The sequence below is a fragment of the Desulfitobacterium dehalogenans ATCC 51507 genome, from assembly GCF_000243155.2.
Lineage (GTDB): Bacteria > Bacillota > Desulfitobacteriia > Desulfitobacteriales > Desulfitobacteriaceae > Desulfitobacterium > Desulfitobacterium dehalogenans.
The window spans coordinates 1,669,261-1,726,931 of sequence record NC_018017.1 but is presented as its reverse complement, the minus strand read 5'-3'; the positions used below and the strand labels follow the sequence as shown (position 1 = coordinate 1,726,931).

Below are 57,671 nucleotides of genomic sequence, written 5' to 3'. Positions count from 1 at the left end.
ACAACCATTAAAATCAGCCACTCGACGATATCTCCTTGCATTCCGAATAGGGTGGCAAAAGGTTCATAACCCGCCAATCCCGGCGACTGATAGATTACAGCGCCCAATAAGGCAATATATAATAAAACATACCTGACCAGGGCAACCTTTTGTTCTACCGCTCGGCTACAGCAAATGACCTCTTTACTTACAAATACTTTGGCCAATAACTCTTGCAGGGCTCCAAAGGGACAAAGCCAGAAGCAGTATAGGTTTTTTCCAATCAGAAAAGTTAATATCGGAATAACAGTTAAAAATATATACCAAACCAAGTTCTGCCGAATTGAAGGAAGATATCCCATTAAAAAGGAGGCAAGATTTGAAAGTGAGATGGGTGTGTTGTATTGGAAACCAATCAACACCAGACTTCCTGCCATGGTTATCCAGCGGATTCTATCATTTTTTAGTGCTATCCCAACAAGCATCAGGATGACTAAGACAATAACAGAACCTTCCCTCACTCCAAAAACGAATGCTGCCTCTTCATCTTCAACCTCCAGCCCAAACTGATTTCTGGCTACTTCATGACTACCTATTGAAATCGCTTCGGCAATGCCTCGGGAGCTATAAGTTGCTCCCGATATCGCATTAATATCCTGTTTGATCGATAGGGGGTCGGTTATTTTTTTATCTTCGAATTGCTTGAGATAATCATGTTTCATAACAACTCTAATAAATGAAGGTGTATCCTTGTGTTCAATAAGTGCGGTACCAAGAATAACTCCATATGGGTTAATTCCTGTTGCGATGGTAATTGGTCCACCATATGAACTTGCCTTTGCAATGACAACATAGCCTTTGATCTCTTTTTCTCCACTGGAGTCCTGACTTATCCCTTCTAAAGTAAGGGGTGAAGACGCAATCTTCTTAAAAGACTGCGCCTCGGGTAGGACCTCTTTAGCTTGCAACAGCACATCATTTCCCGGCCTAACCCAGCTTAAGCCTATAAAAACTGCCAGTATTAAAGATAAAGTCATGATAAGCGCTTTTTTCATCTCTATTTTCATACCCTTAGTAGTCACTCCCGGCTGGATCGATTATATAGTCCAGATAGGTAATGCCGATAATACTATAATGGCTCGCAGCGTTGCCCCTCCGATGAGTGTAGCCATCTCACTTAACAAACCTAAGATCCTACCACTCTTTTCAGCTCGCTTTTTCTTTGGGTAGAAGTTATTTAGAAGTGGAAAAACCAATCCGACAGCAATTAACAGAATCCAAAAATAGGAGGCAAGTCTTCCAGCGACAACTATTCGGGCAGAATCAGCCGCCACTGGACCTTTAGCCCCTGAAAAAGAGATCAGAAGCAAAGCCAATAAAAGAACTAATTCCACAAAGAGTAGGATGATGTTTACCCTATTTACCACAACACCCTCATGCTGAACGGGTTTTTCGATGATGCGGGCAAGCAGGGATGAAGAGGCCAATCCCATCATCAGGGCAGACACTACAAATAATCCCGGTACAAGGATAGTGTTCCAGAAGGGTTGAGCAAAAAGAACAGAAAGCTGTCCCCCGGTGTATAGTGCTGTTATCACTGCCAGTAATGCCCCTGCTCCTGAGATAATTGCAGGAACTTTCTTGTTTTCACGTTTATGATAGGCACTCAAAAATGCCAGGACCATAAAAATGAATAAGAGATATACCCCCCAAGTCATCACCGAAGTAGGATTACCGATCATGGTTAACATTCCAGTGATGCTAACACCCAGGTTCATGGAAAAAAGGAACAGTCCAACAGCTAGGCAAGGACCTGAGATAAAATAACCAGCCCGCTCTAAATTGTTTTCTTTTCCAAATAGGCCTTTTTCTGCTGCAAAAGATGCCAGATAAGCACCTGAACCAAGACCTCCAAAGAATAGGAAGCCGATGATAAGCCAGCCCCAGTTTCCCAATGATTACCCTCCTATCTAAAAAACCCTCACAGCACATAACACTATGGTTGCCCTCAGTGTCAGCCCTCCGATGAGCACCGCAAAGTCAGTTGATATAACATTAAAGAATGATGCAAGCCTTCTTTTCTGTTCTTTAGCTGAGACAATATAATAGGCCAAGGGGAAAACTAAGCCGATTGCCACAACCAACAGCCAGAATGGCAACGCTAAGGAACCACTGGTAAGCATTTGTGCAGAAGCAGCAGCATCCGTCCCTTTTGCGCCTGTTAAAGCAAATGCCAGAAGCATCATGATTAGAATCGCTTCTAAGCCAAGTAAAACTTGATGAATCTTGTTCGTCTTTGCTTCACTTTGCCGATCCCCTGCTTGCTCCGCTTTCTTTTCCAGGAAATGCGCGCACAATGCGGTAGCAGCGAGACCTGTCGATAAAGCAGAAACGACAAATAATATAGGAAGAAGAAATGTGTTCCAGAAGGGTACAGACGTAACCACTGCCAGTAAAACCCCGGTATAGGCTCCGGTTCCTAAAGCAAGAATTGCTCCAAGGAGAGATAACATTGAAGGTACTTTTCTGTTCTTCCATGTGTAATAAGCAGATAGAAATCCAACAAGAATGAACAGCGATAATATATAAATTCCCCAGGTCATTACAGAATGAATGTTGGCGAACATTCTTAAAACACCGAGAGGATCAGAGAAAGCTATACCAAGATCCAGAAACAACAACAAACTTCCTATGACGATACAAGGCCCGGACAAAAAGTAGCCCGCTCTGTCCAGTTTGCTGTTCTCCCCCAACCAGCCTTTTTGAGCTGCAAAAGACGTTAAATAAGCCCCTGCTCCTAATCCGCCTAAAAACAAGTAAATGATAATTTTCCAGCCCCAATGATACATATAATCCTTATCCTCCATTCCGCCGCTTAGCTCTGGCAATATAAATTGAGTTCCCGTTGAATCCGCTGGATCTGTTCCTTGTCTTCTTCAATGTAGTTCTCAGTAAAGACAGCAAAACTTCTCCAGAATTCGTTCTGAGACGATTTCAGGATATCCTGACAGAATTGGGGTAACCACTTTAGCAGGTGAAGATCCATGAATTGTTCCTGAGCAGATAAAATCCTCTTTAAACTCTCGAAATTCCCCTCCCGAAAAGCTTGCAAAGCCTCTTCACTCAGGGCATACATAAACTCCAGTTCTACCCCGATCTGATCATCAGGTTCCTTATAGACCTCGCTTCTTTCATAACCGTTCTCTCTGTAAAACCTTTTGACATTCATGGTAACATCCTGCATCATGAGCCGGTTGGAGTTGCGGTATACCGATTCATAAGGAGGAGCTTCCAAGTGATAAGGTCCCACAAAGAGTCTGGTAAACTCTATCGTTGCTTCATGATAGACCTTTTGCAGCTCTGCAGAGGATATGGATGACAGACCTTTTCTGAGTCGAGCTTCTGCACAGTCTGCGGCCATTGCTTCATCACGTTCCAACTCTGACCAGGAGATCATGTCTGCGAAAAGCTCTTCCGGGCATTCCCATATAAATAGACTTCGCAATAGATCGAACACAACACATCGATAAGCCAATATTTCCTGCATTTCGTTATTACCCAGACTACTCAAAACGTCCCATCCCTTCGCGTCTAAATCTTAAGAGCACTCTACTGCTTCATCTTCACAAAACGCATGGATGGATTGGTGGCAAAGGCCTGGAAACCGATTGCTTCCTTAACCGCTCCCTCAGCATCAAGCTTATCGATATCCTCTATTTTTAAGACCTGAACCGGACACCCCCGGACACACATGGGTTGTTCCCCTGCGTCAATCAAATCATAACAGCCCGTGCATTTTTCTGTTTTTTTAGTATTGGGATTCATCTTTGGCGCCTGATACGGGCAAGCATAGATGCAATATCCGCACCCCACGCATTTATCGTGGTCCTGAATCACCAGTCCATCTTCGCGTTTGGTATAGGCTTTGGTAGGACATACTGAAGCGCATTGAGGTTCCGCACAATGCATACAGGAATGAGAAAGATAACGTTCCACCATTCTTCCGTTCATCTCAACCTCAAAGCTATCCAATGTCCTCCAGCTTACCCCCACATCGACTTGGTTCTTGACCATACATGCCGTTTCACAGGAATGGCACCCTACACAATAATTTTGATTATAAAAAAATGCTTTCTGACCAGCCATAGTTCACGACTCCTTTCACATCAATCAAGCTTTCGTGATTTGAACTAAATTTGTGTTATAGGTGGAGATTCCATCCAAATCACCAATCCCATCGGGAGCTAAGCAATTGATCGTATTTCCATCTGTATACTTATTCCAATAGCTCTTGAAACTCACTGCAACGCCTGCTTTAACTGCAGTATTGCTGACCTTCGCTTTCAGCTTGACCTGTCCCCTGTCATTTTGAATCACACAATAATCTCCATCTTTAATTCCCCTGTCTTCTGCGTCCTTGGCATTGACCGTGACAAAAGGCTCACCCAGGTTTTCTTTGATATAGGGGACATTATGCCATTGTGAGCTTAACAATTGCGGTGAAGCCGGGGTCAAGAGGTTAATGGGGTATTGAGCAAATAACGCTGGAGAACCTTCCTGACTCTCCTCTTCCGGTAGATATTCTGCCACAGGATGCAACCCTGCTTTTTTGATACTCTCAGAATAGAATTCAATTTTCCCCGATGGAGTATTAAATTTGTGGTCACTAAAGACGTTCCCGAAATCTACCTTAATCCAGTGATTTTTCCTCAGGTTCTCATAAGTGATCTCTTTAAAGATGGGCTTATTCAAAATCCCTTTCTTGATGATATCGGCCGATGTTTCATTGAAACATTCATCAGTGAAGCCCATTCGTTTGGCCAGCTCATTAAACAGCTGCACGTTGGATTTGGATTCTCCCATGGGCTCTAGCGCTTGTTCGCTGTACCGGACATACCACCCAAGGTAATCGGCAACGACATCCTCAAATTCTGTGAAATGAGCAGCGGGGAGTATAATATCAGCATAATCTGCGGTATCCGTCATAAACACTTCGTGGACTACTGTGAATAAATCTTCTCTCTCCAATCCTTTCTTGATCATGTTCACATTGGGTGCCGAAGGAATCGGATTCCCGCTGAAGCAGATCAATACTTTAACCGGAATCTCCTTAGTGGTCGGAAGCTCTCCCGCAATCGCCTTTCCTAATTCATTCATGTTAATGGTTCGCGTTTTGCGAGGAGCCAAATCAGGTCGCTTCGTGTAATTGTTGTCAAAGGGATAATGGCTGTAGTTAACATAGCTGAATCCCCCACCCTCTACGCCGACAACTCCCATCAGGGCAGGGAGAAACGAAATAGCTCTGACCATAGCCCCGCCATGAGTCCTTCTTTCAAAGCCAAAGCCCATTCTAATAATCGAGGGCTTAGCCTGGGTATACATCTTCACAAACGCCCTTATTTCTTCTTCAGTAACTTCACATATCTGAGCCACCTTGCTCGGCGGATAGTTCTGGACTTGTTGTTTAAGCTCCTCGAAACCCATCGTGTAGTTTTCTACAAAGTCCTTGTCATAAAGATTCTCATTGATAATGATATGTTGTACGCCCAAGGCAAAAGCGGCATCTGTTCCCGGTTTAAGCTGAATAAATAAGTCAGCTTGTGAGGCCAGGGGATGGCGATGGGGATTAACCACAATGAGTTTGGCACCATTATCCCGCGCTTGTTGAATGAATTTCACGGAATGGACGTTGGTATAGGATTCATTGGTTCCCCAGGTAACATAGCACTTAGTTTTGGCAAAGCTTTCCGGATCAATCGATGAGAAATCGCCATAGGTATAGGGCAACGCCGCCTTACCACCGGTATTGCATACCGTTCTGGTGATATTCGTCGCTCCGATCTTATTGAAAAACCGCCAGGGAACACCATGCTGATGGATAAACCCGATCGTCCCCGAAAAATTATAGGGCATGATCGATTCCGAACCGTATTGGGCGATTGCTTCATTAAGTTTTTGGGTAATCGTATCATAGGCTTCATCCCAGGTAATTTTTTCCCATTTTCCTTCCCCTTTTTTACCGGCACGCTTAAGCGGATGTAAAATACGGTCAGGATGGTAAAGCACATTAATGTGGGTTTGCCCCTTGACACAAGGTGTACCTGCCGTTATGGGATTCTTAGGATCGCCGACAATCCTGACGATCCGCCCATCGATTTTCTCCCCAATCAAAGAACAGGAATCATAGCAGTTGCGGGGACAGGTAAGCGTGGTCAAGGTTTTTTCTCCGGTCTGGACACCCATTGTACTCTTGCTGCCCGAATTTTTGTTCGTACATGCAGTCAGGCCAAATAGACCCATACTTAAGCCCAAAGCTGTTGAACCTTTTAAGAAACTGCGCCGACTAAATCCTTTGCCACCTTTTGAATCAGTCATTTAAGTACCTCCTCTTTTAACAAAATAACTTCAATTGTTATTCGACTAATTATTCGTTAATTCGCCAACAATGACCTATGTCATTAACTCCAAATAAAGGGGGGTTCCGTTGTGAAAATGCACATTATCGCTTTCTCATGTCTTGAGTTCCTATAAATAGCGGCATATAGCGAAGCAATCGATTCGCTATATGCCGCATTACTTCAGACGCCTATATAAGCTATTAGCTAAGTCCTCTAGTCCTGAGTCAAAAACTCATGCAAAAGTTCACGATCCCAGATGAGAACCCCCCAAATCAGCTCGATTAATCCTCCATAGTAGCCTACACTGCCATTTTGTTTGGCATCCCTGTAAAGCTCGGGAATCCAGGAAAGCAAGTGCTCATCAATAAAGGCTGCCTGTTGAGCAATCCTTGTCTTTTGCTCCGCCAGATCCTGCACAACAAGCAAATTCTCACTCATCATGGCTAAAGCAAGCAATTCAATACCCATGTGATCTTCAGGCTGGTGGTTTTTCTCTGCTATTTCCAACCCGTTGTCCGCAAGGATTTTCCTCACTTCATACGTTGTTCTTGAAAATAGCAGTTGCTCTTCAGTCCGATACACGGATTCCCACGGCGGGGCTTTGGGCCGGCCAGGTCCCAAAAAGAGGCTGGTGTACTCCGCCAAAACTTCTTGTCGAGCCTCATTTTGCAGCATATTTTTAAGGTCTGCCGTACATTTTCTTAGTTGCTCCAGCCCGGACTCCATCTGCCGATTAGCCGGCTCTAAAGGAAAACTTCCCCACAGCCCTCCATTTAAGGGTGTTGTCGCTGCTTCTGAGGTTGGCTCCAACAGGCAATTGCCAAAAAACTTATACAACTCGGTTCGCAACTTCCAAACCTCAGTCCAGGAATAGATCATGACCAACCTCCCTCCTTTCTAACCATTTTGCCGTTCATTCTCTTCAGTATGTTATTTGTTCTCCGCTGCTTGTCCTTGCTTCACCGTTGGTATGAAGTCGGCTCTTCCTAAAAGGAACCGGCTGCTGAGGTAAGAGAAGAGCAAGGCACCCATGGACAGCATGCCGATGATGATGGCCAATTCAACCCAGGTTGGCGCATAACTGCCATGAAGGGACCACATATCCCCAATAGTTTCAGTAAATTTTCCATAGGTAACACCGGGAGCCCCTTGAACATTAGGATGGATAAACGAGGAAAACAGCAACCAGAAGCGTTTGCAAAATACTCCTAAAATCACGATTGCCGAAGCAAAAATAACATAATTCGTATTCTCTCTGTTCTTCTTAAATACCAGAATCATAAAGGGCAGGATAAAGCCAAGGATGATTTCCCCCCAGAAAAACGGAGCAGCAAACCCGCTGGTCATTTCCCTTAATACAGCCATGGTCGAGTCTCCTCCCGGATAAAGCATCGTCAGAACCTCCGAGAAGACGAAAAAAGCATCAACGGCAACACAGGTAACGAGAAGGCCGGCTAAAGTCCCAATCAGTTTTTTCTCCACTGCAAATAGTTTCAATCTGTTCAAGGCCAACAAGGCGATAATCAATAAGGCCAGTCCTGAATCCAAGGCCGAAGCAACGAATAGAGGTGCCATCAGAGCACTGTGCCAGCCTGCGCGGGCTATCTGCAAACCAAAAATCCAAGCTGTGACGGAGTGGACCAGCACTGCCGTCGGCAGGGCGATTCTGGAAATAATCTTTAACTTCCTTTCATCGGGCTCAGATCGGCTCATGAAATAGAGGTAGACCAGATTCAGCGCTAGGTACAAGGTGATGACCACCACATCCCACATCAAAGGAGAACGAAATTGAGGATGCAGGATTAAATTGTAAATCCGCCACGGACTGCCAATATCCACAATAATGAATATCCCAGCGATAATAATGCAGACCGTAGAAAGAATGACTGCCGGTTTCGCTACAACTTTAAAAGACGGAATATTGAATACCGTTGCCGAAGAAGACACAATCAGACCCCCGGCGGAAAGACCAACAAAGAGCATGAACATCGCGATATAGGATCCCCAGGAAACAACATTATTCATTCCTGTTACGCCAAGTCCATTGACCAGCTGGAAAGCCCAAGCTCCTAACCCCATAAGAGTTAATAGCCCCAAGACAACCATTCCGATAGTTAGGTTTCCCTTTTTATCCATCTAATTACACCTTCCTTCTAGCCCAAATAATATACTTGCGGCTTCGTCCCTTTTTCCGATAAAAGTTGCTGCCCATTCCTCTCCCGAATTAAACGGGAAACTTCACTTTCCGGATCATTCAAATCACCGAATTTCCGAGCTCTAGTCGGGCAACACTTTACACACATGGGTTCTAATCCTGTGTCGGTACGTTCCTTGCACAATGAGCATTTTTCCATTACACCTACTTTACGAATCGGCACGTCTTTATCTCCATAATTAAAGCCAGGGTCACGCACCGGTGCCTCCCAGTTAAATACCCGGGCATTATAGGGGCAGGCAGCCATGCAGAAACGGCAGCCAATGCATCTGTCGTAATTAATCACTACCCTGCCCAGCTCATCTTTGTAAGTAGCACCTACCGGACAAACCTTAACACACGCTGCATTTTCGCAATGCTGGCAGGCAATCGGGAGGAAGCTCTTTTGCAAATTCGGGTATACTCCTGCGCTAGTATCATACTCTTCCCCGCCTTCTGTGAGCACACGGTTCCATAACATACCCATGGGAACATTATTCTGCATCTTGCACGCGTTTGCACATGTTGTGCATCCCGTGCAGCGTTTTAAATCAATCACCATGCCTAATTTTTTTGCCATCTTTCTTCACCCCCTAAGCTTTCTTCACTTCAACCAAAGTATCATAAAAAGGAAAGATCGGTCCGTATTTCCGCTTAAATCCACGGGGATTAAAGGCATCATTGATTACATTATTCATATCTCCTTCAGGCATATCTTTAGACCACCAGCCTTCTTCCATCCTGACTGCCCCTGACCGCAGATCATTCATAATCTTGCAGCGGGCTTTAAATTCACCCCGGTCATTGAACACCTCAACGAGGTCTCCATTTGCCAATCCCCTACTCTTGGCGTCAAAGGGGTTGAGTTCCAGCCTTGGCTCAGGGCAAAACTGCCTAATCCAGGAGACTCTCATGAACTGGGAATGAACATGGAACCGGGAACGATACTGAGCAAATTGCAGCGGATACTTTTGCCTTAACTCAGAGTTCATTTCCGCGGGTTCTTCATATGCCGGTAAAGCTTGGTCGAATTCTATCATTTTTTCATTGTAGATCTCCAGTTTAGTAGATGGCGTTTTATATATCTGATCCTTGGAAGCTATATAAGGTTCTGTCGGGCAATTCAAACGCATAATGAAATTATTTGCTTTAAGCGTTTCCACCGTGATTCCTTCCAGGAAAGGATGGGGAGAACTCAGCTGGGCTCTTATATAATCTTCCGGGGTTTTGGGCATGTATTCTTCAAATCCTAATCTGGCAGCCAATAACTGTTCGATCTCAAAATCGCTCTTGCTTTCAAAGAGGGGTTCGATTACTTTTTCGGAAAGAAGAGCATGATTTCTGTTCAATTGGAATCGAGTGATATCATAGTTGCTCTCAAAACAGCTGCCGATAGGCAGTACAATATCGGAGTAAGCTACGCTGAGATTGTCCCATACATCGACCGTAACTATAAATTCTAATTGTTCTTTGAACCATTTTTCGGCTTGATGGAAATTAGGAAAATGCTGCTGGAAGCTGTTCCCAAGGTTGAGAACGGCTTTTACAGAATTCGGTCGAGAACGCATGAGGGCAGTAGGCATTTCCATTACACCGGTCTTGAACTGAGGCGGCAACGGCCATGGGGCAAGCGGTGTAACATATGCCCAGCTGATTCTATGGAACAGGCAATTGCCTACACCGCCGCCTGTTCGCCCGAAATTACCGGTCAGAGCCCCGAGGATAGCCCCGGCATGCCCGAAAATATCGCTATTGGAAATCTTCTCTGCGCCGCCAAAGCCCCAGGCCAGACGTGCCGGACCGCCTGTAGCATATTGCCGGGTTAAGTCTATGATGGTCTGTTCCGGTATTTCTGTAGTCTCAGCAGCCCAGGCTGGTGTATATTGCTTTGTTTGTTCCTTTAATGCAGAGAATACAGTTTTGACCTGCATCCCGCCGACAGTGAATTCTCCCTCTAATTTAGGTTGAATTCCAGCGGCGTTATAAGGCTGCAGCGAATCGCTAACCTCATCCCACACCATGAACGGATTCTCATCAGGCCCGTCGGCAGAGTCGTTTTGCCGGAGCAAGTGCTGATTATCCGCTCTGATTAAAAAGGGCGCGGATGTATTCTTCTGCAGGAAGTCGGCTTGATACCAGCCATTGGCAAGGATAATGTTAATCATACCCAGGAGCAGAGCCGGATCGGAACCTGGCTTGATCGGAATCCATTGATCGGCTTTTGACGCTGTAGTACTGTAATTGGGGTCTACGACAATAAGTTTGGCACCTGCTTCCTTCGCTTCAAAAACGAATTGGGAATCAGCTACCGTCGTTTCAAAAATATTAACGCCTATCATGATGATCGTCTTAGAATTGACCAGGTCTGTAATCTCATGATGAGAATAACCAAAAGGCGCTGTGCCTGTTACTTCCTCATATCCACTAGCCATTCCGGTATCAATCGAAGTTTCGAGGGCAATTGGCATTCCTAACAATGATGATAAAAGCGGCATTGCATATTCCTGATTTGCCGAAATCATTTTCAAAATGGATTTGCCGCCATATTGGCTGTGCAATTCTTTAAATTTGTCCGCAACCGTTGTAATAGCCTCATCCCAAGAGATCGGAACAAATTTGCCTTCGCCCCTTTCCCCTACTCTTTTCAAAGGAGTTTGGAGACGGTCAGGGCTATACACCCGCTGCAGTTCGCTCAGCCCACGTGTGCAGAGCACGGAATACCGGTGATCCGGCCAATCATTCGGTTCAATCTTTACCAGCTTGCCGTCCCGCACTGTGCATTGATACGCACATCGGCCACCACAGCCCGGGGGGTGGTACGTATAGGCTATCCTTTCTCCTGAATCGCTTGCCGCGGTGGCGGGGCGCAACCATTTGTCGGCAAAGAGCAAGCTGCCGGACAATCCCAGTGTTGCTGTTCCAGCCACACCACCCTTAATGAAGTTACGTCTCGAAATGTTCATCATGATTTTCCTTTCTTTTCGGTATTAAGTATTAAAACTTTCGCTAAAGCTATTTCGTTTTTATACTTTCTTTCTCTTCTGTAGGAAAATCCATGAATTGTCTCTTTTATTTGTAAAAAGCACAGTGGCTCCCTTGTTAATTCCCCCCTCGTTACAACCTGTGTGGAAATGGACATTTTAAAGGTGTCCGCATTGTGATAAACCACATTATCACTTTCTTGGCTCCTGAAAGGGTGAATTCGCCAGCAGATTCTGATAAAATAAGATGAATTTTTAATATCTTCCCCAAATAAATGGAGGTATCCATAAGATGTCTCAGACCTACTGTAATGTCTGTACAGCCGATTGTCCCGCATCATGCCGCCTCCTAACCGATGTCGTCGACGGCCGAATTATCAACATAAAAGGAGATCCCCGCGATCCTTATACCCAGGGAAAAATCTGCGCCAAGGGTTATGCGCTGAAAGAACTGGTCTACTCTCCCTACCGGGTTCTTTATCCTCTTAAACAGCAAAGGAAAGGGAGCGGAAATTGGCAAAGGATTTCCTGGAAACAGGCTTTCACGGAAATCGGGAACAAGCTGGTTGAAATCGATCAAGAGTATGGCAGCCTATTACCTGTCAGCATGAATAAATTTTTGGGAACTACAGGCCTTTTAAGCCAAAGCGTAGAAGGCCTTTTTGGCTCCTTGGGACCGATTACCACGCTTTTAGGCAACCCCTGTGTATCTGCTGGAACTGATGCTTTCATTCTAAATTATGGTGCACTTAAAAAGCCCCTTCCTGAAGACATGAAGAACTCTCGCCTCATTCTCATTTGGGGTGCGAATCCGGCTTGGACGACCATACACCAGATGCGTTATATTTTTGGAGCTCAGGATGAAGGGGCAATGATTGTGGTGATTGATCCCATCTTCACCTCAACAGCTGCCCGCAGTGATATTTATTATCGGATACGCCCGGGAACAGATGGTGACCTGGCTCTGGGGCTTGCCAAAATCTTAGTTGAGGAACATCTGGTCGACCATGAGTTTTTAAATAATTTCACCTTTGGCTGGCCTGAATACCGTAATTATATAGAAACCGTCGATCTCAACCATGTTTCATCTTCTACCGGTATTCCCATCACCGAACTGTACGAGTTAGCACGCTTGTATGGTACCATCAAACCCGCAACGATCAGGTTGGGACCTGGAATTCAACGAGGTCCCTCCGGCGGACAAAACGCCAGAATAATTGACAGCCTTGCCGCATTAACCGGTAACATCGGCATTTCTGGCGGTAATGTGCATTATACTTCCTATGAACAGTTACAACATGCCGGTAAGTACGGCAAACTCCGTTTGCCCTACGGAGTAAGACAGCGTTTATCAGAAAATAATACTGACAATCGAATTCTGGGGACCGATTGGTATACTCATTTGGATACCCTTGATCCGCCTATAAAGTTCCTGTGGGTTGCCGGACGAAACCCGGTGGCCCAGGACCCCGACTCGGCACAAATTATCCAGGCCATGAAAACTATTGATACAGTGGTTGTCGCTGATCAAACTCTCTCTGCCACCGCTCAGATGGCTGATTATGTGCTGCCTGTTTCTTCTCCTTTTGAATTTGAAGATGTCGTTATTTCATTATGGCATTATGGTGCGGCGATTAACCAACAAGCTATTCCCCCCTTAGGAGAAAGCAAGTCGGACTTTGAAATAATGCACGGGCTGGCTTCTGTGCTTCATCAGCTCAAACCAGGTTTAAGCTCTTTTCCCCTACACGGGGATGCCCGGGCATGGCTGACTCAAGAATTTGCTTCCCTCAATGATTCTCTGGGTATCACTGACTACCGCGAACTGGCCCATCACCCCGCCCGGGTGAACCTGCCGGCTGTCCCCTGGCAGGATCGTCAGTTTCCTACAGCCTCTGGGCGCTATGAATTTTTCTCCCATACAGCTGCCCTCCATCGGGCCCCTCCCTTGCCTATTCCTGTTGACCAGCCTGTATCATCATATTCCTATCCTTTTCGCTTAATGGTTGTCCGCTCACCTATTACTCTAAACTCTCAGTTTTATACTATCGATCTATTACGTCGTTTAGAAAACGCCCCTTTACTCCTCATGCATCCTGACACCGGCCGGCAAAAAAACCTGGCAGAAGGGGATCTGGCGAAAGTATATAATGAAATGGGTGAACTGGAATTGCCCGTTTCCTTCTCCCTCAGCCTCCCACCTGATATCGTCATCACTTATATGGGGATGGAGGATATGAACAACAAACTAATCAATACCCTGCTTAGTTTTGAGAGTACAGATTTAGGACAAATCTTTTCTGGAAGCCCTGGTATTGCTTATAATAATTGCTTCGTTAATTTGGTTAAGATGGGGTAGCAAAATGAATCAAAAAGGTTTTGTTTTTAATCCAAACCGTTGTCTTGGCTGCCGTTCTTGCCAGACGGCATGCTCTGTCAACCATAACTTGCCGCCAGGTATTACTCTGCGCAAAGTAACTGCCATTGAATTGGCAATGGAAGGGCGTCTCCTGAAATACTATCTTTCTTCATCCTGTAATCATTGTCTCAATCCTGAATGTTTTCGTTTATGTCCTAATCACGCCTACCGTAAACGGAGAGACGGTATTGTCGTTTTCGACGAAGGAAAATGCAAGGGTTGCGGCACCTGTATACGCAGCTGTCCTTTCGAAGCTCCTGTACTTCTCCCCGATACCGGAAAAGTCATCAAATGCGATTTATGCTTCGATAAATTGGAAGAAGGTGAGGAACCTTTCTGTATAGCGGCCTGTCCTGTCGAAGCTTTGCAACTCTTTGATCCCTTGAAACATCACGAGCACCTTTTGCTTAAGACCCTCCCTGGAATCCCCCGAATTCAGGTTACTCGGCCGGCAGCCCGCTATCACCCACTTAAAATAGGGAAACAGGTTGGCTTACATCTCCCGAACCATACTATCATGAAGGAAGGTGACCGTAATGACTAATCCCGGTGGCCTATTCTATCAGCTCATTCAAGATCTTGCCCAAGGTAAAGGTATACCTCACTTAATCTGGCGCTTATCTCAAATCCTTAATCGGCCGGTGCTGCTTACCAATTCAGTCCACCGTATTTTGGCTTGCCATGATCCCTTGAACCTCAATCTTAACTTAGATGAGTTCTTATATGTTCCCGATGTAAAAATCAATGAAGCTGATTTTCTAAACCGCTCTGAGCACATTCTGCATCATGCTCAATTCACTTTAAATAATCAGATCTTTCCCTTTGTCTATTTGCCCTTGCTGACCGGAGATTATTGCTTGGGCTATTGTATTGTCCTGGACACCACCCCCGTTACCAATGCACTAAAGCTAAAACCTCTGTCTGCAGAAGACAAGCAAACTATCTTAGATGCGTCTATGCCCTTGCTTCTCTCACTGAAAAGCAGCTGTGAAGACAGCTTAAGACAAGAACAATACCGGGACGATTTCATTCGCGATATCCTTTACAACAATTATGACTCAAAAGCGACTATCCACGAAAAGGTGAAATCCTGGGGGTGGAATTTACAGGGATCCTTGCTTGCCTTAGTTATTGACCTCCCAGATAAAGATTTTAAAACGGCCCGGGAAATACTGCCCCGCTTATTTAACCACTCCTCACCGATCAGTGCTTATATCAACCTTCAATTGGTGGTTATTCTCAATATTAACGGATTAAAGAAGGCAAAGCTTAAAACTTCCTTGGCTAATTTTATTAACAGCTTTCTCGACCGGCTCGCTGACCACGGAAAAAAACGTTCCTCAATCGGTGTGGGAATAGGCTCAGGAGTCCCTTCTGTCACAGATTTATATAAAAGCTATCAGGAAGCCAAGGTTGCCTGGGAATTAGGAAAAGTCTTTGATCATAAAAGCGTTTGCTACTTTGAAGAGATGGGGTTTCTTAAATTTATCTTTACTCAGCCGGCCAGGGAACTGGAGGAATTCAGCCAACGGGTTCTAGGTCCTCTGATTGAATACGACCAAGCTGAGAATACAGGATTGCTGGACAGTCTCAGGGTCTTTATCGAGTATAAATGTCAGATTGCCGAATGCGCTAAAGCACTCTATGTTCATGAAAACACCCTGCGTAACCGCATCAAAAAAATCGAACAAGTAACAGGCTTCGACCTGCGCCGAGTTGATCATATGGTCAATGTTTATATTGCCTTACAAGTATTGAACTTGGGCAAAGATGATTAAATAGAACAAATAAATAAGGGAAGGAGATTTTCACACCGAAAACCTCCTTCCCTTATTTATTCCGACATAGACCGTTGATTCACCCAAAGAGTAACATTACACAGACTTCAGGAAGTGACTTTATTAAATTTATCTCGCCGAAAATGCCTTGACGGAACACTTACTTTAGGTGGAGCCATAACTTTAGAGGCACCAGTTATTCATGGTTTATGCCGCACCAACAAGATAAAAGCAGCTCGAGCTGCTAAGGAAAGAATTGTTCACATCACTCCTGATCCAAACTTCTATTTGCGTCCATGTCTGCGGGGAGTATCCCGCCTCCAGTGGACCTATCATCCCGACAGCCTGAAATACTCGATGAAGCGAGCCGGCGAAGGGGGTTCAGGGGCAATGGGAGCGAGTTTCATGTAAAGAAGCCTTAGACCTGGTGGCCAACACTCTGGACAGCACCCGGTCTAAATACGGACCGAAGTCCATCCTTTTCGCAGGAGAGGTAGTCTTTGCTGTTCCGCTCAAGCTGAAGGAAAAACAACCATGGTGGGTACCCGGTGCAATACCTGGGATACCTTATCTAACTCCCCGGCTGATCATTAATTAGGGACATGGGTAATTATTTTACGGCCGTCAATACAACGCAACACTATCGGGTACTGTCAATAATCTTTCGCAAATTTGATTTTCTGCTTGGCAGTAGGTTTATATATAACCCCAGGGCAAGACTTGATATGGGGGTGACGGATGCTACCCTTAAGAACGGGGATGGGGCTTACCCAAAAGGAATCCACCTTTTGAGCCCCATTCCACGACCCATTGGAGCATCCGGCACGGGGTCCCATGTCAAGTCTTCCCCAGAGTTGATTGGTGATTAACCAGCATCAAGTTGGTTTTCTTTATTCATCTCTTCCAAATGTTTCATGCTCATGTATTGTTTTGTTCCCCAGGCTTTGCTGGCTACATGTCGTAGTCGAGCACAAACCAGCATGAGAGCTGAATTACCGTCCGGAAAGGTACCGACAACCCGTGTTCTGCGACGAATTTCCCGGTTTAATCTCTCAATGACGTTATTACTCCTAAGCTTTGACCAGTGAGCTTGTGGAAAATCCATGTAGGTCAGAGTCTCCAGAATGCTATCTTCGACCTTTTTAGCAGCTTCTTTCAGCTTCATATCCCGCAGTTTATTGACGACCGCCGTTGCCTTTTCTTTTGCCGCAGCTTTGTCTTCTTGAGCATGAATGGCTTTTAGCATGGCCGCCACTTCTTTCATTTTTGAACGCGGTGTTACCGAAAATACATTACGGTAAAAGTGAACGTTGCAGCGCTGAAATTTTGCATCAGGAAAGACTTCATGGACAGCTTCTAAGAGCCCTAAGCATTTATCTCCGATAAATAACTGGGTTCCAGAGAGGCCCCGTTCCTTTAAGCTTTTTATGAATTCTTGCCAGCTGGCTTTGTCTTCCTTCATTCCTTCGCTGGCTCCGATCACTTCTCGGTATCCGTCTTCGTTGACTGCATCGCAATCAGGATGGCGACGTTCTCATATTCTCCACCCCAGTTACGCTTAAGATAAATTCCGTCCAAGTAAACGTAAGGATACTTTCCTTGCAGAGGGCGGTTACGCCAAGTGTCAATGTGCCCGTAAACTTTCTTGTTGAGTTGGCTGACGGTCCCGTCGGATACTTTGGTCCCCCATAATGCCTCAGTGATATCCTCCACTCGGCGAACAGAGGACACCCGCTAAATACATTTCAATCAGTGCTTCTTCTACGGAGCTTTCCCGCCGCCGATATCGTTCAATGATGGCTGTTTCAAAGGCTACCCCTTTTAGCTTCGGTACTTTAAGTTTAACCTCTCCGGAAGTAGTGACCAGGTTCCTTTGATAATGACCAGACCGATATCCCTTACGGTCTTCTGAACGCTCGTACTATCGCATAACGGTTCTCTCTGGCTGTTGCAACTTATACAGTGATGCTATAAAACCGCCTATGTACGATCTAAGAATTCCTTACCAAGCGTAAGGATAGCACAAAAATAAGACACTCTGCAAAATTTGAGCAAGAGTGTCTTTGATGAACGTATACATATTGGACATGAACGCTGACTCCTATAGATTGAAACAGAGGTTGGAAACTAAACTTGGCTCCATTAATTGAGCACAATGGCTCAGTTTTATATGAGCAGAAGTGGTTCACTTTTCATGATCCTAACCACTTTAACACAATTATAAACGATCTCAATGATGGTAAAGGCCAGGCCTTGGACAACATTAGAACTGAATGTTTTATCCTAAAGAGTAGCATCCGCCATCCCCATATCAAGTCCTTAGCTAGGGTCACGGCCATTATACTGATGATCATATCAAGCGGAAATCAATTTGCGAAAAACTATTGACAGTACCCTAAAACCCGGGATACAGCCGTATTACCTACTTTCGTTCTATCAACACGACACACTCCACATGCCTTGGGTACAAAAAAGATGTCATATAGAGCAGATGATTCCTTGGTGGAAATGATCATTAAGTTCAAAACTAATCAATATAGCATTGATTTTTTATCGCCATATCAATTATACGGAGTCCAATCCGTATTATAATCATCAATAATTTTATTATAAATTTGTTTGCATCGTATCAAATCATTTGTCCATATATCTTTATTGCCATTTTCCAGTTTGCAAATTACATTTTTAGTTATTATATCTATGCTTTTTAAATGTACTTGATTGTATCCAGAAAACATATTCATATAATCATAAAAATGGTTAAGATAGTCTTTTGCTACATTTTCTTTAGTGCTAAAAATTTCAAAATAACTTGAGGCCATTTCCATAACAGGAAGTATCCTACCATACTCTTCTTTTTCCATACATTCATTTAAATAGAAAATAAACATTTCCATAGCACTTTCTTTTAATTTGTAAGATTCATCTCTAAATAGAGTCTGTATATCAAGATTAACTGTAACATCATCAAATTTTTTTATATCGATATCAGATAGGAGTCCAAGAGAATTTATCTTCCTATCAATTAATAATTTATTATCAAACACCTTATTTTGTCCTTCTTTAAAACTTAGGTTAAAATTTGTAATTGAAGATGTCACTATGTATTGATTAAAAATATCACTTCTTAAACTAAAAGGTTCTTTTATTTCAGCGAGTATATTTGAGCTGTTGAAATAATTTCCTTGATTACATTCTAACATAGCATATAATGCTTTTTCATTATCATTAAGATATTCACTATTTTCATATAAGACTTTTCTTGCAAGTATTGAATTCTTAGATTGGTTTACTCCAAGCATAGACATAGTGTAATAATATTTAGTATCAAATAAACTTTTATTTATATCGTAAACTTTTTCAAAATTACTAAGTGCATCCTTATAATTTTTATCGGAATAATACTTTTCTCCGATACGATAATATTCTAATGCTGCTTGATCAGATTCATACTGTCGCTGATGCCAATTAATATATGAATCTTTTATCGTAAGCATTGTTGCAAATAGAGTAATTAAAAATATTAAATCGCCGACTATAAGAAAAGTTGGATGTTTAATAGACAATGAGCAGCGCCATTTGTAATATTTACTGCCTGAAATAGAATCACTCATACTGCTCTTAGTTTTCTTTTTGGATTTACTCTTAATTTTATTCATCAAAGATTACTCCAATCAATGTATTACTATTATCTACAATGTGTTAAGCAGCGCTCTATATGACTTGAAGATACAAAAAGGATGTTGCTTCTCTCCGGTGCCCCTTAGCGACAGAATACATTTCAGAAACAGTCGCCTAGGCAGGCTATTTTTTCATCGATTTGGCATCTGCCTTTTCTTTCAATTAAAGTAAATTGTAACGATTCGATCTCTTAGACTTTCGGGGTATTTTCCATTTTCAAATATCATACTTTTCTTGGATATATTTCATCAATAAATCTATATTTCTTTTCTTCACTTTTATAGATATTTTAAAGCAAATTCTTGTCCACTTTTTTATCGCTAACATAAAAAACTCTGGCGTTTCCGACTTCTCCCAATTCATTTATTTTTTCAAACCTAACATCCCAAACATTGCTTTTTTGCTTTTCCATAATGATTACTCCCTATCTATAAAATAGTATTTTGCCAACCCTTGATATTATAATAAATATACCATAATAAAAGGGATTTCGTAGAAAATTCTGCATATTCATCAGTCATTCTTGAGCAACCTTTTCTCCTGTAAACCATTCTTACGGAAAATCAAAACGAAATGCCAAAAATCTGAATTTCGTCAACTTCATTCCTGACTATTTCTTCATCATAATCTCCGTTCTGGCAAATTACTTCGCTCAAAACATCTATTTCTCTTTACATGGTTATTAGCTTTTACCATGAAAACTCCTTCACCGTTGACAACAGGTAGACAATGCCAACGGTTTTTTCTTTACATAAAACATAACCTTTTATCGAAAAGAAGGAAATCGCCAGCCGACGATGAAGATTCCTTCATACTATAAAGGAGGCATTATATACATCATAGATCGGTTTCGAAGAAGATTTTGCTGTAGTAGAAACTGATGATCGCCAAATCTTTAACCTCCCCCGCTTACTCCTGCCTACTGGGGTCAAAGAGGGTGATGTTATCTTCACCTCAGTGGCCGTGGATCCAGAAGCTACTAAGTCCCGCCGCGAACGGATAAACAATATAAAAGCCACTCTTGGCGGTAGGGAATATTTCAAAAACGGTCACTGCTATTGGCCTCTTTTTAACGATGGTACCTGCATTTACTTAACAACTTGAAGAAATTGTAAGCAATCTGCAATTAAATAATATTATCAAATTTGGGCGAAAGAGGAAAAATGCAATTCGTCAGACCGACGGAACTTTGACCGTCAATAATTTTGAACAAAACCCTTATCATCTTATGGTGGTTGCCGAGAAATAAAATGCAAAAAAGGAGTAAAAAAATGTCTTATAAATCAGTAACAAAGTTATTAACAGGGGTACTGGTGATTGTCTTAATAGCTTCTTTAATAGGCTGCACACCGAAATCCAACCAGAATGGAGATAAACCTGGAGAACAAAAAGGTTTATCGAAAGAGCAGATTACGACGGCACTCTCGTCTCTAACGGATGTCCAGAAAACAACCTGGTCTCCCGATGAAAAAATGGTAGCTTATATCCAGGCAGGGAAGCCAGACAAGAACGGGGCCGATGAGGCCTATCTTTGGAAGGTCGGAGAAGAGGAGGCCAAATTAGTCCGTGATGTTAAGCCGACGACCCTTGGTTTTTCCTGGGCACCTGACAGCAAACATGTCCTCATCAGTGAGAAGCTGGGAGAAGGGGTCGAGAGCAGCATCATTATCGTGGATACCTTGCATGAAGAATCCTATAAGATGAAGAGCATGGGCATTCCGGTCTGGAGCCCAGACAGCCACTCTCTGGCTTATGGTAATGAAACCCATGAACATGGTCCCAGGTGGGGTTCCTTGGAAGTATATACTTTGGGGAATCCGAAGAGCGAATATATCTGGAAAGCTATTGATTACCTGTACAAAGTAGAGTCCTGGAATCAAGAAGGCGATATTGACTACACAGAAGTAGATCCGCAGGGGAAGGAAACCAAAAAAACCACTAAAAATATCCGGCCGGATATCTCGGGTGTACACCTTGGAGATACCAAAGCTCAGGTGGAAGCGGCCTTGGGTAAGGGGTATAAAGAGACTGCTCCCAGCGGAGAGACAGGACATTTCCCGGAGCAAGTCTACCGATGGGATTATGACGGCTATAAGGTTTTCATTGGTGCTGAATCGGGAGAAGTATTAGAAATCACGGTTGAATCGCCAGAGGCTGCGACCAATTTGGGAATAAAAATGGGAGATACGTCAACCAAAGTATTCGAGGTTTACCGCCCCAAATATATCGAGCCTGTGAGCATCCATGGAGGCAAAATTTATGGAATGTTTAAGGTCGAAGGTGCAGCAGCTTTGTATTTTCAATTCGATCTGAAGGAAGAGCAATCCCTGGCAGATATTAAACCGGATAATAAGGTCGTCCGAATGATTCTGACTTATCCTGAAATATTGGATGATTCGTTTTAAGAGTTTTTTTTGCAAAGGCAGACAGAAGATTAAACTGTCTGCCTTTGCCGTTTAAAATGATAATATTGCTTTTATGATAAACCACGCAACCGGTACAACTAATGCGGGCAGCATATTCAGCGCATTGCAATCCTTGATTTTCAAAATGGAAAGCCCTGAGCTCAAAATCAGAAATCCGCCGATCAGTGAGATTTCAGTGAGTAAGTCTGCGGTTAGAAAAGATGATAGGTATCCTGCAAAAAGATAGATACTGCCTTGCCATAAAAATAACACTGCCGCAGAAAAAGCGATCCCGATACCATACGCAGACGCTAAAACCAGTGACGTAATGAAATCCAGCGTCGCATTTGTATACAAATAAGTGTGGTTGCCATGAAGCGCGCTTTCCATAGGCCCTAAGATAGATAACGTTCCGATACAAAACAACACTATGGCGGTAGAGAGTCCTTGACCCAAGTTCCCTTTGGAGAAACGTTTTGTGAGCCTTTCAAATCTGTCATACAAATTTAAAACAGTGCCAGCTAAACTGCCGATTGCAAAACTGATGATAAACAATACGGGAAAAGTGCTTTTAGGCATGTTCTGGACGATTGCGTTTATGCCAAGGCCGCATGCGGCAAGTCCCATCGCGTTATACAATGCGTTTTGATATTTTTCCCCGATGCCTTTTTTAATGCCGCCTCCAATCATACTTCCGATCAGAATAGCAAGCGTATTTACAATAGTACCTATCACAATAAAACCTCCTTCATCACAAACAATAAACCCTCCAATAATTGGAGGGTCAAGGTTTATTTATATGGAATTTGTATCTCGGTGATGAATTTCGAGGGATCGTTGGTAAGGCCGTAATCAATCAATGCAAATTCAAGGGAATCTCCTGCGATCACATACCCTCTTTCTTTCATATATTGAAGCATTTTGATATATGAAGCCTTCGCGTCTTTATGCGTACCTCGAAAGCGCAAAGTCAAATAATTGCCTCCCGGCAGGCAGGACAAGTTTTCGCCGCGGTTGTCCTCCGGTTCAATGACGACAAAAACAGCAGAAAACTTATTAAATTTACCTCCCTGAAGATCAGGGCTTGAAATGGAAACGCCTACTTTTCCGAGAAACATCACTGCATGGAGAGAATTGCGCTTTGCCATTCACGGATCGGTTGTTCCAGGTCGTCCGAAATGGAGAGCTCTTTTTTTAGTACAGCTATTACTCTGTCCTTTAGGGTACGCTCTTCTATTTTATCAAATTCAGTTTGAAATGCATCTTCAATTTGCAGTAACCTGTTTTCAAGTTTCCTTTCGATTCGATCCAGCTGTTTGCGTTCTTCTTCTACTTGCCGTTTTTGCTCCTCGAGAATTTTAAGCATCTTTTTATCATCACGATTTTCAAAAAACTCACGGATTTTGGGCAAAGGCATGTTTAAAGATCGGAGATAATGAATTGTGTTCAGGCACTCAAATTGACGTGTGGAATAATAACGGTATCCATTTTCTTTATTGACGAATTCGGGCTTTAGCAAAGATATCTTATCGTAATGACGAAGGAGACGGACATCTATATTAAAAAGCTTAGAAATTTCTCCTATTGTAAACAATTCATTCATAATAACCTCCGGTTCTTAGACTTATTAGTGCTTTCGCCATATTATATCACCCTCCTACCCTTTGTATTTCATTTTATAGTTGATATCAGCTTTGTTCATTTGTGACCGCAAACACTGTATAGTAAGAAAACTCGATCTAACAAAAATCTAACATGGCTTTTGCTAAGATTAAATCTAAAAGCAAAGGAGGCAACGGCCTTGAGAATATTGCTAGTTGAAGATGAAAAGGGGCTGTCCGGCTATATCGCCAAGGGACTAAAAAACGGCTACGCAGTGGACGCGGTTTATGACGGCGAGGAAGTGTTGTTTGAATATGAAGTAAATGAATACGACCTTATTGTACTGGATTTGAATTTGCCGAAGAAGGACGGGTTGGAGGTTCTGCGGAGAATTCGAGAAAAGAACGCCGACATAAAAACACCTAAAAAACAGGACCGAAAAGCACACTTTTTCGACCCTGTTTTCCCCCTTTTTTGGGCTTAAAACCACTATATATAGTGGTGAAACCGTCTTATTTGCCGTTACTTCCTTGACCCGGCTGGCTGAAAACGTGAACTTTTCCTCCATGAGCTTCACAAAAATATAGGGCCAAGAATAACCTGAAAGGCTACTCATAACTTTTCCTTACTTCTGGAATACTAAAATATTATTAAAACTCACGAAGGGTGACAAGAATGGAAAAGTCCGCAATTATCGGTAAATCAATTGAGCCAGTAGGAAAAATCACGATATCTTGTGACAAATCACAAAGGATTTTAGTATGTGGAAAAACCGGAACAGGGAAATCTTATACCCTAGGAGTTCTAATTGAAGAACTCTCGAATTTTGGCGAAGATATAGTTCTAGCCGTAGACCCACAAGGAATCTTTTGGACTATGGCTGAACCAAACCAAGTAACAGAGGCTACCGATAAGCTGCAAGAATATAATCTCTTGCCAAAAGGTTTTCGTGTTAACTTACTAGTACCGGGTGACCCGTTAGAACGCTACGGTTCGTCAGATATTATTTCAGAGCTGGCACGACGCGGATTATTTGTTCAAGGTCTTAGACTAAACCCATCAGATCTATCCCCTGAAATGTGGTGTGATTTATTTAATCTTGATATTAATGAGTTACAAGGAATTATGCTTTTCAAGGCGGTTAGGTTGTGTAAAAAGAAATTAAAAAATAACTTCCTGATTCCGAACATTGCTGATCAAATTATCAAGCTTGACGGATTAGATAAGACCAAAGAAGCTCTCCTTCGCAAGTTAGAAATGGCCGAAGACTGGCAAATATTCGAGGAACACCAGTACAGAGAAATTTGGGAAATCCTCCAGCCCAATGCCATTAATATCCTTGATCTTAGTGTAATCGCTCAAGGACGTTACGGTTTACGTAATTTGGTTGTCGCCGTATTGGCCAACTTTATATTTGAAAAGAGGACTATTGCTAGAAGACGGGAAGAGTTAGGATTGGCTACAGACATGAGGAAAGTTTGGTTATTTATTGATGAGGCTCATAACTTCTGTCCAAGTGGTAAGAGTACCTTGTCTAAGGAAATTATTATTCGCTGGGCTAAAGAAGGTAGACAACCTGGATTATCATTGGTTGTTGCCAGTCAGCAACCATCCGCCATAGACTCAGAGGTTCTTACTCAATGTGGAATTCGTATAATACACCGTATTACTTCAAAAGAAGATTATAAGGCAGTCAATGCATTGAGTCAGGATTTTTTAGACGATAGTTTAGTATCACGAATAAAGAACTTAACTGGACCTGGCCAAACCATAATGATTGATGATGAAAAAGAAACCGCTGTCCAAGTTTTAGTAAGACTGAGACAAAGTAATCATGGTGGCGGGAGTGCTTAACGGCACTGTGCAAGGCCATTTTGCCATTTATCATCATATTACATTCAAACGGTATATTGAGGGTAACTAATAAACCTGCAAGACGTTGACCCCGCCCAAAAAAACAGGCTGCATTTTTCAGCCTGTTTTTGTTCATTTTTTGCTCAAAAACCACTATACGGCATCATTATTACACTCTCAACGTGCCTTGAGGAGGTAAAAAAGATGCCATCAAGACTCAGTGGTTTCTTGGCGGTATCTCTACATTTTTTATCCTCTGAACTCAATTAATTCACCGTCAGGGCCTTGAAAAACAACTCTTTTCCAACCTGTTTCCTGAGGTGTTCTGGGCTCGGGAATATGTGGTTCAGTTACGACCGGGATCCCTGCGTTTTTAAGCTTTTGATAATCCGAATCAAAATCATCGCTAATGAGACAGAAATGATACCCCCTATTCTCCCTTTCATGTGTCCAATGTTCAAACTCTAACACGGTATCGCCCAACTGAAGATAAACAACCTTTTCAAGGTTCGGTACCCCGGGAACATCGTGTTCAAAATACTTTTTAAACCCAAAGTTCTTTTCATAAAAGTCAATCGACTTTTGTCTGTCTTTTACAGAAAGAGCAACATGGTCTATTCGTGTAAACATTAATCAACTACCTCCTGTACTCAATCGAATTCTTATAAATAGGGTTTAATCCTTTTGGGAAGTGTTGATTTTAATTTGCAACACAACCCAATTGGAAGAACTGGTATTATTGAATCCATGTGTCTCACCATTAGGCGAGAAAATTATATCCTTTTCTTTCAGAAGCATTTCTTCATTGTTTATTGTGATTGTACCTTCACCAGAAATTACATAAAAGACTTCATCGATATCAGAATGCTTATGATCAGGTGTTGTTTGCCCAGGGGTATAAAGCAAAAGTCCTGTATCCAGCCTGCCTTCCTTGAATATTCCCTTACGAGCGCTTTTTTCAGTTGAAAAATCAAGAATATCGCCAATATTAATTTTATCCATTACTTATTACTCCCATTCTTTTTGAAATTAAAAGTTAATCTTCAGCTATCATTAGCAATTTAAATCCAAATCAAGCTTAAAAGTTACTGTTGTATGCTCACTATAATAGTGTTACTAACCATTTGCAAGAAGGCACTATTTTGTACTATACTAACCAAATAGTAAGTATTGAGTAATAATTGACTGGAGTGATAATAATGCCATGTGATAAATCATGCCCTATTGAGCATACAGTCAACTTGATCGGGCACAAATGGAAGGTGCTTATTCTAAGAAATCTATTCAATAATGGTACACAAAGGTTCAGTGACCTCAGTAAAGGTATCAACAGAATAAGCCAGAAGATGCTGACACAACAGCTTCGGCAGATGGAGGCCGATGGGATAATCTATAGAAAAGTTTATCCGGAGGTACCACCAAAGGTCGAATACTCTCTTACGGTGCTGGGAAAATCTTTAAAACCGGTTTTGGATGCAATGAATAGTTGGGGAATAGAGCATCTAAAACACAGTAATCAGGATCAGTAAAATAATGAGAGTCTTAACAAATTTAGTTAAGACTCTCATTTTTAACAAAAGCGTTTAGATAGTTCCTATAGCAGCGATACAGTCCTACCCTAGAAGATAGTTAAAAGTTTATCAGTTTTTCTCCTCAGATACTCCATATCCCTCAGGTGCAGGAATAGCTTTTTCAGAGGCACGGCTAACTGCCTCCCATTCCTCCCAAGTAGCTATCCGTGCCTTTAATGTGTCCATCGCTAAATCGTAAACCACGCTGCCAAGGATAAGCCTCAAAGGAGGATTATTACTGGCTACTAATTTCATAAGGGCTTCCGCTGCCAGGGAGGGATCACTATCTACTGAATCCTCGGAATACTGTTTGGCCAGTTCTTCGCGAAGTGTCCCGTATGAATCCAATGGATTGCTGTAATTCATCGCAATGTACAAATCTGTCCAGTACCCTCCTGGTTCTACCATGGTAAGTTTCACTCCAAAATGTTCAGCTTCTTTTGCTAAAGCTTCACTCATTCCTTCCAAAGCAAATTTACTTGCACTGTAAATGCCAGACATCGGACCTGAAATAATGGCACCAATACTAGTAATCTGTATGATATGTCCAGAACGCTGTGACCTCAAATAGGGCATCACCGCCTGGCAGACCCAAAGAGCTCCAAAAAAGTTTGTGTCCATCAGTTTTCGAGCATCGGATTCGCTTAGTTCCTCAATCATACCTAAAGTCATGATGCCCGCATTGTTAACAACAATATCAAGCCTGCCAAAATGTTCAATTGCTGCTTCAACCGTAGAAAAAACAGCCTTCCTATCTGTAACATCGAGGCTTAATGGCAGCAAGGTCTCTTGATATGAATCTTTTAGCTTTTCCAATTTATCAATAGTTCTAGCAACTGCTACAACTTTATCTCCGGCCTTCAAGGCAGCACATGTGAAAGCATAACCAAGTCCCTTACTTGCTCCAGTAATGAACCATACTCGTTTATTTTCAATTTTATATGTCATAGATATTCTCCTTTACTATTTAACTTCATTAATAATTGTTCAATATTGGAATTATGCATTGTCAATCCACTCTTATCTAGCGTATTTTGAAAACTCCCTTTCAAGGAAAATAAAAAGCACAGGCTATTTACTGCCTGTGCTGATATAATCGGGAAAAGTATGCCATATTATTCATAAATATCAACACAAAATCAACCGTTCCTTACAATAGGAGAGGCTTCATTTGTTATGACAAATATAATAAATAAGGTGTCACGTATGGACAGACTTATCCCGATTATCTGCTATAGGCAGATTTAAAAGAAGACTGCATTGAATTGCAATGTTCTCTTTATCGGGAAAAAATCAACACACGTAACCCCTCCATTCAAGTACTATAATCAAAAAATAACATATGAATTCCTGAAAGTCAATGTATGCTTTTTGGTAGGATAGTTTTTGGCCTTTCTAGCCTGTAACACCCCATTATTTAGCAATGAATACCTCGGCTTTAACAACCTACTCAAGCCTTACTTGCCATAAGGTTGCTTGAATCGACTTAGTTTTCAACTTTCCGTATAGCCCACCCTTCATCTTCTTTACTCAAATTAAAAATTTGATCCCAACTTTTAACGATTCTATCCCTGAGCAAGAGCATTTCGTTGCTCTGTATTTGAAAATCCGATAGATCATGCCATGTAAATCCCGCATTTGTATAAGTACTTTCAAAATCAGCATCATCCTCTTCGTCGGAAGGTAAGTACCAGTAATTTAAGGGATAATGAAACAAGTCAAAGTCTGAAAGAAGGACATCCTTATCGTCAATGTCAATCGTTAATTGGACGATCTTCTCACCGCGCTTTGCATGGCCCCCTTTTCTCATATCCCGTCTTTTTCGTTTACCCTCCCATTGATACCATGCCCATACAGGGTAACGAATGCTATCTCCAGCCGGATAAATATCCGCTTCGATCATTTTACGCGTCATCCAGTCATAAGCGTAACGAAAGTCATTGACAAAACAAATGACTTTCATTTGCGGTAAGTATTCCATTTTCAAGCAGCTTTTGATAAGCAGGATAATGTTGGATTGTCCATAAAATCATTGTCTAATACCTTTTATATTCAGTATTTATGTGTCACTTGGGCAATTATAAAGTGCGGTTCCATGAAACGCACTTTCTCCGTATTGCTCATATTCACTAATCCACATTTAAAGAAGACTATGTATTAACCTAATCTATCACCTTTTTTAACAGGTTGCTCAGGTTTAATTAATACCACTCCTTGTGATGAATAAACTCCTAATACTAATACTTCTGACATGAAATCTGCAATTTGTCTTGGAGGAAAATTTACCACTCCTAAAACTTGCTTACCTATAAGCTCATCCTTTTTATAGCATTCCGTAATTTGAGCACTTGACTTCTTTATACCAATTTCATTACCGAAATCAACCCATAATTTATAAGCCGGTTTTTTCGCTTTTTCAAAAAATTCAACTTCAGTAATTTCTCCAACTCTAATATCTAATTTCATAAAATCTTCAAAAGTAGCCATGGAAATCCTCCTATTTTATATTTAATACGCAATATACTACTGATGTGCATCATATAAATAATTCATCTCAAATGGCATTGGACTTTATCCGCTTAAGCCTAATATCCCCTTTGAGTCAGATGTTTTTTTAACCAATTCTAAATATTGATAACTGATTAGATATTAAGACAAGACTCTATGGACTTTTTCATATAATTAACGAGTGAAGCCACCTCGGACTCCAGTCTTTCCCACTTATCAACATACTCTCCTCGATAGGCTTTTCTAGCTAAATCGAGTAAAGATGCAGGCTCAGTGGGTAATTGAGGTATTGCCCATTCTGCTGCCAGATCTTTTGAGCTAATTTCACCGGTAGAGGCTGTCAGCCACATTCTGGCTAAAGTTAAAATCACATTGCGTTCGTCACCTTTAATATCCGCTATCAACCCAGGCAAAGATTCTTTAATGGCTCTTCGAATATCTGTCATAGGTACATGTTCAAGTATTTCTGTTGCTTTTGGTCCAGAAAGATTAATGCTATTTTTTCTTACTTGAGCTAATAGAATTGCTAAATCTGGGTCATAAGTTGGTTGAGGAATTTCTCCCTTTTCAAACTGCTCTCTTAGCCACTCACCATACATAAAATCATATTTGGGAGGAAAATGCCAAGGAACAGCATCTTTTTGATTTATGACTGTAACTTCAAGTGGTCTTATAGCATTTGTGTTTCCTATTTTCCCAGATATAAGCATTAGCCTATTTGTAAGATCTATTCGAGTTCTTTCAGATAAACTATGATTTGTTACCACCAAAATATCTACATCGCTATTAATGCGTAAACCTTCCATTACAGCAGAACCGTATAAATATACGCCAACTAATATACTATCAAGCAGCTCTTCTATAATTTTTAATGCTTGAATTGCTTCTTTCGGTATTTTTTTGTTATTCAAATCTATACTCAATTAGACTCTCCTTCTTATCTACTATACACATCAGGCCAATTTGGCCCGATGTTACTTCATCTTATTTTCTGCGTCTTGGTGATTAAGGTTAGATTACTTTAGCAATTAACTGAACAAGATTAAAATACTTTCCACCCTCAGCCTCCATCATTTTGATGTCCTCAGCGACAACGGGATGGTAGGCGGTCAGCCATTCACTCCACGCCTGGCCGCAACAGGCCATTTCACGAATGTCCACAATTTCTATGCCCTCTGCTTTCTTCCACAAATCTTTCCACCAGTCAATCGAGCGTATCGTCCTTGCTATCTCATCATTCCAAAACGGCTGCATTTCATCAGGAACATTTCCCCCAAAATCGTATTTTAGGCCGGGGATAGCCACGGCAATATAGCCGCCCTTTTTCACAAAAGGAATAAGCGACGGGAGCATTTCCTCCGTATCACCAAAATAATGGTAAGCATCCACGGTGAACAACAAGTCAAAATATCCGTTTGCGAAAGGCAGCCCCTTGGTCGCGTCTACGAAAATCGGAACGGCCTTATCATCAATCCCGATAGATTGAAAACGCTCATAGTTTTCAGTTGGCGAAATCCAAAGGTCGGCGGCGAAAACGGACGCGCCATATTTTTTCGCCAACAACAGCGTAGAAAGACCACACCCGCAGCCGAGGTCAAGGATTCGCATATTCTCATTGATGTTCAGGTGTGACGACAATTCCTCTGATAACCGCATGGCGTTTGGTCCCATCATTGTGGCTTTTAGGAACTCAACATTTTTATCATTGGACATAAACTGGTCTGTAAATGGATACATGGTATTCTTCCTTTCTAATTTTCGCCTTATATCTCTTAATCATAATCCAATTATACCCTACTTCTTTTATAAAGACTCCCTACTAAACGATACAGAAACAAAAAAGCGACATGGCCTATTCGTTACGCCATGTCGCCTTTAAGTGTCATCTATCATTTTCCGTTTTGGATAATATCTTATACACCGTTTTTGGTGATAAATAATATTCGGTTGCCAACTGCTCAACAGATATACCGTTCTTGTATCCCTCGAAAATAGCCTTATTTCGCTTACTCAAAGAATTTGGAATCGCCCAAACCTTATCTTCATATGGGGTATCTTGATACCCTATGCCCTTAAGTTCATAAACCAAGGTATCTAATCTAGATTTCCATAATTTCCGAAACCATGAAGTTTCGCCGAATATTCTGACTATGGCAGGACTTATAGCATAATACATATGAATGAAAGCCCTTCCATACCATGTGATCGCTAATTTTTCATCCCGCCATCTTCTTAATATCCATACTTCCGGACAATTATATGAGCCATATACGGCTGTTGCCACATAGCATCCGGACTTCTTTCGCTTGCTAATATCTGTGGCAGATATTTTTTTTGAAGCAGCGTTGAAATCATGGCTTACTTCATACTCATCCACGAAATTCTTCGCGCCTTTCAGTCCAATACCAGTTGATTGATTTACATATTTTATGGCTTGAATCTTTTGGTTAGACGTTAGTAATTCTTCAATTCTATCAATCATATTAAAGGTAATTGTTGTTCCTGCCAAAACACCTACATATTCCACATTCTTAAGTCCTTCTAATGCCTTGACATTTGTTGCATCAATATCTAAAGCTTTATTATAATATTCTTTTGCTTTTTCAATATTCTTTGATGTCTTAAATTGCTCAGCACGTAAAATTAAATTTTCCACACTTGGACCATTAACATTAATTGTGGCATTTTGGATATTCATGTTGTCTATACTGGTTAGATGGTTATTTATAACCTTCTCTGTGATGAAGGCCATCCCACAATAGGAACATATCCCTGCCTCATGGTTATCATCAACTTCAATCTTCGCACCACACTGACTACAAATAGCTGGAACTAAAGGCATAATATCACTCCTTTAGATATTTTTCAGAATGATCCTAAACAAATTAAAAAAGTTATAATTCATCCACTTCCCTTTTACGGTCGTCTTTTACATTTTATACCTCTCTAACATAATTAGCAACGAAAGCCCTCTTTTTACGAAATACGGTCAAGCAGTCATACGCTTTCTGTATGCCTTGAGTGTACTAAAAAGATGTATATTCCTTCGTCGTCCACTTCGAGTAAGTTTCAAACCCGAGTTTCAGTATTTTGGCGTTCAGATTCCAGGTAGAGTTTTTTAGGTACCCATGCGCAAAGGTCGGTGTTTATGTATATTACTTTGGTCAGGTAGTTGGCTTCGATTTATATGCACCTTGTTTGGAATAGGCTGCTGTTCTAGCTGTGGCGGGCTTTTGAGGCCTTGACGAAGCTGCTCGCTGAGATGTCTTTGTTTTTGGCTCGATAACGATGTTGACTAATGGATAGGGATGCTCCTTCACTTCGGGTAATGTTTTACCGATTCGTTTTTGAATGTCGCGCAATAAGGGCTTTTCTTCAAAGTCACAAAACGTGATTGCCTTTCCACCAAGACCGGCTCTGCCTGTACGGCCAATCCTGTGAATATAGGTTTCAGGCACCTCAGGCAGGTTGTAATTGATGACATGGGAAAGTTCTTGGATATCAAGCCCGCGGGCAGCAATATCCGTTGCAACAAGAATTCTTGTTTTCCGTTTTTTAAAAGCATTCAAAGCCTGCTCCCTGTTGGCTTGAGATTTGTTTCCGTGAATCGCTACTGCTGCAAATCCCTTTTTATTCAGTTCTTTTACTATTTTATCTGCACCATGTTTTGTCCGCGAAAACACGAGAACAGAATCATATTCGCTGTTTTTCAGCAAATAAGTCAACAGGGCCGTCTTGTTTGCCTTATCAACAAAATAGACTTCCTGTTCAATGATATCAAGCGGAGAACGTTCCGGCGTTATTGCAATCTTCACAGGTTCTTTTAAGATAGTATCCGCGAGCTTTTCTATTTCAACCGGCATGGTTGCTGAAAACAACATATTCTGCCTTTCCCTGGGAAGGTAAGTGATGATCCTTTTTACGTCGTGAAGCATACCCATATCCAGCATTTGATCGGTCTCATCAAGCACAAAATGTTCCACATGGCTTAAATCGATAAATCCTTGGTTGATTAAATCAAGCAGTCTGCCCGGGGTTGCCACCAGGATATCAATCCCCTTTTCCAGTTTCCTTGTTTGCGGGACCTGCCCTACGCCGCCAAAAATGACCAGCGTCCTTAGGGGCAAGTTGACCCCGTAGGCGGTGAAGGACTCTGCGATTTGAGTCGCCAGTTCCCGGGTCGGCGCGAGAACTAAGGCTCTGATCTGTTTTTTACCTTTTAGCAAACCCTGCCCCATGGCAAGGCTTTGCAAGATCGGAATCGCAAGTGTGGCGGTCTTGCCTGTGCCTGTTTGGGCACATCCCAACAAATCCCGGCCCGCAAGCAAGGGCGGAATCGCCTCAGCCTGGATAGGGGTTGCCTCTGAATATCCTTGCGCTGTCAGAGCCTTCTGAATCGGATTGATTATCTTCAGTTCGTTTAATAACACCTGTTTCACCTTTAATCCTTTAATATTAATAAAATTGGTCGCTTTTCCGTCATGACCTATTTCCATAGCCAGTAGGAATGTTTTTATTTTAAACAGTTATGAATAGACTTAACCTATTCATAACTTTAATAACGCTTTAAAATTCTCTGGCACTTCTGTTTCAAAGCATAACCATTGATTAGAAAAAGGATGCCTGAGTTCCAGTTTGTACGCATGCAACCCTAATCGCTTCAAAGGATTGGTTTTAGCACCATATTTGGTATCACCCACGACAGAATGCCCTAATTCCTTCATGTGCACGCGGATTTGATTCTTACGGCCTGTTTCCAATTGAATATTCAATAGAGAATAGTCCGGGGTTTCATTGATCACCTGATAATTCGTGATGGCCTCCAAACCGTCCCCCACCTTGGGGCTGGAATACACAAGCAGCGTCTTTGTTTCCTTGAGCCAGGAGCGAATTCTGCCGCTTTTTTCTTTAAGCCGTCCCTCCACGATTGCCACATAACCCCGTTGTGTTACAAGGCCGCCCCAATTATCTTGCAACGCTAGTTTAAGCTTTTCGTTTTTGGCAAACATCAGCACCCCTGAGGTGTCCCGGTCCAGACGGTGAACAATAAAGATACGGGCTTTCGGGTTAGTCCGGCGCACATAGTCTGTCAGCAAATGATAAGCGGAAACACTATTTTTATTATCGGTTATAGTCAACAAGCCAGCCGGCTTATTGATTACGATCAAATCAGCATCCTCATATAAAATTTGCAGTACATCTTTCTCTTTTTGCCCCCGAATTACAGAACGGACTATCCGGACTGTCTGTCCTTCTTTTAGGAGAAAGTCGTGCTGGGTAATGGCACGCCCATCCACAGTAACCTGTCTGTGTTTAAGCAAAGACTTTATGTTATTTCTTGATTGATTGGTTAACTTAAGTGTTAAAAAATCGAACAAACCACTGCATTCTGTTACAACGAATACTGTATCAGCTATCATTTTACTTTTCTTGCTAACCACGATTTGTGCCATTATGAAAAAGTCTCCTTCTCTGATTATCACGGTATCAAGAGTATGCCACTTATGTGCAATATAATATGTTGTTAATAGATAAATATATTAATTACTCTTTGCGATTTTTATCATGGCTGTTAATGCTCTATAACTATCCATAATTGTTTTTCCACTATACGATACACTATTGGGTCCAACAAGTTCTGCTCCAGGCATTATTGATGCAGATTCAGCTTGACCGCTGTTAAAGAAAGTAATTCTCATTTCATGTGGCTCTTGTACTTTTATAGGATCAATATTCCTTGCATTGATTAAGTCAACTTTACTTTTTTCTATTATTTTTTCAAATACTACAGATGGTGTTAAACATTTTGCTGCATACCTTCCATATGACGTTTTAACTACAACTGTTTCAATTGCGGCATTCACGTCTTTTACTTCCTCCTCCAGAATGTTGTCACCTGATACCAAAACAACTGGAACATTAAAATGACCTGCGACACATGCATTCATATAAAACTCTCCAACATCTTTACCATTTATATTTATGTTTGAAATCACACCTCCATGAAAAGAGTGACTCAAAACCCCGCTTACATTCATTCTGGAATGATAGCCTATAAATATTACTGCATCAAACGATGAATCTAATCCTTCCATCATTGCACCCTTATGGGATGAGCCAGTAATCAATTGAGCTTTATTGTTTAAAGATTCTATAAGTATATTAGTTCCAGCACCATGAAGATCATTAACAACGATTTCTGTTGCACCAACCGCAACAGCTCCTTCGATGGCTGCATTCACCTCTTGGGTCATAAGTTCTCTTGATCTCTGATAATCTCGCTCCCCAGGTAATACCTGATTAACAGCAACAATTCCGCTTATTCCTTCAATATCTGCTGAAATATATATTTTCACAGTATCACACCTTTCGTATTAGTCTTTAATAAAACATTAAAAAGAGAACATTCGATATTTTCCCAAGTAAATACTATCAAACAATGTCAGTCTAATATTATTATTAATAGTATCATAGAAGAAGAGTTATTTAAGCAAAATAAACCACTTGTTAGCAATTATTTCGACTAAAATTAGGGCCACACCATCTCGTTTCATGTGTTTTACATAAGTCCACTTAATCCCTCCAATATTACTATATTTGTTGCATATTTTGAAATCGTTGTGACCTAGCATAAAATTTAACCATCTTTTTTGCTTTCAAGTCATTTGTTAAATTAGTGGATTTTCTCATATCCAAGGTACATTGAGGGGCAGGGTATACCACTGCAAGGTGCAAACTTTTTTGACAGTTTACCTAATGGGGGTGGATTATAAAGAATAAAGGACATAGCGATACCTGGATACCGCTGTGTCCCTAAAAAAGGGCGACTTGAATACACCCTCCGAAAATAGATAACGGCGAGTTTGACCTTTGTTTCAAAACCGCCGTTAGGCTACGTTATACTATTTGGGCAAAGCTATTCAGCCGCCGCAAGTCCGGCGTGACGGTGAATGTGGAATTATAATCCTGAAAATGCAACAAGGCACTTAACGAAATTATAACATAGGGTGTCTTACACTTTTTGGTTATTGAATTATTCCATTTACAACCATACTGCCCAGTCTCCATAATGGAACGTCCCGCTTCCGTGATGAAGTTTCCCCTCCTGTTTGAGCTGCCGAAAAGCATCTCGCATTAGGGTTAAAATTTCCGGTTTAATGTCCAGGCTGTGGTGTGCCGGGAATACCCGCTCCACTGGCAAAACGCAAATCTTCTCCAAAGATTCCAGATAAGCCGCCGGGTCTGTGGAAGGATAGTATGCAAACAAGGTGTCCTTATAAACAAGATCGCCGGTAAAAAGATAGCCGCGCTCTTTTTCCCAAAAGCACATATGCCCCGGGGAGTGTCCAGGCGTATGCAGTATTTCAATGACTCGACCGCCGATGTCAATCACATCGCCGTCGTGCAAGACCCGTGTGGGTGTACCTTGAAAAAACTCATAGGTGTTGACATCGTATCCATTTGGTAAATCACAACGATCAACCACCATATTACGAATCGTATCCATTGTAAGAGGGAACCCTCCCGAAAGCCAGTCCAGCTCCACCTCATGGGTGTAAAAATCAGGATAATATTTGTGCCCTCCGATATGGTCCCAATGAATATGTGTAGCTATGGCGGTTATGGGTTTATCCGTCAGCTTTTTCACTTCTTCGGATATGTCGCAAATGCCAAGCCCGGTATCAATGAGTAAGCTTTGTTTGCTTCCGTTCAAAAGGTAACAGTGCGTCTCTTCCCAATGCCTGTATTCGCTGATGATATATGTATCCGCGTCAACGCGGTCTATGGTAAACCAATCACTCATTATATTTTCCCTTTCCGTACTGCTCGATTGCATTCTGTGTATACTTCCGTACAAATTTGGTTTTCCGCTCTGCGTATCCGTCCCGATCATCCTTGAACGGGGCCCTTGCTAAAATGTCAACAATCGGTTTTGCCCAGATTTCTTTGATGGCCGACTTCCAATGTGATAAATTCGAACGGTCTTCGGAAGAAATGAGAACAAAAAACCCTGTTCTTCACGATACCAGTCCTTCCGGTATTCCTTGTGCTCCGTCAGCTGAATAGGGAACAGTTCCCACAGTTCCTGAAGCGTCATTTCCGACAACGGTTTACGCATCAGAACACCCGCTTTTCATATGAGTTCTTGTTTCATCCGGCTGGTATTCTGCAATCAAATACAACGCCCACCGGAAAAGTTGCCCGGAAAGCTGGTCAAAATCAGCTTGGAATTACCCTGCTGTTTTAGGGCAGCCGTAGTTTCAAGTATTTCGCGTTCCGGCTGCTGCACAACGGAAAGCAATAGGTTTCGCTTGATTCTTCACTTTCTAAAATTGAAATGCCTGCCTATTATCCACAAACTCTCTATGGAATTCTCTTTGAGAAAGAGGTTTCTTGTTATTAGGAGTTAACTGCACATACATTGTATAAGCTGCTGCTTGAATACTTATACGATCCTCTAAATGCAAAGCCTAAAGTCTTCAGTCTGATACATTACAATTTCAGAGTTCATATATACACTCCTAAACACTTTTCCTTAATTATACATGTTTTATCAGGATGTTTCCATTATTTTGCTGAAAAGAGGCTAAGCTCAAACCCTTTTTTATAGGCTAAACTTAACCTATTTCTTTAAAATAATTTTTGAAAAAACGGTATGTCATCGATAATTTCGCTGAAAATTCAGCCCCAAGCAGATCAATATTTCTGGTGATCCTAACCATCCCCTACAATGGTCTAGAACAAAATCAGCAACAAAAAGGTATCCATTGACATTGAAATCGTTAAGGCTCTTTGGTCCCCCGAATCTCCTGCCGATGGCTGCACTTATTTAATTGTTTTGGGGTTATATAAAAACAAAAGCATCAACATTTATCATCCCAATGCCTTTAGTTTCACATTTTAAGAAAGATACGACTTAACTGACTCTAAAATAATGCTGCTACAACGCTACAAACTGGAATTTGTTTCTACCATATCCCTACGAAAAAGCCTTCATCAACTCTTCATAAGAAATCTTCCCCAAGGTAAATCTTTCTAGTGCTATATATGTTTTTTCCGATGAAGTATTCATCCTATTATGACATTTATCCACTAACTCTTTTTCATTTGTTAACGGTTCATATATATGTTCTTTTTTACGATACGCTTCATAGTATCTTATGCCAAATATTCTCTGGGACATAGCATTGATATGGATACCGTCTGGGTTAGATGTAAGTCCTTTAGCAGTAACATAATAGCAATTTTCATTCCCCTGTGCATATTTTTGAAGTTCTTCGTTAATGAGTTGATATTCCACACACCCTGCACCAAATGCCACCTTACCCAAATAATCGCCCAAACCACCTATAATAAATGGAATATTAGGTACCGATAATTCTCTTCTTATTTCATTAAAGATTCTTAATATTTTTTCATAGTATTCTTTGTATTTTCCATCTTGGCTATCACTTTCCCCCTGATGCCATAGTATTCCTACCAATTCGCTATCTTCCATTGCAAATTTAGCTTCATTCATTGCATGACGAAATAATGTTCCATCTAGCGACCACTCATCAATGGCGCTACCACCTTCTGCACATGGAATGAGACCAATTTTTTCTCCCTCATTATCCTTACACCAAGCCTCCGCAAATGATGCCGCAAGTCCTACGCCCGCAACTGGTCTATCAAAATGAATTGGTTCAGTCATCATTTGCCATCTACCATTTCGCAACATCATAATTTTTTCATTATAAATCGGAGGCACTTCATGTGTAAATCCACGACCTGCCATATTTGATTGTCCAATTAGTAAAAGTGACTTCATTCTTTTCTCCTATCTACTAAATATTGATATTAATAAATTCCTGTTTATCATTATCTTACATCAACAATCTTTACTTCATAATATTTTACGTATATGCACAATTCACACTATATCATTGTACTCATTTACTTTCTATCTATATTTATAACTACTCCGCTCGGTGGATGTTACCCGCTGTCATTATCAAAATCTCCAATATCATCTATAAAATGCCCCAAAAAACGGGGTCAACCCCGTTTTTTGGGGCATTTTTTTCTTCAAACCACTACATATAGCGGTTGACCTGCCTTATTACCCTTCTTACCACATACGTCATCATTATTACGCACTCCACATGCCTTGAGTGTATAATCGTACCCCTCTGGTTCCCCTTGGTGGCGAGAGTATGCCTCTGTTTAATTGCTGTTATTGCCGCCAATCGGGATTTCATTTGCCTTTAATCTGTTGTGCAAATAACTGCAATACCCCGAAATATTATGTTCATTATCATCGATTCTTGCCCGAAAAGAATGATGGCGTATAAAAAACGACCAAAGGATCTTTCCTGGGGCCTTGAAATACATGGCTACCTCCGGAAAAAAAAGCCCGTTTAGTTGATGTTTCACACGATGTTCGATAGCATCTATAAACTTGGAGTAGTCAAAAGATTCAAGAGTCTCAAGAAAAACATTTTCTCTTTTAAGCTTGTCTATCATGCAATAAGTTGCCATTAATAATTCAAGTAGCGTCGGATATGTAGTTTCCCTGGTTAAACAAAAATCCAAAATCCCACTGGCATTTCGTAGATTAAACGCAATATATCGCTGTTCCGGTTTATATTTCATTAACTCATAGGAACAGTAGCTTAACCAATGGTCGCTATGTTTCCAATAATCATTTTTAATAAAATGTTCAAAGGCCTTCTCAACTGTATTTATCCATCGCTCATTTTTATCTATATCATATAGCCGCATTAAGGCGAAAGCAGCTTCGCCATCATAGTAAATAATGCGGTACTTCTCCTTAACAGATAGATCGGGGACGTTCAAGATATGGACAAACGACCCTTCTTGATCATCTTGGCAAAATCTAATTCCCTCTGCTAAATTCTGCATAATTGGAATGTATTTTTCATCATGAAAGACTCTCGTATATTTGGCAAAGGCCAGTATAGCCGCAGCATTGGCCCCCAGCTTAATTTCTGCATCTCCTTTTTCTAACCTTTCAATTACAAAGGCGATATTATTCTCATCATCATCTTTGAATAATTCAATTCCTTCATTCATTAGATATTCCAATGCACGTTTAATGCTGTCCTTTAGTTTTGGATCCTTATTGAATTCATATGCTTCAAGCATTGAATAAGTCGTGCTTGCGTGCCTTAATATGTTGTAATGAGGAACAATTTTATCAAAGCAAGGGAAATACCCATAACAAAATTTTCCAGCTCCATCAATCTGATTGGATAAGAAATTCGAAGCGTTACTTATAATATCTCTAAGTAATGCTTCATCAACCTTCTCTATTGACCGGCGCCCAACTTCATGCCCCTCACTGCACAAGGGATAGCATTTCATTCCATCATGGAAAAATCCGAGGGTGGTAAAGGTGTATATATAAGCAATGGAATTTTCATCAAACTGATATTTGTTTCCTGTATTCCTCTTGAGATAATAGTTGATATTCTTCCATACTAAATGCTTCTTTTTTTGATAGGAATCTTTTACATCGTATATAAACACATTTGAATTCACTTCCTGCTCTAAAAAAGATATATTAAACATATTGTCCAAGGAAATTCCTTCTCTAAAATAGTTTATCTTGATTTCAGAAATATATCTTATAAACTCTTGATATGGATACGCTTTTATTTTTCTGACGATATCTGCTTTTATCCAAATAGGATTGATCTCTGTCTCTTTGATTTTTTTCTTCATTAAGTCTACTGCATTTTTCCAACTGACTTCAACTGAGTTGCCTATTCCTTTCGTAACATAGGCTCTGGAGTTTCCGTCGCTAAAAGATAAAAAAACTACGTACTTTGGCTTGTTCGAAAAAAACAGTTCCATATTTTCTGACACAACGGTTTTTTGTGCAAATATTTGATCTTTCAATTCATCAAGCATTTTTTTTAGATCAGAATCGTCCTTAATTTTGTTAAGTCGGTTCACTTAAGTCTTCCTCTCTAACTTTCATCTTTCTTAGTCAAACCTATTGTTTTCATCTCTCTTAAACATTTTACTACACATATTGTTAAAAAAATCGATAAGGCCGGAATTAAATCACGGCCTTATCAGTCTATATTGGGTTATATTTCTATCATCATCTATGCTTTCTTAATTTTAATCCTAAGGCGGCCATTAAGGTACCTATGCCGTAGAAGAGCCCAGTTCCGGCACCACCAGTCTGAGGCAAGGCGCTTAATGGTACTTCTTCATCCAAAATCTCTATTGTACCCGCCGGTATTTCTTCATCTAAAATCTCTATTGGACCCACCGTTACTTCTTCATCCAAAACCTCTACTGGACCCGCCGGTATTTCTTCATCCAAAATCTCTATTGGACCCACCGTTACTTCTTCACCCAAAACCTCTACTGGACCCGCCGGTATTTCTTCATCCAAAATCTCTATGTCGGCGTCAGCGTCGGCATCGGCATCAGCGTCAGCGTCGGCATCGGCGTCGGCATCAGCGTCGGCATCGGCATCAGCGTCGGCATCAGCGTCGGCGTCGGCGTCGGCATCGGCGTCGGCATCGGCATCAGCGTCGGCATCGGCATCAGCGTCGGCATCGGCATCAGCGTCGGCATCGGCATCAGCGTCGGCATCGGCATCAGCGTCGGCATCGGCATCAGCGTCGGCATCGGCATCGGCATCGGCATCAGCGTCGGCATCGGCATCGGCATCGGCATCAGCGTCGGCATCGGCATCAGCGTCGGCATCGGCATCAGCGTCGGCATCGGCATCAGCGTCGGCATCGGCATCAGCGTCGGCATCGGCATCAGCGTCGGCATCGGCATCAGCGTCGGCATCGGCATCAGCGTCGGCATCGGCATCAGCGTCGGCATCGGCATCAGCGTCGGCATCGGCATCAGCGTCGGCATCGGCATCAGCGTCGGCATCGGCATCAGCGTCGGCATCGGCATCAGCGTCGGCATCGGCATCGGCGTCAGCATCGGCATCAGCGTCGCTGTCAGAATCCGAATCGCTGTCGGAGTCCGAATCACTATCGGAGTCGCCATCGTCATTCGGAGTAAACCCAGACCCACCAGCCCATCTTACTTCATTAACAGAGTCTTTTCCTGTTCCAGAACCAAGCGTTATTTCTCGTATTTCGCCATTCACTGAATTCGAAACGGTAATTGTATATTTATTTATTACTGTATTTTTTCCGTTACCTTCTTGTACATAAATGTCAAACGATCCCTCAGGAATATTTCCTTCGGCAACAATCTTCCAATCCTTATTTGAATCAACAATAATTTTTAATGACCAAGAGTTCTCTGCGTCATCGCTGCCTCTGTACATTTCGGAAGAAGCACCATTACCATTCGATGTGTGGTCGCCCTCAAAATCAACTTTAACATTACCCCATCCATTGCCGACTGTCTCTCCACCAGATTGGGAGAGAGAGGTATTCGAGGTTATTGTATAACTACCCACACTTGAAGCAGATACATCATTATTTGAGGCTGACCTTATGCCGACATTTGATAAATCATCATCAGAATTAACATCTTGATAAACTGAATCATCAGCATCAGCGTCAGTATCTGAGCCAGCGTCAGCATCAGCATCTACGTTAGTATCCGCGTCAGCGTCGGTATCTGTATTTATATCGTATACAACCCCATCAACGATCAACAAACCATTCTCCAATTGACCAGAGTCATCACCAGGCTGTTCCTGTTGAACATTGGTATTAGCAAAGGCCATCGGAGTTTGTGCGATCGGTCCAAATGTTGCTATCGTAAATGCCGCAGTTGATGCTGTAAGTCTAAGCAACAATTTTCTTTTTTTCCTCTGGTTCCGTTCCCAGTTTGCCTGCTTTCTAGTTAAATCATTTGATAATCTTCTCGACAAAACCTTCATCCTCTCTACATTAGCTTGCAATGTAAAGGTGGGTTGCACTATTTGCTCCGCGTGTTTCAAGTGCCCATATAAGAAACACGTTTCAAAGCATCCCTTTAAGAATCTAAAAGCCTAAAATGATTCCTCGTCAGAAAAATGCTATAATTAAAACTCTTGCTATCATTATCTGTTTCGTCAGTCACATAGCAGTCATAATTTTGAAAATCAACTATTCTCTTTTTTGAGTTTCATCTATGAACCATTACCAGCATGTATTCAGATGCCGGATCTGGTCTTTCTTATTTGCTGCAAATAAAAAAACCACATGTTTCACATCCCTGTTTGACTCGGGAGAATGAAACATGTGGCAGTTGGATTGTCTTCAATATTCATACACTTTGTTAAAATCCTTAGCGTTCTTTACCATTGTAATCTTAGGATTCTTTGCGATTACCTGAAGATCATAGGTCGTGTCGATTACGATCCATTGGCCCTTGCTCTCGTCGTATACCTCATTCCACGCATGATAGCCGGCGGCATTTTTCGGAGCATATCCCTTAACTAATTTTGCAGGCTTTCCCTGACTTCTCAGCATTGCCGCATATAATGAAGAAAAATCGTAACATATCCCCTTTTTCTCGGCAAGGGTCTGATCAATTACCGGAAGATAATCGGTGGACAGCGTAGCAAGCTTGTTGTAATCATAGGAGTTGTTCTTAACCATGTAATCCCATAATACAGTAGCCTTCTTTCCCAGATCGTCGATATCCTTGGTGAGTTCCGCCGCTTTCGCGACGGCCTTGGAGTCCACATTCCAGTTGATAGTCTGAATCGAGGTCAGGTACACGGAATTGGGATTGGTTATCTTCACATCGACGCTCTTGGATGCAATCAGCTTGTAGGAGTTTCCGGAGGTATTGGCAAGAAGACTGATCTTATACGTTCCGTCGCCCAACTGCAGCGGATAACTTTCTGTCTTTCCGGAGCTGTTGATATCGTAGGTATACTTCTCGTCCTCTTTTTGAATCATTACCTTCGTTTTACCGCCCCCGTCATAGGTTATACGGATCACTCCTTTGCCAATGTCGCTCGTATTGAAATAATCGGCTGCAAATACTTCGGAAGCCCCGGCCATAATCCATATAACAAATGCAGCTATGCAAAGCAGTAATCTTCTTTTCATGCGTTCCGCCTCCTTATTTCCATGTATCCAAAGTATCTTCCGCGTCATCAGATTTGTTGCCGGCCACTGCTTCCATCATTAATTTCAGCATTTCCAATTCGCTTCTGAAGTTTTGGCACTTACCGCCTTCCGCCCATGCAATGCTGCCCTGCCAGGTAGCATTCTGCTGAAATTGTATTTGTATCGTAAACGTAGCCTTACAATCGTTCTTTTTTGTCGACTCACTCATAAGAAGCCCTCCTTAATCTATTATATACCTAACTGCTTGGTCAAAAAAAACATATTTTTTCATCGATCGTCTTAATTATGGGATGCCCCAGTCACAATTCAATCATAAAAGATACAATATTTATTTTTGCAGATTATTTCTTTAAGGTTTCCGCAATCATGCCTATCATTTCCAATTCACTGCGGAACCGCTTGGTTTTCTGTTCCGGAAGCCATGATAGTGTACCCTGCCAGGTCGAGTTCTGACGGAACTGGACGTGAAGAAGAAAGGCTGGCTGCTTGTCTTTCATCTCTTCCGGAGAAACTTCTCTGAGTCCGCGGGGCGGATGCTTCTCCTTCCTGGACGGCGACTCGCTGAAGCTTCTCTTCTCATGTGTCGCCTGGGGAAAATTGACGTAATCAAAAAAGTCGTCCAGAATGCTTAACATTTGTCTTATGCCCTGAAAATCGATGGCGATGGCGTAGGAATCGTTATAAAGAGTCCCCGCAACATCATGATTCTCCGTTGTCTCAATCATCACCTTAAATTTCGCGATGTTGCTCGAAATAGTACTCTTCTCAAATTGAAACATCTCTCTCCTCCAATTCGATCGGATCGAGTGACTGAAATTGCCCAAAAACTTCAATGCTGTTATGGAAGCCGCTTTCGTTGATCTTCCACACAAGTCTGTTCAATACCGTGTTGGCGTCTTCATATGTAAGGTTGGAAAGCAAGAGAAGAAACTGCGTCCTCCCGTATCTTGTAACGACGTCATCCTTGCGCAGGGAGGAAACGATGGCATTTTTTATCTTATCGAAGGTCACGTCCAGACTCTCTCTCGGAAGCTCCTTCTTGTTTTTACCCGTAACGGTGAGCAGTGCGATAAAAATAGATTTTCCCGACCGGAGCGCCGCTCTGGCCTCAAGCTGATAAATCATTTTAAATTGTTCATAATTACAGTAAACAGCGCCAAGGATCTTAGCCACTTCTTTCAGGTTATCCTTGATCAAGGCGATATCCTGGTTCAGGGCCGTATTTTTATTGGTCGCGTCGTGATAGAGCTTGGTTACCAGATCGGAAGGCCTGACTCCCAGTTCGTCATAAAACAATTTATTCACATAATTGTAATGATCGACGGCCTTGTCGTGATTCTTCAATCCGATCAAGGCTTTGAGCAAATTAGCATGGTTCGTTTCTACAAATGGATCGATGACAATCGCTCTGTGGCAGATTTCTTCCACTGATCTGAAATCTTCTCTTTCCAGCAGGATTTCACAGCAGGCGGCCACGGATTCCATATAGATGCGCTGATAATACACGTTAAAGGGAACGATCCACTCCTTGAATGAGGACTGAGGCATAAAATTCCCTTTATAAATATTGATCATTTTTCGATATCTGGTGAGAAGTTCATCTTTGCTCAGACTTTTCTGCTGGGTTTCCTTATAGACCGCTTCCAACTCATCCACATCGACAATGCACGGAACATTCTTATTCCATACGTAAGCGCCGTGCTTGTAAAGGATAACCTCGTCTTCCAGATCGAGTGAATTCTTCAGCGTTACTCTCAGCCTGTAAGCGAGGTTCTTTAGCGCATTGGCGGGATCCTCAATTTCATCATCCCTCCACAGGGCCTGGATCAGTCCGTCCATTGAAATTTCATTATGGCGGTTCACCATAATATATTCAAGAAGACTCCAGATCTGCTTTCCCCTGACCTTATCTCCGGATAGCATCCGGTCGTTGCTGCAAAATGAAAAATCACCGAGCATCCGGATCTCAAGAATCCTCTTATTCACTTTGCCTCCGGTCTTTTCCATCAAATTGCCTCTCCTTCAATAATTTCAAAAAATATTGCGAGTCAATATAATGAATTATAATGGGTCAACAGATTTATAACTATTATTATCTACTACTTTTTTCTAAAGATCAATATTTCCTGGTAAAAATATGATATAATTTGCAAAGGTATCCCGATTCAATAGAATATACTCTCTTAATTCCTTATAATGCTATAATAACGAAATGAAACTCTGACAGGAATGATCTGTATGAAAAAAGTTTCGACCTGGCTCATCATAACAGGAATCATCATCATTCTCATACCGATCGCCGGTTCTCTGTATACAGGCTATCAGCAGGACAAACTTTACGATGAATATTTGAACACTCAGGAAATGAGAAGCTCAATAGAGGATTTGGATACTGCCTTTACTTCTGTTCCCTCCGATTCCTCCCTATCCGAAGAACCTGCGAAGCTGGCGGTCCCGGCTTATAATCCCACAGTCATCGGACGCATCAAAATCCAAAGTGCATCGATCAACCTTCTTCTGGTGGAGGGCACTACTTCCAAGGACCTTAATTGGGGTGCCGGACATCTTACTGCAACGCCGATGCCCGGTGAAATCGGAAATTCCGCCATTGCCGGTCACAGGAACCATACCTTCGGCTCCCTTTTCAGCAGATTGGGAGAGGTGGCAATCGGCGACCGAATCACCGTCGAGTACAATAAGACCGAATACATCTATGAAGCCTATGAAATACTCACCGTACTTCCTGACGACACCTCGGTATTGGCACAAACAGACGATGCTGCCATTCTTACCTTGATCACTTGCGCTCCCAAGGGATCCGACACGCACAGGCTGATCATACATGCGAAACTTATCTCTTAAGATTTTCCTATCGACAATGGAGGTAATGCTATGAAGCAACTTTCATTCAGGGATCTTGCCGTTTTTTGCGAGCAGATTTCCATGATGATTCGCTCCGGGATCATGCTGCATGCCGGCATGCAGATGATTGCCGATGATACGTCAAACGTACAAAAAAAAGCTATCTTTCAGGATGTCTCAACGCAGCTTGCGAAGGGTGACATGCTGGATGTAGCTTTGAGATCCTCTCCTGTCTTTCCCGAATATATGATCCATATGGTGGAAATAGGTACAAGCTCAGGCAAACTGGACACGGTATTGACTGCTTTGTCCGCCTACTACAACCGTCAGCAGTCGATGAGAGATCACATCAGAAGTGCAGTCGTGTATCCCTTTGTTTTGATTTTAATGATGTTAATCGTTCTAATTTTTCTGGCCGCCAAAGTCCTTCCGGTCTTTGAACAAGTTTTTAAAAGCCTGGGAACACAGATGTCCCCTTGGGCCTCCCATATCATGAAAATCGGCTCTCTCTTCAATCAGTATTCGCTGGTGCTTGTTTTGCTGTTTCTACTGCTTGTAGCCGCAGGACTTTTCATAACGAGGACGGAATCAGGCAGAACTGCCTTCACAGGTTTTCTGATGGGTAAAAAAACATCGGAAAAATTTGCTGTGGCAACCTTCACCTCTTCCATGGCCCTCATGCTGTCCAGCGGTCTTGATCTGGAGCTTGCCATGCGGCTTTCTTCCCAGGCAATTTCAGACCGAACCGTAGGGAAAAAGGTAGAGGGCGCCAGGGCACTGATGGCCGAGGGTGCGCTGCCTTTCATCGAAGCGCTTCAAAAATCCGATCTCTTATCCAATGCGATGACCGGACTGCTTTCCATGGGATATCAAGCCGGTTCGGTGGATTCTGCAATGGAGTACATAGCCGGGATCTATGAAGAGGAATATCAGACTGCTTTGATGAGAAAGGTCGCTATGATCGAGCCCGTTTCGATCATTATCATTTCAGTGCTCATCGGTTCGATTCTGGTATCGGTAATGTTCCCTCTTCTCGGTGTGCTTTCCACCATTGGATAGGAGTAATTGTGATGAATAGTAGAATGAGAACATTTGATAAAAATGGCGACAGTTTTTGGAAGAGCTTAATATTGCCCGTTCTGATTTTTCTCTGCCTCTTGCTTTTCCTGTACGCAGGGATCGGCAACGCCTCTGCAGCATCCGATGAGGAGAGCCGATTGATTCTACAGAATGCCGTTTTGAGGGCAACGGTCCAGTGTTATGCCATTGAAGGAATGTATCCTCCGAATATAAACTATTTAGAAGACAACTACGGGGTCATCTATGACCATGAGCGATTTATCGTTCACTACGAAGTCTTTGCAGGAAACATCCTGCCCGATATTACCGTAATCGATTCCTCGATGTGACAGGAGAGGTAGAATATGGACTACAAATTCAAATGGAGCATACATAATAGATCTCTGGATTTTATTTTTATTCTGGCGCTCCTCTGCGTTTTCGCTTTTGGATCTTTGATGGCGGTTATTCTCGGAGCAAATGTTTACAAGGGGATCAAGGAGAATATGGATTCCAACTTTGAATTCCGAACGCCCCTTTCCTATATCGGCACAAAGGTACGGCAAAGTGATGTTATCGATTCGATCCGGATCGTCGAGAAGGAAGGAGTCGATGCTCTCGTGCTGGAGCAACCAGAAGGTGGAGAGATCTGCCAAACCTGGATCTATGAATATCAAGGTTCTCTTTATGAGGTATATATTGAAAAGGGTACGCCATTTCTGCTTGAAGAAGGACTTGCGATCATTCCCAGCTACGGACTTGAATTTGATTTGAAGGGCAATCTGCTGGATATCAAAACCAAAGACCATAATGGAAAAACCCGCGGTCTGTCTCTGTCCTTCCGAACGAGCCAGGGAGGAGGATCGCAGTGAAATTCAAAGGAATGTCAAGAGCCCACCTTTTTTTGATCGAGCTGATTATTGCTGTTTTGTTCTTCTCTTTCGTCGGAGCAGTCACGATCCAGGTATTTGCCAAGGCGTTCCGTCTGGCGGATGATACGGTCGCTTTGAACGGAGCCGTTCTGGCAGTGCAAACGGCGGCCGAAACGGATAAAACCGCCCAGCTCGCGGATATTCTTCCAACAATAAGGACCACCGGCTTTACAGAAGATTGGGAAGCTGTTGATCCTTCCGGAGCGATGTATACCGTGACCACTGAAGTCACTTTCCAGCAAAGGCAGGTCGGAACAATGGTCGTTTACAATTACACGGCGATGGCAGACGAGAAAATCATTTACCGGTTAACCGCCAAAAAATATTATGCAGAACAAATGGGTATCGATGCTTCATCAGGCGAGGTGGACTGAAATGGATAAAAAGCTGAAAATGGGTGTCGGGATCGGCGGCCCATCCATCATCATGATTTTTGTCGCCCTGTGCCTGACAACACTGGGCGCTCTTTCCCTTATGACTGCCAACGCAGACTGGAAGCTGACTCAAAAAGCTGCTGACGCTTTAACCGAGTACTATGCTGCGGATAATGAAGTAGAAGAAATCCTGGCGTCCGTAGATGCCGACTTAAAGGCAGGCCACCCATTGGAGAACGATTCCTTTGTCATACCGATTTCGGATCGGCAAAATCTGGCGGTAGAACTGAAATCAGAGGGCACCCGCTATACGGTCCTGTCACGTAAGATCATGCCCGCATCACAATGGGATTATGATCAATTTAAGACAGAATTTGACGATTCGATTACGGAATAGAAAGTGGGTGTTGTTTTGGATCTGAAAAAATATCTGGCAGATGCCGTAAATGACCATGCCGCAGATATTTTCATCATTGCAGGCAAAGAGATTTCCTATTCCTCAAACGGAAAAATCATATCCATGGGGGAGAGGCTTCTGCCGCCGGATACGGAAACGATGATCTGCCAGATCTATGACTTTGCGGGGAGAGACATCGACATTCTGAAAAAAGATCATGACGATGATTTCTCTTTTTCTCTCGCCAACGTGGGGCGGTTCCGGGTCAATGCGTTTATGCAAAGAGGTTCCCTGGCTGCGGTGCTGAAGGTGGTACTGTTTAAGCTGCCGGATCCCGAGGTCCTCAGGATACCAAAGCAGGTTATCGATCTCTATGCAAAGAATAAGGGATTTATTTTGGTTACAGGGCCCACCGGAAGCGGCAAATCCACGACTCTGGCCTGCCTCATTGATAAGATCAACAAGACTCGGGAGGCTCACATTATTACTTTGGAAGATCCCCTCGAGTTTCTCCATAAACATGATAAAAGCATCGTGAGCCAGCGTGAGATCTACATGGACACCCCCAGTTACGAAAGGGGACTCAGGGCTGCCCTGAGAGAGGCTCCCAACGTGATACTGCTGGGGGAAATGCGAGATTTTGAGACCATCTCCATCGCCATGTCGGCTGCGGAGACCGGTCAATTGGTATTCTCCACTTTACACACTTTAGGCGCCGCCAACACGGTGGACCGTATCGTCGACGTATTTCCGGCCAATCAGCAGCGGCAGGTGAGGATCCAGCTTTCCATGGTGCTGCAGGCGGTCATATCCCAGCAGCTGATCCCTTCTACGCAGGGCACCCTTGTCCCCGCATTCGAGGTTATGCTGTGCAATAACGCGATCCGGACCATGATCCGGGACTCCAAATCCCATCAGATCGATTCGACGATCTACTCCTCGGCAGATTATGGAATGGTCAGCATGGACACAAGCTTGCTGACCCTGTACGAAGAAGGATTGATTACCGCGGAAAACGCCTTGACGCATAGCCTGTATCCTGATGCAATGAAGAAAAAGTTAGGTTTATAGATCGCCTCCGTGTTGGTTGCTTTCATAATTTTGGCGCCCGGCTCAGGTATCCTGCCGATTTCATTCGCACTGTTGAGACCAGGAACATCGCTTTTCCCGCTGCCTCTTGTTAAATTTTATAAACAGAGTACGACAACTGCAGGTTCTTTGGGACCTGCAGTTTTATTTTTATAGGAAACGGTATTTGTCAACGTAGTTGTCGCTAAACTCCAATATTCATATGTAACCTGAATTATTCACGGTTCTTTTGAAAAGATAGTGGTATATTATATTATCCGGTTAAAATCCAATGCTCAATTACAACGTCTTGCGGAAGAATATCGTTCTTTTTCTAATCCTTGTGATATTTCAATGGCACTATTCGTCATCGCACTCAACGTGGGTTGGGGCCAGGTGATGACACTAATACGCAGAAGTAAAGGGTTTTATATAAAGATAAACTCCTTTATACTCCCTTATACACTCTATTGATTAGGTTCTATTTCAAACAATTTCCTAGCAAAATCATACTTAACAGATACATCCTCTATAATTTCGGTATTAGCATAGGATAAATTAGCATCAAAATTAATCTCTTGATTGTTATTCCAAATAACATTGGAAATAGTTTATCACTTTCATATTTTTGCGAAGAATATCGACAGCAAAAGAAGCTGCATCTGCTACCTTTTTTTTCTTCACTTTTGATAAATGGCTCCAGTGGTTGCATCTAACTTAGATTTTTAAATTAACAAAAATCCCCCTAAACTCATCGTCTAAGGGAACAGAAACACACCTATATATTCTCTTAAGATACCTTCAATCCAGCTATTTCAACTATTTCCTTTCAATCCTTACTACCGTCTCCAATATGCCTTGAGGATACAAAAATGATGTCATGAAGACCCACTCGTTCCTTGGTGGAGTCTGATACCTTACTTACTGTTTTGCAATTCGCTCAGTTTATGAATTACATCATCTAGTTCAAATTTGAATTTTTATACTTTCTTTGATAAACTCGTAATTTTTTCATAAAAGTTGTATTTCCGTCACAAAACTGACTATTTAGTTTAATGCTATCTAAAATGTACTTTACTAAATTCTCTTTTCTAAATTAATGGGGCAACCTTTTCTTGAATATACATCATTAAAGGCAAAACCAATTTCAACGGTTTCTTTCATTTCTGTATACCATATTGAAATATCACCTATAACCTTATTATCCAACTCACAAGCTAAACTGATAGCTGTGTCTTGGGTAAGCTGATTAGTTACCAACTTCTTCTGAAATTCTTCGTCTTTGGTAGATGAAGTCCATGGTTCATGCAATAAAAACCGACAGGTATTTTTATTGCTATAAATTTCAAAAAGATCTTCAATATCCGTTTCTCTAAAGGATCTGATTTTAAGTCTATCTGTTGTTATATCCATTATAAACCTCATATTTTATTAGGCATATAATTCTCTCCAACTCTATTATTCCGCAAAGTGTAACAAAATGTCCTCGACTGATTGTTCGGGGGACTGTTCCGAGGTATCCAGCCAAAAGCCGATTTTTGGAGTCTCCTTCATGAAATCCGCATACAAAGCCTCTACCGTAAAGCCAGTATAACCGATCTTTCCCCGCATTTTTTCACGCTTTTTTACAGTCTCTACATTCGGGCAGAGTACTATTATTTGAACAGGATAGTCCTTCAACATATCCAATATGCGGGATATTTCTTCTCCGTAGTAGTTGTCCTGCAAAACAACGGAAAATCCGTTGTCATAATAGGTTTTTCCAGCATCTGCGGTCAAGCGATAGCGCAGATGCAACTGCCGGATAGCCTCATCGGACGGCTGTGCGGACATCTCGGCACGTCCTGATACAATCATTCGGCGAAACACATCGCCGCGCAGATGCACACCTTTTTCCATTTTTGAGGCAAGCAGTTCCGCAACTGTTGATTTTCCAGACGCCATAACGCCAGTGATTAAATATATTGCTCTTTCCAACATAGAGCACCTCCCTATAATATCTTTTGATTTTCTTTGAATATCTCGCTTTTTCATAGAATTCCTTACCAAACAAACTAGCTCACCACGGATAGAATTCGCATAGAATGCCTAATTCAGAGAATTTGGGTATAGCAAAGCAAACGTCTGCTTTTTTGGCATATGTTGGCCGTTGTAAACCCATTATTCTCACGGTGGTAAACCTCCCATGTCTAACAGGGTCAAGGTTAAAACCTGCCCTAAATTCCTTCGTTCCACCTATCCATGATTGGGTGTCAGTTATGCTCCTCAACCGAGTCTTTGCTCTAATGGTGAACTATGCGACTGACTACCAGCTCTTTTGTCTTGCTAGGTTACCTAGATTATTCGCTTCTGGGGTGACGCTTTAACCCAAAGATCGTTTGTTTCTTATGGTTTCGCTACTATTCCTCTTACGCAGCTAAATACTCAGCTGGGCGATGTATGTCTGTAATGAGCTTCTTCGGGTCATAGTCTGTACCCTTTGTTAATATGGCGTAGAACACCCGAATCAGTTTACAGCTTAAGGCAATTAACGATTGTTTCTTCTTCAGAGGGTTCTTACTCCTGGTCGTATAGTAGTTGTGTATCTCTGCAAACTCTGCGTTTTTTGCGACGAGTGGCATTACTGCCTGAAATAGAATCGCCCTTAGTCGTGCGCGGCCGCGCTTGCTGATCGTGGTCTGTCCTTTGTGCTTACCCGAGCTACTCTCTCGCAAGGCTAAGCCCGCAAGTTTTTGAATTTGCTTTGGAGAATTAAAACGCTTGATATCCCCAACTTCGGAGAGAAAACCTGCCACAGTAACAAGGCCAACACCTTTAATTTCAAGTAACTTGGCTACTTCGGGGATTTGACAACACAACCCATCAATGGTTTCAGTGACTGCCTGATATTGTGCCGTTTTAGTGTGATAGTCTTGGAGTAATAGCTGAATTTCCATTCGGGAACAAGACTCTCCTTCGGTGCAACCAATGCTCTTCTGAGCAGCTTCATACAGGCTCTTAGCCCTTTTCATTCCCACTGCTCTCAACTTGTTGTCTCTCCAAATTCGGTTGATTCCTTCTACTCCAAGCCTTTCAATGTCCTTAGGTAGCGGAGCAACTTGCAATACCAGCATGCTACTTGTGGCATCAAACTTTCCAAATACCGTTTCATGCTCGGGAAAGTAGATCTTCAGCCACCGCTGAATGCGATTTTTTATACTGTTCAATTCCTTTTGGATGCGCATCCTACAGGCCATTGCTATTCGCAGTTCTGCATAGATTCCTTCCGGGATATAGGGCTCATTGTATCTGCCCTCGATGACCAGCTTAGCGATGGTCTTGGGATCCTTAGCATCCGTTTTGCTGGGGTGGTTGTCATCAAGCTCCTTACTACGCTTTACATGGAACGGGTTGACGAGGACCAGCTTAATACTTTGCTCTTTTAGGTAAGATGCCAGGCTAAACCAGTAATGACCGGTTGGTTCTGCGCCTACCACTATGCATTCCTTTTGTGCTTGCCTTTTTAAACGTTCAATCCATGCATGGAAATCCTTGAATCCTTCAGCGTTGTTTTCAAACTTGAAGACCTTGCCCAGCTCGACTCCTCGCCAGTCAAATGCCCTGGCATAATGAAGCTCGCTGGCGATGTCCACTCCGATCACAATACTTCTTTCAGATAGTTGCTTTAGCTTCTCGTTTTGTGTAAAATTCATTGGGGATGACCTCCGTTATTTTGATTGGATTCTGTTGGCCAACAGTCCTTTCAAATTGTAACGTGAGGTCTTCTTTTTGACAAAGCTCATTTTTGACTACTACAGGAATGCTCCTCATTGATAAATTTCTAGTTAAGTTCGTTTTTCATTACAGCAAAGAAACTTTATCTTGATGACAAATTCCTGTTTATCGGTCAGATAATTCAAATAACCATTAGTTCGTAGTTTCAAACTAAAAGCAAGCGAACTAATTACTGCGTCAAATGAGTTTTCACCAAAAGCGATATCTTCAATAGGCATCTGGATACAGCGAATTTTCGAATCTGTTTTCTCTTTTGCTACCGTCAGCATTTTTTCGGAAATATCAACTCCTGTGACAGCATTGGCACCATGCTCGATAGCATATTGACAATGCCAGCCGAACCCGCAGCCTAAATCCAGTACGCGCTTATCCTTAAAATCAGGAAGTAACTTTTGGAGTGTTTTCCATTCGCCCGCACCGGAAAGCCCTTTTGTAGAGCGATCTATTTTGCTGTATTTCTCAAAGAATACTATGTCATCATTATTATGCACTCCACATGATACGTCTACGGGAACACATCAACAGCACACCTCAATCACTTTACCCCCCTACCCTGCTGAAGACGGATTTCAGACTTCTGATTTCTTTTTAACATCAATAATAAGTATGGTTTCTTGAGCCTTGCCCGTAACTCCTCCATATTCGCATAAAAAACCAGGTCAAACATCACACTGCCTAGCACTATAGCCCCAAGGACATCTAAAATAACATGCTGCTTAACAAAGAGAGTCGACAAAATGATTAAAACCGCATTTAAGTAAACAAGGGAGATATTCAGATAGTTTTTACCTTGGTACTTATTGATCCCTTTAATCATTAAAAAACTCAAGAGGACATGAATACTTGGAAAGGCGTTATAGGGCTGATCGTTGCTATAAATAAGAGCGACCAGCTTCGTCAAAACATCATGGCCAACGAGTTCCGGCCTGGGAACCTGGGTTTGGAAAAGAAAATAGATCCCGTAACATACCAACAAGCCAAGATCAAGAGCCAACAGGGTCCGGTAGTAAACTTTCTTATCCTTAAAACAAAAGTAGACCAAGGTTCCGAAAATAAAAAAATACCAAATTATATAAGGCACAATAAAGGCTTTTAAAAAGGGAATAGCGTGGTCAAGGTCTGTCACCAGGCTATAGGCTCCCCGATCAGCATTGTTGAGCAAAGCATAGAAAATATTCAAAAGAGGAATGGTCAACATTAAACAAAGGGGCCTGAGGTTCTGAAGTATTGTTTGCATCTCTTTTAACTTCCTTTTCACTTAGTCATAGACCTTAATCATTCTGCACATGGTCAAGGTTCACCAGAACGCCGCTATATGCATTATAGGTCTTAGTTCTTAACAATAAGCAAAAGAATTCTTGGGAATTTATTAATTTTTTATAGAATAAAACTAAACTCTTTCTCTTTTGAGTGTGCTTAGTAAGCCCAGAAATGAAAAACCCCGGGGAATCAGTCCCCGAGGCTATACTTTCCAGCTTCCTGCCGTAATTTTACTGTCACACACGGAAAGTGGAGTTAGATTTCTGTTCTTTTTTCATCAGCAGCCCCAAGCTGGGGGTCTTTAGCCTAAGCCTTGCCCACAATTCCTCCATATTTGCATAAAAAACCAGATCGAAAATCAGGCTGCCTAATACGATAGCCGCAAAAACATCTAAAATAACATGCTGCTTAATAAATACAGTCGATAAGATGATTAAGATCACGTTCAAATACACCATGGACATATTCAGATAGTTTTTACCCTGGTACTTATTGATCCCTTTAATCATCAAAAAGCTCATGAGGACATGGATACTTGGAAAAGCGTTATAGGGCTGATCATTGCTATAAACAAGAGCAACCAGCTTCGTCAAAAAATCATGACCAACCAGCTCCGGCCTGGGAACATGGGTTTGGAAAATGAAATAGATCCCGTAACATGCCAACAAGCCAAGATTTACCGCCGTCAGGGTCCGATAGTAGAGTTTCTTATCCTTAAAGCAAAAGAAGACTAAGGTTCCGAATATGAAAAAATACCAAATTAAATAAGGTATAACAAATATTTTCAAAAAAGGGGTATGCAGATCAAGGTCTGTCACCATGCTGTAGACCCCACGGTCAGTATTATTAAGCAGACCATAAATAATATTCAACAGTGGAATGGACAGCATGAGACAAAGTGGCTTGACATTTCGAACTGTATTTTGAATGATAGTTAGCATCTCTCTTAACTTCCTTTTCACTAAGTAATAAGTTTAACGAAGACTGCTAACTACATTATAAAACTTAGTTCTTAAAATTAGGGAGAAAAATTCTTAGAAATTTCTTAAAAGCGGCTTTAATTTCATTTAAATTCTTCTTAAAAGTGTTTTTTCCTACGCCAACTATCCTTCTGAAGCAGATAAAAGCTGAAATAGATAAAGGACTTGAGCCACTCTTTTAGTGATGACAAGTCCTTTCAAGGGTTTCACTGCACAAAACCAGGAATTTTTAAGTACCGGCTTTGCTTTTCAGAAAGTCAATATATTCGTTTCCCCATTCCTGGATAGCATCCAAAACCGGGCTGAACCGTTTACCCAGCTCACTGAGTGAATACTCCACCTTGGGCGGTATCTGATCATATACAGTGCGAATAATCAAGCCGTTATCGCTCATCATCCGCAGCTGCTTGGTCAGAGTCGCCTGGGTCAAACTGGGAAGGGCTCTTTGCAGTTCATTAAAGCGCATATTCTTAAGGCTTAAATGGTACATGATCAGCAGAGTCCATTTTCCTGTAAGCAATTTTTGGGCCGTC

Annotated in this window: 58 protein-coding genes, 2 pseudogenes and 1 riboswitch (2 of these 61 only partly in view); of the genes and pseudogenes, 18 read left to right on the top strand and 42 right to left on the bottom strand. The window is 42.0% G+C overall.

All coding sequences use genetic code 11. The features are described from left to right. The 10 genes from DESDE_RS08395 to DESDE_RS08350 all read right to left on the bottom strand — a co-directional run. Positions 1-1,046: the 5' portion of a 4Fe-4S binding protein gene (locus tag DESDE_RS08395; protein WP_014793608.1), read on the bottom strand. Its footprint begins 169 nt before the window's first position; only the first 1,046 of its 1,215 coding nucleotides appear in the window; its start codon is at positions 1,044-1,046; the stop codon falls past the left edge of the window. Positions 1,047-1,076: 30 nt separating this feature from the next. After that, positions 1,077-1,934, bottom strand: coding sequence for an NrfD/PsrC family molybdoenzyme membrane anchor subunit (gene nrfD / locus DESDE_RS08390; RefSeq protein ID WP_014793607.1), 858 nt, complete (start codon positions 1,932-1,934; stop codon positions 1,077-1,079). A gap of 15 nt (positions 1,935-1,949) precedes the next feature. Then, on the bottom strand, positions 1,950-2,828 hold the full coding sequence (nrfD, locus tag DESDE_RS08385) for an NrfD/PsrC family molybdoenzyme membrane anchor subunit (protein WP_014793606.1): 879 nt from the start codon (positions 2,826-2,828) through the stop codon (positions 1,950-1,952). A 26-nt stretch (positions 2,829-2,854) separates the two neighbouring features. Beyond that, positions 2,855-3,550: a TorD/DmsD family molecular chaperone gene (locus DESDE_RS08380; protein WP_014793605.1), complete on the bottom strand. Its 696-nt coding sequence runs from the start codon at positions 3,548-3,550 to the stop codon at positions 2,855-2,857. A gap of 38 nt (positions 3,551-3,588) precedes the next feature. After that, positions 3,589-4,125, bottom strand: a complete 537-nt coding sequence (locus DESDE_RS08375; RefSeq protein WP_014793604.1) for a 4Fe-4S dicluster domain-containing protein — start codon at positions 4,123-4,125, stop codon at positions 3,589-3,591. Positions 4,126-4,149: 24 nt separating this feature from the next. Then, a complete protein-coding gene (locus DESDE_RS08370; protein WP_014793603.1) occupies positions 4,150-6,354 on the bottom strand; it encodes a molybdopterin-dependent oxidoreductase in 2,205 nt (734 codons plus the stop codon). A gap of 236 nt (positions 6,355-6,590) precedes the next feature. Next, positions 6,591-7,256 (bottom strand): TorD/DmsD family molecular chaperone, encoded by a 666-nt coding sequence (locus tag DESDE_RS08365; RefSeq protein WP_014793602.1) that lies wholly within the window; start codon positions 7,254-7,256, stop codon positions 6,591-6,593. A 51-nt stretch (positions 7,257-7,307) separates the two neighbouring features. Beyond that, positions 7,308-8,513: an NrfD/PsrC family molybdoenzyme membrane anchor subunit gene (nrfD, locus tag DESDE_RS08360; RefSeq protein ID WP_014793601.1), complete on the bottom strand. Its 1,206-nt coding sequence runs from the start codon at positions 8,511-8,513 to the stop codon at positions 7,308-7,310. A 17-nt stretch (positions 8,514-8,530) separates the two neighbouring features. Next, complete coding sequence (locus DESDE_RS08355; RefSeq protein WP_014793600.1) at positions 8,531-9,151, bottom strand: 4Fe-4S dicluster domain-containing protein; 621 nt, start codon at positions 9,149-9,151, stop codon at positions 8,531-8,533. 13 nt (positions 9,152-9,164) lie between these two features. Then, positions 9,165-11,537, bottom strand: coding sequence for a molybdopterin-dependent oxidoreductase (locus DESDE_RS08350; RefSeq protein WP_014793599.1), 2,373 nt, complete (start codon positions 11,535-11,537; stop codon positions 9,165-9,167). Positions 11,538-11,844: 307 nt separating this feature from the next. On the opposite strand from DESDE_RS08350, the gene DESDE_RS08340 reads away from it, so the two are divergent. The 5 genes from DESDE_RS08340 to DESDE_RS21605 all read left to right on the top strand — a co-directional run bounded on the left by DESDE_RS08340 (position 11,845) and on the right by DESDE_RS21605 (position 16,347). Then, positions 11,845-13,911, top strand: a complete 2,067-nt coding sequence (locus DESDE_RS08340; protein WP_014793598.1) for a molybdopterin-dependent oxidoreductase — start codon at positions 11,845-11,847, stop codon at positions 13,909-13,911. Between the two features lie 4 nt (positions 13,912-13,915). Beyond that, positions 13,916-14,515: a 4Fe-4S dicluster domain-containing protein gene (locus DESDE_RS08335; RefSeq protein WP_014793597.1), complete on the top strand. Its 600-nt coding sequence runs from the start codon at positions 13,916-13,918 to the stop codon at positions 14,513-14,515. Beyond that, positions 14,508-15,749, top strand: a complete 1,242-nt coding sequence (locus tag DESDE_RS08330; RefSeq protein WP_014793596.1) for a PucR family transcriptional regulator — start codon at positions 14,508-14,510, stop codon at positions 15,747-15,749. The genes DESDE_RS08335 and DESDE_RS08330 overlap by 8 nt, the downstream gene beginning before the upstream one ends. 114 nt (positions 15,750-15,863) lie before the next feature. Further along, a complete protein-coding gene (locus DESDE_RS21610; RefSeq protein WP_148269912.1) occupies positions 15,864-16,160 on the top strand; it encodes a hypothetical protein in 297 nt (98 codons plus the stop codon). A gap of 16 nt (positions 16,161-16,176) precedes the next feature. Continuing rightward, positions 16,177-16,347, top strand: a complete 171-nt coding sequence (locus tag DESDE_RS21605; RefSeq protein ID WP_148269911.1) for a hypothetical protein — start codon at positions 16,177-16,179, stop codon at positions 16,345-16,347. Between the two features lie 267 nt (positions 16,348-16,614). Here DESDE_RS21605 and DESDE_RS08320 read toward each other — a convergent pair. The 3 genes and pseudogenes from DESDE_RS08320 to DESDE_RS22735 all read right to left on the bottom strand — a co-directional run. Beyond that, positions 16,615-17,670, bottom strand: a pseudogene (locus DESDE_RS08320) (IS256 family transposase); the annotation flags it as partial. A gap of 640 nt (positions 17,671-18,310) precedes the next feature. Next, positions 18,311-19,408, bottom strand: a complete 1,098-nt coding sequence (locus DESDE_RS08310) for a hypothetical protein (RefSeq protein WP_014793595.1) — start codon at positions 19,406-19,408, stop codon at positions 18,311-18,313. A 311-nt stretch (positions 19,409-19,719) separates the two neighbouring features. Continuing rightward, positions 19,720-19,842, bottom strand: coding sequence for a hypothetical protein (locus DESDE_RS22735; protein ID WP_014793594.1), 123 nt, complete (start codon positions 19,840-19,842; stop codon positions 19,720-19,722). Between the two features lie 431 nt (positions 19,843-20,273). On the opposite strand from DESDE_RS22735, the gene DESDE_RS21105 reads away from it, so the two are divergent. Beyond that, entirely contained in the window at positions 20,274-20,534 is a 261-nt protein-coding gene (locus tag DESDE_RS21105) for a DUF3006 domain-containing protein (protein ID WP_345787843.1), read from the top strand. A gap of 167 nt (positions 20,535-20,701) precedes the next feature. Beyond that, positions 20,702-21,835: a hypothetical protein gene (locus DESDE_RS08305; RefSeq protein ID WP_014793593.1), complete on the top strand. Its 1,134-nt coding sequence runs from the start codon at positions 20,702-20,704 to the stop codon at positions 21,833-21,835. 51 nt (positions 21,836-21,886) lie between these two features. Here DESDE_RS08305 and DESDE_RS08300 read toward each other — a convergent pair whose 3' ends face one another. Genes DESDE_RS08300 through DESDE_RS22865 form a run of 3 tightly spaced genes read right to left on the bottom strand, consistent with a single transcriptional unit; the run spans position 21,887 to position 23,438 of the window. After that, positions 21,887-22,570 carry a DUF554 domain-containing protein gene (locus tag DESDE_RS08300; RefSeq protein ID WP_014793592.1) on the bottom strand — a complete coding sequence of 228 codons (684 nt, stop codon included), beginning with the start codon at positions 22,568-22,570 and terminating at the stop codon, positions 21,887-21,889. A gap of 56 nt (positions 22,571-22,626) precedes the next feature. Continuing rightward, positions 22,627-22,953 (bottom strand): GyrI-like domain-containing protein, encoded by a 327-nt coding sequence (locus tag DESDE_RS22870; RefSeq protein WP_345787840.1) that lies wholly within the window; start codon positions 22,951-22,953, stop codon positions 22,627-22,629. After that, positions 22,953-23,438 carry a MerR family transcriptional regulator gene (locus tag DESDE_RS22865; protein WP_345787839.1) on the bottom strand — a complete coding sequence of 162 codons (486 nt, stop codon included), beginning with the start codon at positions 23,436-23,438 and terminating at the stop codon, positions 22,953-22,955. Before DESDE_RS22865 ends, DESDE_RS22870 begins: the two co-directional genes overlap by 1 nt. 198 nt (positions 23,439-23,636) lie before the next feature. Between DESDE_RS22865 and DESDE_RS08290 the strand changes: the two genes are divergently transcribed. Together DESDE_RS08290 and DESDE_RS08285 are read left to right on the top strand one after the other, a co-directional pair. Continuing rightward, positions 23,637-23,921 (top strand): response regulator, encoded by a 285-nt coding sequence (locus DESDE_RS08290; protein ID WP_014793591.1) that lies wholly within the window; start codon positions 23,637-23,639, stop codon positions 23,919-23,921. A gap of 191 nt (positions 23,922-24,112) precedes the next feature. Next, on the top strand, positions 24,113-25,291 hold the full coding sequence (locus DESDE_RS08285; protein ID WP_014793590.1) for an ATP-binding protein: 1,179 nt from the start codon (positions 24,113-24,115) through the stop codon (positions 25,289-25,291). Between the two features lie 249 nt (positions 25,292-25,540). Here DESDE_RS08285 and DESDE_RS08280 read toward each other — a convergent pair whose 3' ends face one another. Next, on the bottom strand, positions 25,541-25,921 hold the full coding sequence (locus tag DESDE_RS08280) for a VOC family protein (RefSeq protein ID WP_014793589.1): 381 nt from the start codon (positions 25,919-25,921) through the stop codon (positions 25,541-25,543). 45 nt (positions 25,922-25,966) lie between these two features. Beyond that, a complete protein-coding gene (locus DESDE_RS08275; protein WP_014793588.1) occupies positions 25,967-26,293 on the bottom strand; it encodes a dimethylsulfonioproprionate lyase family protein in 327 nt (108 codons plus the stop codon). 197 nt (positions 26,294-26,490) lie between these two features. Between DESDE_RS08275 and DESDE_RS08270 the strand changes: the two genes are divergently transcribed. Next, positions 26,491-26,820, top strand: coding sequence for a winged helix-turn-helix transcriptional regulator (locus DESDE_RS08270; RefSeq protein ID WP_014793587.1), 330 nt, complete (start codon positions 26,491-26,493; stop codon positions 26,818-26,820). 111 nt (positions 26,821-26,931) lie between these two features. On the opposite strand, the gene DESDE_RS08265 is transcribed toward DESDE_RS08270, so the two are convergent. The 10 genes from DESDE_RS08265 to DESDE_RS08220 form a co-directional block, all read right to left on the bottom strand. Then, positions 26,932-27,810: an SDR family oxidoreductase gene (locus DESDE_RS08265; protein ID WP_014793586.1), complete on the bottom strand. Its 879-nt coding sequence runs from the start codon at positions 27,808-27,810 to the stop codon at positions 26,932-26,934. Between the two features lie 538 nt (positions 27,811-28,348). After that, positions 28,349-28,825 carry a DUF3841 domain-containing protein gene (locus tag DESDE_RS08260; RefSeq protein WP_158309863.1) on the bottom strand — a complete coding sequence of 159 codons (477 nt, stop codon included), beginning with the start codon at positions 28,823-28,825 and terminating at the stop codon, positions 28,349-28,351. A 194-nt stretch (positions 28,826-29,019) separates the two neighbouring features. Next, complete coding sequence (locus tag DESDE_RS08255; RefSeq protein WP_014793584.1) at positions 29,020-29,349, bottom strand: tRNA-binding protein; 330 nt, start codon at positions 29,347-29,349, stop codon at positions 29,020-29,022. A gap of 155 nt (positions 29,350-29,504) precedes the next feature. After that, positions 29,505-30,293, bottom strand: a complete 789-nt coding sequence (gene ant(9) / locus DESDE_RS08250; protein ID WP_014793583.1) for an aminoglycoside nucleotidyltransferase ANT(9) — start codon at positions 30,291-30,293, stop codon at positions 29,505-29,507. A gap of 88 nt (positions 30,294-30,381) precedes the next feature. Further along, complete coding sequence (locus DESDE_RS08245; RefSeq protein ID WP_014793582.1) at positions 30,382-31,107, bottom strand: SAM-dependent methyltransferase; 726 nt, start codon at positions 31,105-31,107, stop codon at positions 30,382-30,384. Between the two features lie 145 nt (positions 31,108-31,252). Further along, positions 31,253-32,212: a CFI-box-CTERM domain-containing protein gene (locus DESDE_RS20785; RefSeq protein ID WP_014793581.1), complete on the bottom strand. Its 960-nt coding sequence runs from the start codon at positions 32,210-32,212 to the stop codon at positions 31,253-31,255. Between the two features lie 322 nt (positions 32,213-32,534). Beyond that, positions 32,535-33,800 (bottom strand): DEAD/DEAH box helicase, encoded by a 1,266-nt coding sequence (locus DESDE_RS08235; protein ID WP_041917373.1) that lies wholly within the window; start codon positions 33,798-33,800, stop codon positions 32,535-32,537. 117 nt (positions 33,801-33,917) lie between these two features. Then, entirely contained in the window at positions 33,918-34,823 is a 906-nt protein-coding gene (locus tag DESDE_RS08230; RefSeq protein ID WP_014793579.1) for an RluA family pseudouridine synthase, read from the bottom strand. A gap of 87 nt (positions 34,824-34,910) precedes the next feature. After that, complete coding sequence (locus DESDE_RS08225) at positions 34,911-35,726, bottom strand: M55 family metallopeptidase (protein ID WP_014793578.1); 816 nt, start codon at positions 35,724-35,726, stop codon at positions 34,911-34,913. A gap of 686 nt (positions 35,727-36,412) precedes the next feature. Continuing rightward, complete coding sequence (locus DESDE_RS08220; RefSeq protein ID WP_014793577.1) at positions 36,413-37,174, bottom strand: MBL fold metallo-hydrolase; 762 nt, start codon at positions 37,172-37,174, stop codon at positions 36,413-36,415. A gap of 113 nt (positions 37,175-37,287) precedes the next feature. Between DESDE_RS08220 and DESDE_RS22200 the strand changes: the two genes are divergently transcribed. After that, positions 37,288-37,437: a hypothetical protein gene (locus DESDE_RS22200; RefSeq protein WP_158309862.1), complete on the top strand. Its 150-nt coding sequence runs from the start codon at positions 37,288-37,290 to the stop codon at positions 37,435-37,437. 913 nt (positions 37,438-38,350) lie between these two features. Here the strand turns inward: DESDE_RS22200 and DESDE_RS08215 are convergent. The 7 genes from DESDE_RS08215 to DESDE_RS08185 form a co-directional block, all read right to left on the bottom strand. Then, entirely contained in the window at positions 38,351-39,181 is an 831-nt protein-coding gene (locus tag DESDE_RS08215; RefSeq protein ID WP_014793576.1) for a sialate O-acetylesterase, read from the bottom strand. A 395-nt stretch (positions 39,182-39,576) separates the two neighbouring features. Then, the gene (locus tag DESDE_RS08210) at positions 39,577-41,331 is read right to left on the bottom strand and encodes a glycoside hydrolase family 88 protein (RefSeq protein ID WP_014793575.1); all 1,755 of its coding nucleotides are present in this window, start codon (positions 41,329-41,331) and stop codon (positions 39,577-39,579) included. 151 nt (positions 41,332-41,482) lie between these two features. Further along, positions 41,483-43,249, bottom strand: a complete 1,767-nt coding sequence (locus tag DESDE_RS22730) for an LPXTG cell wall anchor domain-containing protein (RefSeq protein ID WP_282433510.1) — start codon at positions 43,247-43,249, stop codon at positions 41,483-41,485. 18 nt (positions 43,250-43,267) lie between these two features. Next, a riboswitch (cyclic di-GMP riboswitch) is annotated at positions 43,268-43,351 on the bottom strand. A 259-nt stretch (positions 43,352-43,610) separates the two neighbouring features. Next, positions 43,611-44,411, bottom strand: a complete 801-nt coding sequence (locus DESDE_RS08200) for a transglutaminase-like domain-containing protein (RefSeq protein WP_014793573.1) — start codon at positions 44,409-44,411, stop codon at positions 43,611-43,613. Positions 44,412-44,424: 13 nt separating this feature from the next. Then, on the bottom strand, positions 44,425-44,640 hold the full coding sequence (locus DESDE_RS08195; protein WP_014793572.1) for a hypothetical protein: 216 nt from the start codon (positions 44,638-44,640) through the stop codon (positions 44,425-44,427). 133 nt (positions 44,641-44,773) lie between these two features. Continuing rightward, on the bottom strand, positions 44,774-45,211 hold the full coding sequence (locus DESDE_RS08190) for a hypothetical protein (protein ID WP_014793571.1): 438 nt from the start codon (positions 45,209-45,211) through the stop codon (positions 44,774-44,776). Further along, on the bottom strand, positions 45,198-46,439 hold the full coding sequence (locus DESDE_RS08185; RefSeq protein ID WP_014793570.1) for an AfsR/SARP family transcriptional regulator: 1,242 nt from the start codon (positions 46,437-46,439) through the stop codon (positions 45,198-45,200). Before DESDE_RS08185 ends, DESDE_RS08190 begins: the two co-directional genes overlap by 14 nt. Positions 46,440-46,670: 231 nt before the next feature. On the opposite strand from DESDE_RS08185, the gene DESDE_RS08180 reads away from it, so the two are divergent. Genes DESDE_RS08180 through DESDE_RS08150 form a run of 7 tightly spaced genes read left to right on the top strand, consistent with a single transcriptional unit; the run spans position 46,671 to position 51,127 of the window. After that, positions 46,671-47,294 (top strand): class D sortase, encoded by a 624-nt coding sequence (locus tag DESDE_RS08180; protein ID WP_014793569.1) that lies wholly within the window; start codon positions 46,671-46,673, stop codon positions 47,292-47,294. A gap of 30 nt (positions 47,295-47,324) precedes the next feature. Beyond that, positions 47,325-48,353: a type II secretion system F family protein gene (locus DESDE_RS08175; RefSeq protein WP_014793568.1), complete on the top strand. Its 1,029-nt coding sequence runs from the start codon at positions 47,325-47,327 to the stop codon at positions 48,351-48,353. Positions 48,354-48,364: 11 nt separating this feature from the next. Next, positions 48,365-48,703, top strand: a complete 339-nt coding sequence (locus DESDE_RS08170) for a hypothetical protein (RefSeq protein ID WP_014793567.1) — start codon at positions 48,365-48,367, stop codon at positions 48,701-48,703. Positions 48,704-48,718: 15 nt separating this feature from the next. Next, positions 48,719-49,225: a DUF4860 domain-containing protein gene (locus tag DESDE_RS08165; RefSeq protein WP_014793566.1), complete on the top strand. Its 507-nt coding sequence runs from the start codon at positions 48,719-48,721 to the stop codon at positions 49,223-49,225. Then, entirely contained in the window at positions 49,222-49,659 is a 438-nt protein-coding gene (locus DESDE_RS08160; protein WP_014793565.1) for a hypothetical protein, read from the top strand. Before DESDE_RS08165 ends, DESDE_RS08160 begins: the two co-directional genes overlap by 4 nt. A gap of 1 nt (position 49,660) precedes the next feature. Beyond that, entirely contained in the window at positions 49,661-50,056 is a 396-nt protein-coding gene (locus DESDE_RS08155; protein ID WP_014793564.1) for a hypothetical protein, read from the top strand. A 15-nt stretch (positions 50,057-50,071) separates the two neighbouring features. Beyond that, positions 50,072-51,127, top strand: coding sequence for a type IV pilus twitching motility protein PilT (locus DESDE_RS08150; protein WP_019850136.1), 1,056 nt, complete (start codon positions 50,072-50,074; stop codon positions 51,125-51,127). Positions 51,128-52,201: 1,074 nt separating this feature from the next. Here DESDE_RS08150 and DESDE_RS08145 read toward each other — a convergent pair. The 7 genes and pseudogenes from DESDE_RS08145 to DESDE_RS08115 all read right to left on the bottom strand — a co-directional run. Beyond that, positions 52,202-52,537, bottom strand: coding sequence for a GNAT family N-acetyltransferase (locus tag DESDE_RS08145; protein WP_014793562.1), 336 nt, complete (start codon positions 52,535-52,537; stop codon positions 52,202-52,204). Between the two features lie 45 nt (positions 52,538-52,582). After that, positions 52,583-53,104, bottom strand: coding sequence for an AAA family ATPase (locus DESDE_RS08140; protein WP_014793561.1), 522 nt, complete (start codon positions 53,102-53,104; stop codon positions 52,583-52,585). Positions 53,105-53,532: 428 nt separating this feature from the next. Beyond that, positions 53,533-54,816, bottom strand: coding sequence for an IS110 family RNA-guided transposase (locus DESDE_RS08135; protein ID WP_014793470.1), 1,284 nt, complete (start codon positions 54,814-54,816; stop codon positions 53,533-53,535). Between the two features lie 165 nt (positions 54,817-54,981). Further along, positions 54,982-55,389: pseudogene (locus tag DESDE_RS08130) on the bottom strand (class I SAM-dependent methyltransferase); the annotation flags it as partial. A 44-nt stretch (positions 55,390-55,433) separates the two neighbouring features. Continuing rightward, a complete protein-coding gene (locus tag DESDE_RS08125; protein WP_014793559.1) occupies positions 55,434-56,135 on the bottom strand; it encodes a phosphatase PAP2 family protein in 702 nt (233 codons plus the stop codon). A gap of 259 nt (positions 56,136-56,394) precedes the next feature. Next, positions 56,395-57,099, bottom strand: a complete 705-nt coding sequence (locus DESDE_RS08120) for a phosphatase PAP2 family protein (protein ID WP_014793558.1) — start codon at positions 57,097-57,099, stop codon at positions 56,395-56,397. A 268-nt stretch (positions 57,100-57,367) separates the two neighbouring features. Next, a protein-coding gene (locus DESDE_RS08115; protein WP_014793557.1) for a winged helix-turn-helix transcriptional regulator crosses the window boundary here: on the bottom strand, positions 57,368-57,671 show its 3' portion. It continues 35 nt past the right edge of the window; the window shows 304 of its 339 coding nt (coding positions 36-339); its start codon lies off the right edge, out of view; the stop codon is at positions 57,368-57,370.

Excerpts from the sequence above, each read along its gene's own strand:
- nrfD (WP_014793606.1), bottom strand. The coding sequence starts at position 2,828 with ATGTATCATTGGGGCTGGAAAATTATCATTTACTTGTTTTTAGGCGGA.
- DESDE_RS08375 (WP_014793604.1), bottom strand. The coding sequence starts at position 4,125 with ATGGCTGGTCAGAAAGCATTTTTTTATAATCAAAATTATTGTGTAGGG.
- DESDE_RS08370 (WP_014793603.1), bottom strand. The coding sequence starts at position 6,354 with ATGACTGATTCAAAAGGTGGCAAAGGATTTAGTCGGCGCAGTTTCTTA.
- DESDE_RS08365 (WP_014793602.1), bottom strand. The coding sequence starts at position 7,256 with ATGATCTATTCCTGGACTGAGGTTTGGAAGTTGCGAACCGAGTTGTAT.
- nrfD (WP_014793601.1), bottom strand. The coding sequence starts at position 8,513 with ATGGATAAAAAGGGAAACCTAACTATCGGAATGGTTGTCTTGGGGCTA.
- DESDE_RS08355 (WP_014793600.1), bottom strand. The coding sequence starts at position 9,151 with ATGGCAAAAAAATTAGGCATGGTGATTGATTTAAAACGCTGCACGGGA.
- DESDE_RS08350 (WP_014793599.1), bottom strand. The coding sequence starts at position 11,537 with ATGATGAACATTTCGAGACGTAACTTCATTAAGGGTGGTGTGGCTGGA.
- DESDE_RS08340 (WP_014793598.1), top strand. The coding sequence starts at position 11,845 with ATGTCTCAGACCTACTGTAATGTCTGTACAGCCGATTGTCCCGCATCA.
- DESDE_RS08335 (WP_014793597.1), top strand. The coding sequence starts at position 13,916 with ATGAATCAAAAAGGTTTTGTTTTTAATCCAAACCGTTGTCTTGGCTGC.
- DESDE_RS08330 (WP_014793596.1), top strand. The coding sequence starts at position 14,508 with ATGACTAATCCCGGTGGCCTATTCTATCAGCTCATTCAAGATCTTGCC.
- DESDE_RS08310 (WP_014793595.1), bottom strand. The coding sequence starts at position 19,408 with ATGAATAAAATTAAGAGTAAATCCAAAAAGAAAACTAAGAGCAGTATG.
- DESDE_RS22735 (WP_014793594.1), bottom strand. The coding sequence starts at position 19,842 with ATGGAAAAGCAAAAAAGCAATGTTTGGGATGTTAGGTTTGAAAAAATA.
- DESDE_RS08305 (WP_014793593.1), top strand. The coding sequence starts at position 20,702 with ATGTCTTATAAATCAGTAACAAAGTTATTAACAGGGGTACTGGTGATT.
- DESDE_RS22870 (WP_345787840.1), bottom strand. The coding sequence starts at position 22,953 with ATGTTTCTCGGAAAAGTAGGCGTTTCCATTTCAAGCCCTGATCTTCAG.
- DESDE_RS22865 (WP_345787839.1), bottom strand. The coding sequence starts at position 23,438 with ATGAATGAATTGTTTACAATAGGAGAAATTTCTAAGCTTTTTAATATA.
- DESDE_RS08285 (WP_014793590.1), top strand. The coding sequence starts at position 24,113 with ATGGAAAAGTCCGCAATTATCGGTAAATCAATTGAGCCAGTAGGAAAA.
- DESDE_RS08280 (WP_014793589.1), bottom strand. The coding sequence starts at position 25,921 with ATGTTTACACGAATAGACCATGTTGCTCTTTCTGTAAAAGACAGACAA.
- DESDE_RS08275 (WP_014793588.1), bottom strand. The coding sequence starts at position 26,293 with ATGGATAAAATTAATATTGGCGATATTCTTGATTTTTCAACTGAAAAA.
- DESDE_RS08270 (WP_014793587.1), top strand. The coding sequence starts at position 26,491 with ATGCCATGTGATAAATCATGCCCTATTGAGCATACAGTCAACTTGATC.
- DESDE_RS08265 (WP_014793586.1), bottom strand. The coding sequence starts at position 27,810 with ATGACATATAAAATTGAAAATAAACGAGTATGGTTCATTACTGGAGCA.
- DESDE_RS08260 (WP_158309863.1), bottom strand. The coding sequence starts at position 28,825 with ATGAAAGTCATTTGTTTTGTCAATGACTTTCGTTACGCTTATGACTGG.
- DESDE_RS08255 (WP_014793584.1), bottom strand. The coding sequence starts at position 29,349 with ATGGCTACTTTTGAAGATTTTATGAAATTAGATATTAGAGTTGGAGAA.
- DESDE_RS08245 (WP_014793582.1), bottom strand. The coding sequence starts at position 31,107 with ATGTATCCATTTACAGACCAGTTTATGTCCAATGATAAAAATGTTGAG.
- DESDE_RS20785 (WP_014793581.1), bottom strand. The coding sequence starts at position 32,212 with ATGCCTTTAGTTCCAGCTATTTGTAGTCAGTGTGGTGCGAAGATTGAA.
- DESDE_RS08230 (WP_014793579.1), bottom strand. The coding sequence starts at position 34,823 with ATGGCACAAATCGTGGTTAGCAAGAAAAGTAAAATGATAGCTGATACA.
- DESDE_RS08220 (WP_014793577.1), bottom strand. The coding sequence starts at position 37,174 with ATGAGTGATTGGTTTACCATAGACCGCGTTGACGCGGATACATATATC.
- DESDE_RS22200 (WP_158309862.1), top strand. The coding sequence starts at position 37,288 with ATGTCAACAATCGGTTTTGCCCAGATTTCTTTGATGGCCGACTTCCAA.
- DESDE_RS08215 (WP_014793576.1), bottom strand. The coding sequence starts at position 39,181 with ATGAAGTCACTTTTACTAATTGGACAATCAAATATGGCAGGTCGTGGA.
- DESDE_RS22730 (WP_282433510.1), bottom strand. The coding sequence starts at position 43,249 with ATGAAGGTTTTGTCGAGAAGATTATCAAATGATTTAACTAGAAAGCAG.
- DESDE_RS08200 (WP_014793573.1), bottom strand. The coding sequence starts at position 44,411 with ATGAAAAGAAGATTACTGCTTTGCATAGCTGCATTTGTTATATGGATT.
- DESDE_RS08195 (WP_014793572.1), bottom strand. The coding sequence starts at position 44,640 with ATGAGTGAGTCGACAAAAAAGAACGATTGTAAGGCTACGTTTACGATA.
- DESDE_RS08190 (WP_014793571.1), bottom strand. The coding sequence starts at position 45,211 with ATGTTTCAATTTGAGAAGAGTACTATTTCGAGCAACATCGCGAAATTT.
- DESDE_RS08185 (WP_014793570.1), bottom strand. The coding sequence starts at position 46,439 with ATGGAAAAGACCGGAGGCAAAGTGAATAAGAGGATTCTTGAGATCCGG.
- DESDE_RS08180 (WP_014793569.1), top strand. The coding sequence starts at position 46,671 with ATGAAAAAAGTTTCGACCTGGCTCATCATAACAGGAATCATCATCATT.
- DESDE_RS08175 (WP_014793568.1), top strand. The coding sequence starts at position 47,325 with ATGAAGCAACTTTCATTCAGGGATCTTGCCGTTTTTTGCGAGCAGATT.
- DESDE_RS08170 (WP_014793567.1), top strand. The coding sequence starts at position 48,365 with ATGAATAGTAGAATGAGAACATTTGATAAAAATGGCGACAGTTTTTGG.
- DESDE_RS08165 (WP_014793566.1), top strand. The coding sequence starts at position 48,719 with ATGGACTACAAATTCAAATGGAGCATACATAATAGATCTCTGGATTTT.
- DESDE_RS08155 (WP_014793564.1), top strand. The coding sequence starts at position 49,661 with ATGGATAAAAAGCTGAAAATGGGTGTCGGGATCGGCGGCCCATCCATC.
- DESDE_RS08145 (WP_014793562.1), bottom strand. The coding sequence starts at position 52,537 with ATGGATATAACAACAGATAGACTTAAAATCAGATCCTTTAGAGAAACG.
- DESDE_RS08140 (WP_014793561.1), bottom strand. The coding sequence starts at position 53,104 with ATGTTGGAAAGAGCAATATATTTAATCACTGGCGTTATGGCGTCTGGA.
- DESDE_RS08135 (WP_014793470.1), bottom strand. The coding sequence starts at position 54,816 with ATGAATTTTACACAAAACGAGAAGCTAAAGCAACTATCTGAAAGAAGT.
- DESDE_RS08125 (WP_014793559.1), bottom strand. The coding sequence starts at position 56,135 with ATGCAAACAATACTTCAGAACCTCAGGCCCCTTTGTTTAATGTTGACC.
- DESDE_RS08120 (WP_014793558.1), bottom strand. The coding sequence starts at position 57,099 with ATGCTAACTATCATTCAAAATACAGTTCGAAATGTCAAGCCACTTTGT.